This window comes from Bradyrhizobium sp. 33ap4 (assembly GCF_032654765.1).
GTDB lineage: Bacteria > Pseudomonadota > Alphaproteobacteria > Rhizobiales > Xanthobacteraceae > Bradyrhizobium > Bradyrhizobium australafricanum.
The window spans coordinates 57,672-113,863 of the sequence record NZ_JAUMTJ010000002.1 but is presented as its reverse complement, the minus strand read 5'-3'; the positions used below and the strand labels follow the sequence as shown (position 1 = coordinate 113,863).

At 64.3% G+C, this 56,192-nt stretch carries 51 protein-coding genes and 3 pseudogenes (2 of these 54 cut by a window edge); 25 read left to right on the top strand and 29 right to left on the bottom strand.

The genetic code is table 11. The features are described 5' to 3' along the window. Positions 1 to 341 carry the 3' portion of a hypothetical protein gene (locus Q2M23_RS02155; RefSeq protein WP_316393985.1) on the top strand. Its footprint begins 115 nt before the window's first position, so 341 of the gene's 456 nt are visible here — the last part of the coding sequence; its start codon lies off the left edge, out of view; it ends in the stop codon at positions 339 to 341. Positions 342 to 368: 27 nt separating this feature from the next. Here the strand turns inward: Q2M23_RS02155 and Q2M23_RS02150 are convergent, their stop codons facing one another. Then, complete coding sequence (locus Q2M23_RS02150) at positions 369 to 683, bottom strand: monooxygenase (protein WP_316393984.1); 315 nt, start codon at positions 681 to 683, stop codon at positions 369 to 371. A gap of 80 nt (positions 684 to 763) precedes the next feature. Between Q2M23_RS02150 and Q2M23_RS02145 the strand changes: the two genes are divergently transcribed. Next, complete coding sequence (locus Q2M23_RS02145; protein WP_316393983.1) at positions 764 to 1,342, top strand: TetR/AcrR family transcriptional regulator; 579 nt, start codon at positions 764 to 766, stop codon at positions 1,340 to 1,342. Next, positions 1,329 to 1,796, top strand: a complete 468-nt coding sequence (locus Q2M23_RS02140; RefSeq protein ID WP_316393982.1) for a GFA family protein — start codon at positions 1,329 to 1,331, stop codon at positions 1,794 to 1,796. The genes Q2M23_RS02145 and Q2M23_RS02140 overlap by 14 nt, the downstream gene beginning before the upstream one ends. Before the next feature lie 154 nt (positions 1,797 to 1,950). Here Q2M23_RS02140 and Q2M23_RS02135 read toward each other — a convergent pair whose 3' ends face one another. The 4 genes from Q2M23_RS02135 to Q2M23_RS02125 all read right to left on the bottom strand — a co-directional run bounded on the left by Q2M23_RS02135 (position 1,951) and on the right by Q2M23_RS02125 (position 3,929). Then, the gene (locus Q2M23_RS02135) at positions 1,951 to 3,069 is read right to left on the bottom strand and encodes a branched-chain amino acid ABC transporter substrate-binding protein (protein WP_253625510.1); all 1,119 of its coding nucleotides are present in this window, start codon (positions 3,067 to 3,069) and stop codon (positions 1,951 to 1,953) included. Between the two features lie 85 nt (positions 3,070 to 3,154). Continuing rightward, positions 3,155 to 3,568, bottom strand: a complete 414-nt coding sequence (locus Q2M23_RS02130) for a hypothetical protein (RefSeq protein WP_316393979.1) — start codon at positions 3,566 to 3,568, stop codon at positions 3,155 to 3,157. Further along, on the bottom strand, positions 3,475 to 3,744 hold the full coding sequence (locus Q2M23_RS43940) for a hypothetical protein (protein WP_410469684.1): 270 nt from the start codon (positions 3,742 to 3,744) through the stop codon (positions 3,475 to 3,477). The genes Q2M23_RS02130 and Q2M23_RS43940 overlap by 94 nt, the downstream gene beginning before the upstream one ends. After that, positions 3,669 to 3,929, bottom strand: a complete 261-nt coding sequence (locus Q2M23_RS02125) for a hypothetical protein (RefSeq protein ID WP_316393978.1) — start codon at positions 3,927 to 3,929, stop codon at positions 3,669 to 3,671. Before Q2M23_RS02125 ends, Q2M23_RS43940 begins: the two co-directional genes overlap by 76 nt. 236 nt (positions 3,930 to 4,165) lie before the next feature. On the opposite strand from Q2M23_RS02125, the gene Q2M23_RS02120 reads away from it, so the two are divergent. Further along, the gene (locus tag Q2M23_RS02120) at positions 4,166 to 4,357 is read left to right on the top strand and encodes a hypothetical protein (RefSeq protein WP_141340388.1); all 192 of its coding nucleotides are present in this window, start codon (positions 4,166 to 4,168) and stop codon (positions 4,355 to 4,357) included. 116 nt (positions 4,358 to 4,473) lie between these two features. Beyond that, positions 4,474 to 6,501 carry a phenylacetic acid degradation bifunctional protein PaaZ gene (paaZ, locus tag Q2M23_RS02115; RefSeq protein WP_316394124.1) on the top strand — a complete coding sequence of 676 codons (2,028 nt, stop codon included), beginning with the start codon at positions 4,474 to 4,476 and terminating at the stop codon, positions 6,499 to 6,501. 8 nt (positions 6,502 to 6,509) lie between these two features. Here the strand turns inward: paaZ and Q2M23_RS02110 are convergent, their stop codons facing one another. After that, positions 6,510 to 7,169, bottom strand: coding sequence for a TetR/AcrR family transcriptional regulator (locus Q2M23_RS02110; RefSeq protein WP_168855358.1), 660 nt, complete (start codon positions 7,167 to 7,169; stop codon positions 6,510 to 6,512). Between the two features lie 582 nt (positions 7,170 to 7,751). On the opposite strand from Q2M23_RS02110, the gene Q2M23_RS02105 reads away from it, so the two are divergent. Then, the gene (locus Q2M23_RS02105) at positions 7,752 to 9,140 is read left to right on the top strand and encodes an FAD/NAD(P)-binding protein (RefSeq protein WP_316393975.1); all 1,389 of its coding nucleotides are present in this window, start codon (positions 7,752 to 7,754) and stop codon (positions 9,138 to 9,140) included. 94 nt (positions 9,141 to 9,234) lie between these two features. On the opposite strand, the gene Q2M23_RS02100 is transcribed toward Q2M23_RS02105, so the two are convergent. Continuing rightward, complete coding sequence (locus Q2M23_RS02100; RefSeq protein WP_141340385.1) at positions 9,235 to 10,032, bottom strand: MetQ/NlpA family ABC transporter substrate-binding protein; 798 nt, start codon at positions 10,030 to 10,032, stop codon at positions 9,235 to 9,237. A gap of 33 nt (positions 10,033 to 10,065) precedes the next feature. Further along, positions 10,066 to 11,391, bottom strand: coding sequence for an O-acetylhomoserine aminocarboxypropyltransferase/cysteine synthase family protein (locus Q2M23_RS02095; protein ID WP_141340384.1), 1,326 nt, complete (start codon positions 11,389 to 11,391; stop codon positions 10,066 to 10,068). 417 nt (positions 11,392 to 11,808) lie between these two features. Between Q2M23_RS02095 and Q2M23_RS02090 the strand changes: the two genes are divergently transcribed. Further along, positions 11,809 to 13,209 (top strand): LLM class flavin-dependent oxidoreductase, encoded by a 1,401-nt coding sequence (locus tag Q2M23_RS02090; protein WP_316393972.1) that lies wholly within the window; start codon positions 11,809 to 11,811, stop codon positions 13,207 to 13,209. A 41-nt stretch (positions 13,210 to 13,250) separates the two neighbouring features. Here Q2M23_RS02090 and Q2M23_RS02085 read toward each other — a convergent pair whose 3' ends face one another. Beyond that, positions 13,251 to 14,027: a MetQ/NlpA family ABC transporter substrate-binding protein gene (locus Q2M23_RS02085; RefSeq protein WP_253590577.1), complete on the bottom strand. Its 777-nt coding sequence runs from the start codon at positions 14,025 to 14,027 to the stop codon at positions 13,251 to 13,253. 28 nt (positions 14,028 to 14,055) lie between these two features. Beyond that, complete coding sequence (locus Q2M23_RS02080; protein ID WP_057017483.1) at positions 14,056 to 14,850, bottom strand: MetQ/NlpA family ABC transporter substrate-binding protein; 795 nt, start codon at positions 14,848 to 14,850, stop codon at positions 14,056 to 14,058. A 372-nt stretch (positions 14,851 to 15,222) separates the two neighbouring features. On the opposite strand from Q2M23_RS02080, the gene Q2M23_RS02075 reads away from it, so the two are divergent. Continuing rightward, on the top strand, positions 15,223 to 16,173 hold the full coding sequence (locus Q2M23_RS02075; RefSeq protein ID WP_199805249.1) for an aliphatic sulfonate ABC transporter substrate-binding protein: 951 nt from the start codon (positions 15,223 to 15,225) through the stop codon (positions 16,171 to 16,173). Between the two features lie 13 nt (positions 16,174 to 16,186). Here the strand turns inward: Q2M23_RS02075 and Q2M23_RS02070 are convergent, their stop codons facing one another. From Q2M23_RS02070 to Q2M23_RS02055, 4 genes are read right to left on the bottom strand one after another with little or no spacing between them, the layout of a single operon-like run. Further along, on the bottom strand, positions 16,187 to 16,852 hold the full coding sequence (locus Q2M23_RS02070) for a methionine ABC transporter permease (protein WP_316393968.1): 666 nt from the start codon (positions 16,850 to 16,852) through the stop codon (positions 16,187 to 16,189). Beyond that, a complete protein-coding gene (locus tag Q2M23_RS02065) occupies positions 16,842 to 17,966 on the bottom strand; it encodes a methionine ABC transporter ATP-binding protein (RefSeq protein ID WP_316393966.1) in 1,125 nt (374 codons plus the stop codon). The genes Q2M23_RS02070 and Q2M23_RS02065 overlap by 11 nt, the downstream gene beginning before the upstream one ends. A 50-nt stretch (positions 17,967 to 18,016) precedes the next feature. Continuing rightward, a complete protein-coding gene (locus Q2M23_RS02060; RefSeq protein ID WP_016840109.1) occupies positions 18,017 to 18,337 on the bottom strand; it encodes a ferredoxin family protein in 321 nt (106 codons plus the stop codon). Continuing rightward, positions 18,334 to 19,962, bottom strand: coding sequence for an FAD-binding protein (locus tag Q2M23_RS02055; protein ID WP_316393962.1), 1,629 nt, complete (start codon positions 19,960 to 19,962; stop codon positions 18,334 to 18,336). Before Q2M23_RS02055 ends, Q2M23_RS02060 begins: the two co-directional genes overlap by 4 nt. 313 nt (positions 19,963 to 20,275) lie before the next feature. On the opposite strand from Q2M23_RS02055, the gene Q2M23_RS02050 reads away from it, so the two are divergent. Further along, complete coding sequence (locus Q2M23_RS02050) at positions 20,276 to 21,616, top strand: LLM class flavin-dependent oxidoreductase (protein ID WP_316393960.1); 1,341 nt, start codon at positions 20,276 to 20,278, stop codon at positions 21,614 to 21,616. A 5-nt stretch (positions 21,617 to 21,621) separates the two neighbouring features. On the opposite strand, the gene Q2M23_RS02045 is transcribed toward Q2M23_RS02050, so the two are convergent. Beyond that, complete coding sequence (locus Q2M23_RS02045; protein WP_076826953.1) at positions 21,622 to 22,713, bottom strand: LLM class flavin-dependent oxidoreductase; 1,092 nt, start codon at positions 22,711 to 22,713, stop codon at positions 21,622 to 21,624. Positions 22,714 to 23,132: 419 nt separating this feature from the next. Between Q2M23_RS02045 and Q2M23_RS02040 the strand changes: the two genes are divergently transcribed. From Q2M23_RS02040 to epsC, 6 genes are all read left to right on the top strand, one after another. Next, complete coding sequence (locus tag Q2M23_RS02040) at positions 23,133 to 23,888, top strand: ABC transporter permease subunit (RefSeq protein WP_316394121.1); 756 nt, start codon at positions 23,133 to 23,135, stop codon at positions 23,886 to 23,888. Next, positions 23,885 to 24,610, top strand: coding sequence for an ABC transporter ATP-binding protein (locus tag Q2M23_RS02035; RefSeq protein ID WP_316393958.1), 726 nt, complete (start codon positions 23,885 to 23,887; stop codon positions 24,608 to 24,610). The genes Q2M23_RS02040 and Q2M23_RS02035 overlap by 4 nt, the downstream gene beginning before the upstream one ends. A 10-nt stretch (positions 24,611 to 24,620) precedes the next feature. Next, complete coding sequence (locus tag Q2M23_RS02030; protein WP_316393956.1) at positions 24,621 to 25,625, top strand: NrtA/SsuA/CpmA family ABC transporter substrate-binding protein; 1,005 nt, start codon at positions 24,621 to 24,623, stop codon at positions 25,623 to 25,625. A 42-nt stretch (positions 25,626 to 25,667) separates the two neighbouring features. Next, on the top strand, positions 25,668 to 26,897 hold the full coding sequence (locus Q2M23_RS02025) for an acyl-CoA dehydrogenase family protein (protein ID WP_316393955.1): 1,230 nt from the start codon (positions 25,668 to 25,670) through the stop codon (positions 26,895 to 26,897). 138 nt (positions 26,898 to 27,035) lie between these two features. Next, positions 27,036 to 27,608: a flavin reductase family protein gene (locus tag Q2M23_RS02020; protein WP_316393953.1), complete on the top strand. Its 573-nt coding sequence runs from the start codon at positions 27,036 to 27,038 to the stop codon at positions 27,606 to 27,608. A gap of 19 nt (positions 27,609 to 27,627) precedes the next feature. Then, positions 27,628 to 28,581, top strand: coding sequence for a serine O-acetyltransferase EpsC (gene epsC, locus Q2M23_RS02015; RefSeq protein ID WP_057017436.1), 954 nt, complete (start codon positions 27,628 to 27,630; stop codon positions 28,579 to 28,581). Positions 28,582 to 28,593: 12 nt separating this feature from the next. Here the strand turns inward: epsC and Q2M23_RS02010 are convergent, their stop codons facing one another. The 5 genes from Q2M23_RS02010 to Q2M23_RS01990 form a co-directional block, all read right to left on the bottom strand. Continuing rightward, complete coding sequence (locus tag Q2M23_RS02010; RefSeq protein WP_316393951.1) at positions 28,594 to 29,463, bottom strand: ABC transporter permease; 870 nt, start codon at positions 29,461 to 29,463, stop codon at positions 28,594 to 28,596. Continuing rightward, positions 29,456 to 30,322: an ABC transporter ATP-binding protein gene (locus tag Q2M23_RS02005; RefSeq protein ID WP_316393949.1), complete on the bottom strand. Its 867-nt coding sequence runs from the start codon at positions 30,320 to 30,322 to the stop codon at positions 29,456 to 29,458. Before Q2M23_RS02005 ends, Q2M23_RS02010 begins: the two co-directional genes overlap by 8 nt. Further along, positions 30,319 to 31,374 (bottom strand): ABC transporter substrate-binding protein, encoded by a 1,056-nt coding sequence (locus Q2M23_RS02000; protein WP_316393947.1) that lies wholly within the window; start codon positions 31,372 to 31,374, stop codon positions 30,319 to 30,321. Before Q2M23_RS02000 ends, Q2M23_RS02005 begins: the two co-directional genes overlap by 4 nt. Positions 31,375 to 31,399: 25 nt before the next feature. Beyond that, entirely contained in the window at positions 31,400 to 32,329 is a 930-nt protein-coding gene (locus Q2M23_RS01995) for a TauD/TfdA family dioxygenase (protein ID WP_316393945.1), read from the bottom strand. A 97-nt stretch (positions 32,330 to 32,426) separates the two neighbouring features. Beyond that, positions 32,427 to 33,863 (bottom strand): FAD-dependent oxidoreductase, encoded by a 1,437-nt coding sequence (locus tag Q2M23_RS01990; protein WP_316393943.1) that lies wholly within the window; start codon positions 33,861 to 33,863, stop codon positions 32,427 to 32,429. A 388-nt stretch (positions 33,864 to 34,251) separates the two neighbouring features. Between Q2M23_RS01990 and Q2M23_RS01985 the strand changes: the two genes are divergently transcribed. The 3 genes from Q2M23_RS01985 (at position 34,252) to Q2M23_RS01975 (ending at position 37,337) form a co-directional block, all read left to right on the top strand. Next, complete coding sequence (locus tag Q2M23_RS01985; RefSeq protein WP_057017431.1) at positions 34,252 to 35,076, top strand: class I SAM-dependent methyltransferase; 825 nt, start codon at positions 34,252 to 34,254, stop codon at positions 35,074 to 35,076. Positions 35,077 to 35,103: 27 nt separating this feature from the next. Continuing rightward, a complete protein-coding gene (locus tag Q2M23_RS01980) occupies positions 35,104 to 36,444 on the top strand; it encodes an LLM class flavin-dependent oxidoreductase (protein WP_253638781.1) in 1,341 nt (446 codons plus the stop codon). Between the two features lie 71 nt (positions 36,445 to 36,515). Then, positions 36,516 to 37,337, top strand: a complete 822-nt coding sequence (locus Q2M23_RS01975) for a MetQ/NlpA family ABC transporter substrate-binding protein (RefSeq protein ID WP_141340368.1) — start codon at positions 36,516 to 36,518, stop codon at positions 37,335 to 37,337. Here Q2M23_RS01975 and Q2M23_RS01970 read toward each other — a convergent pair. Together Q2M23_RS01970 and Q2M23_RS01965 are read right to left on the bottom strand one after the other, a co-directional pair. After that, the gene (locus Q2M23_RS01970) at positions 37,334 to 38,092 is read right to left on the bottom strand and encodes an SDR family NAD(P)-dependent oxidoreductase (protein WP_057017428.1); all 759 of its coding nucleotides are present in this window, start codon (positions 38,090 to 38,092) and stop codon (positions 37,334 to 37,336) included. The genes Q2M23_RS01975 and Q2M23_RS01970 overlap by 4 nt on opposite strands. An 81-nt stretch (positions 38,093 to 38,173) precedes the next feature. After that, positions 38,174 to 39,439, bottom strand: coding sequence for an ROK family protein (locus tag Q2M23_RS01965; RefSeq protein ID WP_168855345.1), 1,266 nt, complete (start codon positions 39,437 to 39,439; stop codon positions 38,174 to 38,176). 242 nt (positions 39,440 to 39,681) lie between these two features. Between Q2M23_RS01965 and Q2M23_RS01960 the strand changes: the two are divergent. The 7 genes and pseudogenes from Q2M23_RS01960 (at position 39,682) to Q2M23_RS01930 (ending at position 47,647) form a co-directional block, all read left to right on the top strand. Next, a pseudogene (locus Q2M23_RS01960) lies at positions 39,682 to 40,646 on the top strand (sugar-binding protein). Between the two features lie 63 nt (positions 40,647 to 40,709). Then, positions 40,710 to 42,236: a sugar ABC transporter ATP-binding protein gene (locus Q2M23_RS01955; RefSeq protein WP_253589199.1), complete on the top strand. Its 1,527-nt coding sequence runs from the start codon at positions 40,710 to 40,712 to the stop codon at positions 42,234 to 42,236. Beyond that, on the top strand, positions 42,233 to 43,294 hold the full coding sequence (locus Q2M23_RS01950; RefSeq protein WP_316393939.1) for an ABC transporter permease: 1,062 nt from the start codon (positions 42,233 to 42,235) through the stop codon (positions 43,292 to 43,294). Before Q2M23_RS01955 ends, Q2M23_RS01950 begins: the two co-directional genes overlap by 4 nt. 307 nt (positions 43,295 to 43,601) lie before the next feature. Then, the gene (locus Q2M23_RS01945; protein WP_316393938.1) at positions 43,602 to 44,960 is read left to right on the top strand and encodes a carbohydrate porin; all 1,359 of its coding nucleotides are present in this window, start codon (positions 43,602 to 43,604) and stop codon (positions 44,958 to 44,960) included. Between the two features lie 35 nt (positions 44,961 to 44,995). Then, positions 44,996 to 45,761: pseudogene (locus tag Q2M23_RS01940) on the top strand (ATP-binding cassette domain-containing protein). Next, positions 45,761 to 46,618: pseudogene (locus Q2M23_RS01935) on the top strand (ABC transporter permease); the annotation flags it as partial. The pseudogenes Q2M23_RS01940 and Q2M23_RS01935, both read left to right, overlap by 1 nt. Before the next feature lie 99 nt (positions 46,619 to 46,717). Then, entirely contained in the window at positions 46,718 to 47,647 is a 930-nt protein-coding gene (locus tag Q2M23_RS01930) for a sugar-binding protein (protein WP_316393936.1), read from the top strand. Between the two features lie 121 nt (positions 47,648 to 47,768). Here Q2M23_RS01930 and Q2M23_RS01925 read toward each other — a convergent pair whose 3' ends face one another. The 7 genes from Q2M23_RS01925 to Q2M23_RS01895 all read right to left on the bottom strand — a co-directional run. Further along, a complete protein-coding gene (locus Q2M23_RS01925) occupies positions 47,769 to 48,728 on the bottom strand; it encodes a carbamate kinase (RefSeq protein WP_316393935.1) in 960 nt (319 codons plus the stop codon). Then, a complete protein-coding gene (fdrA, locus tag Q2M23_RS01920; RefSeq protein WP_316393933.1) occupies positions 48,712 to 50,253 on the bottom strand; it encodes an acyl-CoA synthetase FdrA in 1,542 nt (513 codons plus the stop codon). Before fdrA ends, Q2M23_RS01925 begins: the two co-directional genes overlap by 17 nt. Beyond that, a complete protein-coding gene (locus tag Q2M23_RS01915) occupies positions 50,250 to 51,500 on the bottom strand; it encodes a DUF1116 domain-containing protein (protein ID WP_316393931.1) in 1,251 nt (416 codons plus the stop codon). Before Q2M23_RS01915 ends, fdrA begins: the two co-directional genes overlap by 4 nt. Positions 51,501 to 51,510: 10 nt before the next feature. Then, positions 51,511 to 51,702 carry a hypothetical protein gene (locus Q2M23_RS01910; RefSeq protein WP_168855260.1) on the bottom strand — a complete coding sequence of 64 codons (192 nt, stop codon included), beginning with the start codon at positions 51,700 to 51,702 and terminating at the stop codon, positions 51,511 to 51,513. A gap of 101 nt (positions 51,703 to 51,803) precedes the next feature. Beyond that, a complete protein-coding gene (locus Q2M23_RS01905; protein ID WP_168855337.1) occupies positions 51,804 to 52,805 on the bottom strand; it encodes a DUF2877 domain-containing protein in 1,002 nt (333 codons plus the stop codon). Between the two features lie 31 nt (positions 52,806 to 52,836). Next, the gene (locus Q2M23_RS01900; protein WP_316393928.1) at positions 52,837 to 55,371 is read right to left on the bottom strand and encodes a branched-chain amino acid ABC transporter ATP-binding protein/permease; all 2,535 of its coding nucleotides are present in this window, start codon (positions 55,369 to 55,371) and stop codon (positions 52,837 to 52,839) included. Then, positions 55,368 to 56,192: the 3' portion of a branched-chain amino acid ABC transporter permease gene (locus Q2M23_RS01895; RefSeq protein WP_168855335.1), read on the bottom strand. It continues 51 nt past the right edge of the window; only the last 825 of its 876 coding nucleotides appear in the window; its start codon lies off the right edge, out of view; the stop codon is at positions 55,368 to 55,370. Before Q2M23_RS01895 ends, Q2M23_RS01900 begins: the two co-directional genes overlap by 4 nt.

The window sequence follows — 56,192 nt, the reverse complement described above, 5'->3', positions numbered from 1 at the left end:
GCCTCGCCCACAATCGCTCGCGGCTGTGGAGCGTCAGGCGGAGCGGGCAACGCGTCGCCACCCTGAGAGTTGCGGCGCGTTTTGAGGGTCCGTTGCCAGGTATCGCCGAGCTCACCGGTATCCGGAACGCCGAGATGCCGCGCGAGGTCTGGTGGGCAGCGCGCCAATGGCTGCATAGCCACGGCCTGTTGTGGATGGAGGTCGAGCAACGCAGATGGGGCACCGCGCCTCTCGACCGCCCGACCTGGCGCGCGATCTGGCGTCCGTACTGGCTCGCCAGGCGGCAGATTCCGGAATGGCTGCCGCTCGCTCCGTCGCGCAAGGCGCTCAATGCGCTGTGATGCGCATCCGCCACCGCCGCTTCGTTGCTAATCGTCGGCAACAATCTGCTGGGCAAGGTTGTCGACCACCACAGGACTCTCGAAATAGGTGACGATCGGATCGGCGCCATATTTCTCCCGTGCGCGGGCGCGCCACGCATCGGTGTACAGCGCTTCCGCCTCCACTCTCGAGTTCCAGAAATAGATACCGCCGGCCGTCATCCCGCCCTCGGACAGCAAATAGGTCTTTCGGAACAGCCCCTGAATGCCGCGATAGATCGGCGCGGTACTCAGGAAGATGCTGCGGGCTTCCTCGCGCGTGATCGGCTTCGGCAGCTTGAACGTCGTGATTGCGGTAATCATCCGGATCTCCTCGGCTTCATTCTTGACATCATTGTCAATATTGACGATTGTGTCAACAATGACCCGATGGAGTGGATCGAATGGTGGGCGTGCGTCAGTTCGACGAGGACGAGATGATCGCAACCGCGCTAGACGTGTTCTGGCGCAAGGGCCTGCACGATGCGACCATGCAGGATCTCGCGGCCGCGACCGGCGTCCAGCGCGGCAGCCTCTACAACGCCTATGGCGACAAGGAAGCGATCTTCCTGCGCGCCTTCGATCAGTATGCCGCGCAATTCCTGGACGCGGCCGGCAGCGCGCTGGCGCAGGGCGATACCTCGGCGAGACTGAGGGACTTCTTTGACATGATCATCGTCAACATGACGAACGGCACGCCGCAGCGGGGCTGCCTGACGACGCGCACCGCGCTGGACGCTGCCATTTCGAGCGCGGATGTGCGTCAGCGCGTGCTGGACGTGCTCACCCGGCTCGAGCAACTGGTCGGCAAAGCCATCAGCGCGGCGCCGAACAGGCGCAGCACGGCCGATGCAAACCGGCTGGCGCGCGTCATCGTGACGTTCACGCGCGGGCTCGCCGTGATGGAGCGCGCCGGATACAGCCGCAAGCAGTTGAGGGAGTCGGCCACCACATTCATCGAAGCCGTGATTGGCGACGCCTGAGGCGGCGTCCTTGTCGCGGCGACGGCGTCATCGAATGGGAGAAACCAGCACGCAGGAACGGAACGGCGGCTGCCTGTGCGGCGCGGTGCGTTACACGCTCAAGCGCGAACCGCGGAGCATCGCTATATGTCATTGCACACATTGCCAGCGGCAAAGCGGCAGCCTGTTTTCATTCAACCTCGTGATCCGCGAAGCCGACTACCAGCAGTCGGGCGAGACGGTGGTGTTCGTCGACAAGGGCGACAGCGGCCATCCGGTCCATCGTCATTTCTGCGGGCACTGCGGGTCCCCGCTGCTGGCGAAGACCGCATTGATGCCCGGCAAGGTCGTGGTGAAAGCCGGTACGCTCGACAGCATGGAGGGATTGCAGCCGCAAGCCGAGATCTATACCGATCGCGCCGTCGCATGGCTCACGCCGATCCCCGGCGCTGCACGCTTTGCCCGGAACGTGTGACCGGATGCGCCGGTCACGGGCGCAGCGGGAAACGATTCAGCCTAGCCAGGGTTGCCTCCGTTCCGATTGCATCGGAACAGAGGCTCTTGATTTTGCTTTGACGCGTTTTCTTCACGCGAACCGGTATCCGCTTCGCTCGAAAACGCTCTGGCGATCATTGGCCGGCCGGCAGTTCGGCGTAGTTGCCGTCCTTGTCGCGGCGGTACACGACGTAGTCGATCAGGGTGATGTCACCCTTCGGCGTGTAGCTGATCTTGCCGAGCACGGTATCCCAGCTTCCGGCCTTGATGGCCGCAGCGACCTTTTTTGCGTCCGTGGTCTGGGCGCGGGCCGCGGCCTGGCTCCAGATCTGGAACGCGGCATAGCTGTAGAGCGTGTAGCCGTCGGGATCGATGCCCTTGTCCTTGAACTTATTCAAGGTCGCGGCCGCGGTCGCCTTCTTGCGCGGGTCGGGCGAGAAGGTGAACAGCGAGCCTTCGGCAAGCGGACCTGCGATCGCGGCGAACTGCTTGTCGACCAGGGCGTCGCCGCCCATCAGCACAGCATTGACGCCCTGCTCGCGCATCTGGCGCAGGATCAACGCAGCCTCGGCATAATAGCCGCCGACATAGACGAAATCGATCGACTCCTTCTTGAAGCGGGATACCAGAGCGGCAAAATCCTTGTCGCCCTTGGTATAGGCCTCATAGAGCTTTTCCTTCACGCCCGCGGCGTTGATGGCGTTCTTCGTTTCGTCGGCAAGGCCTTTGCCGTAGGTCGTCTTGTCGTGGATGATCGCGACGTTCTTGGTCTTGTAGTTCTTGATAATGTAGGCGGCCGCAACCGTGCCCTGCTGGTCATCCCGGCCGCAGACACGGAACGTGTTCCACAACCCGCGCTCGGTGAATTGCGGATTGGTCGAGCCCGGCGTGATCTGCAGCACATTGCCCTCTGCATAGGCGTCCGACGCAGGGATCGAGGTCGATGAGCAGAAATGCCCAACGACGAACGGAATCCTCGCGCCTGCCATCTTCTCAGCAACCGACACCGCCTGCTTCGGATCGCAGGCATCGTCGCCGACCTCCAGCTTCAGCTTCTTGCCAAGCACGCCACCCGCCGCATTGATATCGGCAATCGCGAGATCAGCACCGTTCTTGAACTGCTGGCCGAAGCTCGCCTCGGAGCCGGTCATCGGCCCGACCACGGCAACACTGATATCCTGTGCCATGGCGGCGCCGGACAAGGCCAGGCTCGCGCCGAGCGCAAGAAAATATCCTCGAAGTGCAAACTTCATCACATTCTCCTCGATGGTCTCAAGTCGCCTCAATGCATCGCAGTCGACGAATCCGCCGATTGCAACGATCACCGGGGGCTGCCTTTTAAGCGCGAGACGATCGGCAGGCTCGGACTGAGGCGACGGGGGATTGGACATATGCGACATCGGGCAACAATGTGAAACACGTTGTCGTGCATTGACGTCTGAAATCGCCCGCAGCGGACGTGATTGGGCGGCGATGTTGTGTGCGCGACAGCACACAGGCTGGCGGAGAGCGCTGTTTGCGACGTCGCCCGAGATCGACCAGATGCCGGACGACGGCGCCGCGCAGCTTGGGCGTCGCGAGCTGGTAGCTGTCGTCAAGCTCCCTGATGTAGAGCGCCAGCAGACGCATCGCCTCGGTGTTCGCGGGCAACGACCGGTTCAGCATGTCCTCGGGATCGCGGACCAGCAGTGCCAGCGCCTTGCGCGGGAGCCTGAGACCGACGAAACGGCTCGGCGAGACCGGGACCACCATGTTGCCCCCTCCGCGCTCGACTCCAGCACGGCCTGCCCCGTGCCCAGCTCGATGTCGCGGCCGCGCTGCGACGCGCGGGCGTTGCCGCTCGTGATGATCGTCAGCACAAGGTCGTCATTGCCGTCGAACAGCTCGCGCGGCCGTGCGATCTTGAGGTTGCTGCACGCCCAGGACACGATCCCGAGCCCAGGCAGCTCGCGCACTTGGCTTCGGCATGGAACGCGCCGACGCTCAGTGGCTCCGGATCGAGCTTCACGATCATCCGCCCGATCTGCTCGCGAAAGATCGGCAAGCGGTCGCGCTCGCCGAAATCCGCGGTCGAGAACCGAAACCCGGCGATATCCGGCGACTGCATCGTCATCGGCCAATCCTCATGGCGGCGGGGGGTCGCCGGTGATATGGGGCCGATTTGTGGCAGCACGACACCGCTCGAGTGCACGGGACCATGCTTACGCGTCGGCACTTTTGCTGCAGACAGGCGATGCTCGCCGGATCATCCTGACGCTATTGCCGGATCTGAAATCGCAACCGAGACCGAAATCGTGCTCGCTCGATATTGCCCGGTGTCGTCATCCCAAGCCGTTACGCGGATTATAATTGACTGACCGGACGGTCAATAGTAATCCAAGCGCACGTCACGCAACCTTCGGCCACCAGAAGCCGCAACGGGAGGTCATCATGGTCAGCGATTTGGTGTTGACCGATATCCGCACCGGATATCGCGTCGTGACGCTCAACGCCTTTCTCGAAAAGCGCGCGACGCGCTTTGTCGGACGAGCCAAAGCTTGAACGTTCGGATTGAACATTCCGCCGTCAAGGCGAGACGCATCATTGATCACAAGTCAGAAGGTCCAATTGCGATGACACAGCCTCAATCCAGTGGTGCACGGACGGCGGGCAACGTCATGAAGCTCGACAGCTTCGTGCGCGGAAAATGGTCCGGCCCGGGCGAACCGGCAGCCGAGATTCACAGTGCCGTCACCGGCGATGTGGTGGCGGTCACCACCAGGAGCGATCTCGACATGCGCGAGATCCTCGCCTATGGCCGCGCGATCGGCGGCAAACATCTCAGAAAGCTGACGTTCCATCAGCGCGCGGGCCTACTGAAGGCGCTGGCCGACTATCTGACCCAGCACAAGGACCGGCTCTACAAACTGTCATTCCACGCAGGCGCAACCCGCACCGACGCAATGATCGACGTCGACGGCGGCATCGGCACGTTGTTCGCCTATGCCGGCAAGGGCCGCCGCGAGCTCCCGAACAGCAAATTCCTGCTCGATGGCAAGGTCGAAGGGCTCTCCAAGGCTGGCGCATTCGCCGGTCAGCATATCGTGACGCCGCTGCACGGCGTCGCAGTGCACATCAACGCATTCAACTTCCCGTGCTGGGGCATGCTGGAGAAGCTGGCGCCGGCGCTGCTGGCCGGCGTGCCCGTCGTGACCAAGCCCGCGACGGTCACCTCCTATGTCGCCCACGAGCTGGTTCGGATCATCACCGAATCCGGCGCGCTGCCCGAAGGCGTGCTGCAATTCATCGTCGGATCGACCGGCGACTTGTTCGACCATCTGACCTGCCAGGACGTCGTGTCCTTCACAGGCTCGGCCGACACGTCGCAAAAACTGCAGCGGCATCCGGTCATCGCGCGCGAAGCGGTCAGGTTCATCGCCGAACGGGATTCGCTGAACGCCGCAATCCTCGCTCCGGACGCCGTGCCGGGAAGTCCGGAGTTCGACCTCTTCGTCAAGGAAGTGGCGAAGGAGATGACGGTCAAGGCCGGCCAGAAATGCACCGCGATCCGTCGCGCGCTGGTGCCGTCGGCACAGCTCGATGCCGTGATCACGGCGCTGCGCGACCGTCTGGCCAAGGTCACGATCGGCAATCCCGAAAACGACAAGGTCAGGATGGGGCCGCTTGTCGGGCTCGGCCAGCGCAGCGATGTGCTTGCCCATGTCGCGAAGCTTCGCGCCGAAGCCGAACTGGTGGCCGGCGATCCCGGCAACTTCGCGCTGCTCGATGCCGATGCGAAGCGCGGCGCCTTCGTTCCGCCGCTGCTGCTGCATTGCGCCAAGCCGCTCGCCGCATCCGCAGTCCACGCGATCGAGGCGTTCGGCCCTGTCAGCACCGTTATGGGTTACGACGGTCTGGAGCAAGCGATCGCGCTGACCAATCGCGGCGGCGGGAGCCTCGTCGCATCCATCTACACGCACGACATCCCGGCTGCGACCGAACTGACATTTGGCATCGGCAGTTTTCACGGCCGCGTCGCGATCATCGACCGCGACTGCGCGAGCGAGCACACCGGACACGGTTCGCCGATGCCGCAGATGGTTCACGGCGGCCCCGGCCGGGCCGGCGGCGGCGAGGAACTGGGCGGCGTCCGCAGCCTCCAGCACTACATGCAGCGCACCGCATTGCAGGGATCGCCGGCGATGCTGAGCGGCGTCACCGGCCGCTGGTTCAAGGGCAGCCCGATGCTCGAAGGCGACCTGCATCCGTTCCGCTATCACTATGACGATCTCGAGATCGGCCGCACGCTGGTCTCGAAGTCGCGGCAGGTCACGCTCGACGACATCGAGCACTTCGCGCATTTCACGGGCGACACCTTCTACGCCCATATGGACGAGGAAGCGACCAAGGGGCATCCCTTCTTCCCGGGCCGCGTCGCGCATGGCTATCTGCTGCTGTCGTTTGCGGCCGGCCTGTTCGTCGATCCCGACTACGGGCCGGTGCTGGCGAATTACGGCCTCGACTCGCTGCGCTTCGTCAAACCCGTCCAGCCCGGCGAACAGATCCAGGTGCGGCTGACGGCGAAGGAGAAGATGCCGCGCAACAAGCAATATGGCGAGGTACGCTGGGACGTCGAGATCACGACCGGCACCGGCGAAACCGCGGCGACCTACGAGCTGCTGACCATGAACGCGATGCGGGGTTAAGAGGCGCGTCAGAGCAACTCGGCCTGTCGGCCGCGGCCGGCCGATTTCGCCCTGCCGCGCGGCCGGGTGGCGCCGGCCGCGGCATCGTCGGCGCCGGCCAGCACGAGCTGCGCGACGAAACCGGCATATTCGGCGCGGGTCATCGGCCCGCCCTCGCGAAACCACATGTAATGCCAGTTCAGCATGCCGAAGACGCTCATCGTCAGCGGCTTGAGCAGGCGCTTGTGCTTCGCCGCCGGCACGGCGGCGGCGAGTGCGTCCGACATGATCCCGACCAGGATCCGCTCGCTTGCGAGCAGCGGCTGCTGCTTGTCCTTCGGCAACAGCTTGAGACTTGAGATCTGGACCTGATGTTCGGCGTCGGCATGCCGGTAGAGCTCGAGCAGGGTCGCAACGATCGTCCTGAAGCGCGCGACCGGATCGCCGGCCTGTGCGCTCGCCTTGCGGACCGCCGCCACCAGCTTCGCGAGGTGCGACGACAGGATATCGAACAGGATCGCTTCCTTGTCGGGATAATAGTGATAGAGCAGCGCCTTCGAAACCCCGCAGGCATCGGCGATGGTGTTCATCGACGTGCCGACATATCCCGATGCGGCAAACAGCTCGGCCGAGCGATGCAGCATCGAGAGGCGCTTGTCGTCATAGTCCTTGGCGCGCGATCGGGCCATGTCTTGTCCGTTTCACCAGGCGGCCGTTCGGCCATCGTCCAGAGATGTCAGTCAATAGTCGCAAGGTTCCGGGACCACAGCCCCGCCTCCGAACCGCTATTTATTGACCATCCGGTCGGACAATTCCATAAGCCCGGCGATCGGGCAACATTGCCCGGAATGAATTTTCCTGGCGCCGCGTCGCGAGAGCATCTCTCTGCTGCAAATCGCCTCGCCATGCGCGTCTGATTGCAAAGTTCGCGGCGCCGCCGAGTTTCGCGCGCGTCCCGAACAGGAGCGTGTTATCGTTCATCGAACGGCTCGGAATGCGAAGGAGGCTCTGGGTGCGGACATCCTCTTGGCTCCACGTCCTTCGTCGCGCGGCCCGCCGGCTGAAGAGATGGCAGCGGCGGCTGGCCCGCGCCGCCAACCCCGACGGCAAGGACATGCACGAACTCTTTCTGTTTGGTCCTCACGGCTGACCGCTCGTTGGCGCGACGCATGCCCAGTCGAGACCGCAGCAGATGTGATCCATCGCCACGCCGACGTCAGTCTGCCCACGCCGCACATGTCGTGCGGCAGGATCACGCACAGAGCGATAGCATGACAGCTCCTCGAGCGCGTCACGTCATCATCGTCGGCGGCGGCGCAAGCGGCGTCCTGCTGGCGCACCAGCTACTGCGTCAACCGACGGACGATGTCCGTGTCAGCCTGATCGAGCAGCGTCCCGACATCGGGCGCGGCATCGCCTATCATACCGGCAATCCGGATCATCTGCTCAATGTACGGGTCGCGAATATGAGTGCGCTGCCCGACCAGCCGGACCATTTCTGGCACTGGCTGATCTCGCGCGGGGCGGACGCGCCGCTCTGCCCTGATCCCTATTGCTTCGTGCCGCGGCGCATCTTTGGTGACTACATTGCCAGTCTGCTCGAGCAACAGGCGTCCGATCAGGCCAACATCCAACGCCTGTCGATCGTGCACGGCAGATGCATCGCGATCCGCGAACGGCGAGGCGACGTCACCGCCAGCCTCGACGACGGCCGGCAGCTGATCGGCGACATCGTCGTTCTCGCAACCGGACACGATCCACGCGCGAACAGTCCGGGACATGCCGATCCCTGGGCAGCACCGTCTGCCGCTGCGATCGCCGACGACGCGACCGTCCTGATCCTCGGCACGGGCCTGACGATGGTCGATTACGTGCTGTCGTTGCTGCGCGACGGACATCGCGGGCCGATCGTTGCGATGTCGCGCCGAGGCCTTCTCGCGAAACCGCACCGCCGGGTCGACGCCGTGCACATCGAGGAGGCGGACGTCCCCTTCGGCTCCGGAATCGGCAGCCTGCTTCGCTGGCTTCGCGGCCGCATCGACCGGCACATCGCAGCGGGCGGCGATTGGCGCAGCGTGATCGATGGGCTTCGCCCCCATACCCAGCGACTGTGGCGAGAGCTCCCGCTTTCGTCCAAGCGCCGGTTCCTCGAGCACGCACGCGCCTGGTGGGACGTGCATCGGCATCGGATGGCGCCGCAAGTGGAGGTCCGGATCACTGAAGCGATCTATGGAGGCCGGCTCACCCCGATGGCCGCAAAGCTGATCTCGGCCGAGCCTGACCGGACAGGCGCGATCGTCAGTTACCGGCGGCGCGGCGAGAGCAGGCTCCGTCGCATGCATGTCGGCGCCATCGTCGACTGCACCGGCATTGTCAAGGATCCGCGCGCAACCGCCAATCCCGCGGTGCGCAGCCTGCTCGAGCTTGGCCTGGCGCGCGTCGATCCGCTCCGCATCGGCATCGAAACCGATCGCAATTGCGCGATCATCGGTCACGACGGCGTCCCATCGCGCCGCCTGTATGCCGTCGGCCCGCTCACGCGCGCCGCGTTCTGGGAAATCAGCGCAGTTCCCGACATCCGCAACCAATGCGCCGAGCTTGCCGCTCTGCTGGTTCACTCCGACGAGAGGCGGCGACTCGCATCCCTCGCGCGCGTCTAGAACCCCGTTCCGATGGAATCGGAACGGAGCTCCAGATTCCAGTTTTGACGCGCTTTCCTGCCGCGAACCGGCGTCCACTTCGCTCGGGAAAGCTCTAGCTGCCGAAGCCGGCCGGAATGAACGCCGGCAGCTTCTCCTCGATGAAGTGCTTGACCTCGGGTGAATTGAAGACCTGGATGAAGGCCTTCAGGCGCGGATCGTCCTTCTTGTCCGGCCGCGCGGTAAAGCGCAGCACGAGACCGTCATCGACCGTGCGGTCGATCACCAGCGCCGATTTTGGATCACCGCCGGCCGGTATCAGATAGGTGATGTTGACGAGCGCAAGCGTGACGTCATCGAGCGACCGGTAGGTCTGCGCCGGATCGAGCTCGACGATCTTCAGGTTCTTGGGATTTTCGATGATATCAAACCGATTGACCGAAAAACCCTTGCCCGGCGCCAGCTTGATCAGTCCGGCGCGTTCGAGCAGGATCAAGCCACGCGCGCCGTTGAGCGGCTCGTTCGGGATCGCAACGCTGTCGCCGGACTTGATCTCCTCGAGCGACTTGATCTTCTTCGAGAACAGCCCGACGGGCGCGATCACGCCGACCTTGTCGACCTGGACCAGGTCGAAGCCGCGCTGCTTGTTCTGGATCGCGAGATAGGTGGCGTGCTGGAACAGGTTGGCGTCGACGTCGCCGCTGTTCACCGCCTCGTTCAACGCGACCCAGTCCGACAGCTCGACGATCTTGACGTCCTGCCCCTTATCCCTGGCGAGCTTGGCGGCAAAGCCAGCCAGCTGACCGACCGGGCCGGCGCTGGTCGCGATCTTGAGAGGTTCGTCCGCAACGGCGGCCGCAGTCATGGCAAGCAGCACGCCAGCCGCCTGCGCCAGGCGCAACAATGTCTTCATGGTCTCGGTTTCAACTCCGTCTTCAGGAATCGATCAGGCCGCCTTGCGGCCGCTGCTTCCCGCCTCAGCCTCGGCCAATGCCTGGGTGAGGTCGGCGAGGATGTCGTCGGGATGTTCGATGCCGACCGAAAGCCTGATGTAGCCGGGCGTCACGCCTGCCGCGAGCTGTTCCGCGGCGCTCAGCTGCTGATGGGTGGTCGACGCCGGGTGGATCGCCAGCGAGCGCGCATCGCCGATATTGGCGACGTGATAGAACAGTTTCAGCGCATCGATGAAACGACGGCCGGTCTCGACGCCCCCCTTCAGCTCGAAGCCGACCAGCCCGCCATAGCCGCCCTTCAGATAGAGATCGGCGCGGCGCCGGTCCTCCCCGCTCTGCAGTCCGGGGAAGATCACGTGCGAAACGGCGGGATGTCGTGCCAGGAAATTCGCGACCTTGATCGCGTTCTCGTTGTGCTGACGCAGCCGCAGGGGCAAGGTCTCAAGTCCCTGGATGAACTGAAATGCGTTCTGGGGAGCGACCGCGGCACCGAGATCGCGCAGCAGCTTCACGCGCGCGCGCAGGATGTAGGCAATCGGACCCAGCGGCTTGGCTGCCTCGGTCCAGATCGCGCCGTGATAGGCATCGTCCGGCTGCGTCAGCAGCGGGAAGCGCTCGGCGTGCGCCGCCCAGTCGAAATTGCCGCCGTCGATGATCGCTCCGCCAATCGACGTGCCGTGGCCGCCGATATACTTTGTCGCGGAATAGACGACGATCGCTGCGCCGTGCTCGAACGGGCGCGCAATGAGCGGGACGGCGGTGTTGTCGAGAATCAGCGGCACGCCGAGCGAACGGCCGATATCCGCGACTTCCCTGATCGGGAAGACGTTGAGCTTGGGGTTCGGCAGCGTCTCGGCGAAATAGGCCCGGGTCTTCGCATCGGTCGCCCGGCGGAAGTTTTCCGGATCGGCCGGATCGACGAAGCGAACCTCGATGCCGAACTGCTTCAGCGTCTGCGACAGCAGCGTCCAGGTGCCGCCGTACAGATCGGTCGATGAGACGATATTGTCGCCGGCTTGCGCGATGTTGAAGATCGCGTAGGCCGTCGCCGACTGGCCCGACGCCACGGCCAGCGCGCCAACGCCGCCTTCCAGCGCGGCCAGGCGCTCCTCGAACGCGTCAGCCGTCGGATTCTTGATCCTGGTGTAGATCTGTCCGATCGCCTCCAGGGCGAACAGCCGCGATGCGTGATCGGTATTCTCGAATTGAAAGGACGTCGTTTGGTAGATCGGAACGGCGACGGCGCCGGTCGCCGGGTCAGACCGGTACGATCCGCCATGCAAGGCGAGCGTCTCGACATTCTTGGTTTCGATCGGCATCTCGAAATTCTCCTGAAATCCGTGGACCCAGCATCAAAAGGCAAAGAATGATGCGCAGCAGCGTCCGCGACTGTCGAGACATCGGAGAAAATAGCGATGAGCGTGCTGGCGGCGCGTCTGATGGCGTCGCTAATTTTTCAGCCGCGGCGCCTGTCGCGTAACATTTGTTTCACTGCTCCGCCGGTTTGAACGGCTCAGTGGAGCTGATGAGTCATCTGCCGATCGCGCCTGCAAATCAGTACGCAATGTCGTGCATACCGTCATTTCGAACAGCACGACGACGTCGAACAAACGAATCTCTGCTGCGCCGGATCGAAGACAAAGCACGATTTTGATCCTGCCTTTCCATATAGAAAATAAAACCGCGCAGCTGACGTGATAAATCACCTCTCAGTCCTCAATTAGCGAAATTGCGCAATGACCAGACCAAAGGAACTTCGCTTCAACGCGTTCAACATGATGGCGCCGAGCCACAACTGGGCCGGTCTCTGGTCGCATCCGCGCGACACTTCACTCAACTACAACTCGCTCGACCATTGGGTCGACTACGCCAGAACCGCCGAACGCGGCCTGCTCGACGGCATCTTCCTCGCCGACGTCTTTGGTATCTATGACGTCTACGGCAGCAGTCCTGACACTGCGCTGCGTCACGCCGTTCAATTGCCGAACGCCGAGCCGACCCTGCTCGTCTCCGCCATGGCTTACGCAACGAAGCATCTCGGCTTCGGCATCACATCCAACCTCACCTACGAGCATCCCTACCAGTTCGCCCGCCGCTTCTCGACGCTCGATCATCTCACTCGCGGGCGGATCGGCTGGAACATCGTCACCGGCTATCTCGACAGCGGCGCCCGCGGAATGGGCCTTGAGGCCAACCGCGCGCATGATGAACGCTACGAGGCGGCCGAGGAGTTTCTCATTGCGAGCTATAAGCTATGGGAAGGCAGCTGGGAGGACGGCGCCGTTCGCCGTGACCGGACAGCGCGCGTGTTCACGGATCCGGCAAGGATCCACAATGTGCGGCACCAGGGACTTCATTACCAGGTCGACGGCATCCACCTCGCCGAACCCTCGCCACAACGCACACCGTTGCTGTATCAGGCGGGAACCTCGAAGCGCGGCCGCGCCTTCGCGGCGAGGCACGCGGAGGCGATCTTCCTCAACGGCCAGACCAGGCCCATTCTGGCCCGTGCCGTACGCGAGATCAGGGAAGCGGCCAAGGCGTTCGGACGAGATCTCTATGATATCCGCCTGTTCGCCGGCGCGACCGTGATCGTTGCCCCGACGCGCGCGGAGGCCAACGATCTGCTCGAGGAGTACGCAGGGTATGTCGATCAAGCCGGCCAGCTGGCTCTGCTCTCGGGCTGGACCGGCATCGACTTCTCGAACTATCGTCCCGATCAGGCGGTACAATATGTCGAGAGCAACGCGATCCAGTCGATGGTCGAGAATTTCACGTTGCGGAGCGAGCGGCCGGTCAAGGTCGGTGATCTCGCGACGCTGAGCCGGATCGGCGCACGCTCGCCATTCGTGGTCGGCTCACCCCAGGACGTGGCCGATGAGCTGATCGCCTGGGCCGACGAAACCGACGTCGACGGCTTCAACCTGTTCCGCCTCGTCGCGCCGGAATCACTGACGTCATTCGTCGACCTCGTCGTGCCGGAATTGCAGTCACGCGGAGTCTACAAGACAGCCTATCGCGAAGGCACGCTCCGCGAGAAGCTGTTCCCCGGACGCGGACCCTATCTTGACGCCACGCATCCCGGCGTCGGCTTCCGCCGCGCCTCGACGGCAGCGCGCACCGAAGCCGCCGAATAGATCGGCCTGGAAACCTCCTGGCGATGGGCGATCAACTCCCGTCACCAGGTTGCGATGTAGGTGCCCTTGAAGCGTTTCTCGAGGAATGCCTTGACCTCCTCGGAATGGTAGGCATCGATCAGCTGCTTGACCCAGGGCTTGTCCTTGTCCGCCTCGCGCACGGCAACGATGTTGACCCACGGGCCATCGGCCGCCTCGCGGGCAATTGCATCGGCGGCGGGATTGAGCCCGGCCTGAACCGCATAATTGTTGTTGATCGAGACCAGATCGACATCTTGCAGGGAACGCGGCAACTGCGCGGCATCAAGCTCGACGAAGCGCAGATGCTTCGGATTGTCAGTGATGTCGGCAATGGTCGACGCGACGTTGTTGGGGTCCCTGAGCTTGATCACGCCGTGCAGCGCAAGGATCATCAGGCCGCGCGCGCCATTGGAAGGATCGTTGGCGATCGCCACCCGCCCGCCATCCGGAAGATCGGCCAGCTTCTTGTATTTCAACGAGTAGACACCCTGCGGCGACGCAATCGTGTTGGCGACCTTGACGATCTTCCAGCCGGTCTTCGATATCTGGTTCTTCAAATAAGGCTCGTGCTGGAACGAATTGGCCGCGAGATCCCCGAGCGCGAGCGCCTGGTTCGGGATCACGTAGTCCGTGAATTCGACCACCCTGATGTCGAACCCATGGCCCGCAGCCACCTTCTTGACGACTTCGAGGATCTCGGCGTGTGGTCCGGCCGTGACGCCAACGCGGACCGTCTCGGCCCTCGCGGTGCCGACCAGGAGCGTTACCGCGGCAACCGCCGTCATCAGAATACGCATCATCATCCCTCAGCAATTGGAGCGGCAACTACCAGCCGGGCAGCACCGCGCCCTTGAACTTGGTCTGGACGAATTCCTTGATCTCGGGCGTGTGGTAGCTGTCGACCAGGATCTTGACCCACGGCTTGTCCTTGTCGGCGGAGCGAACCGCAATCAGATTGACGTATGGCCCTTTCGGATCCTCGCGCAGGATCGGATCCTTGACCGGATCGAGACCGGCCTGTGTCGCATAGTTGGTGTTGATGACCGCCGCATCGACATCGTCGAGCGCCCGGGGCGCCTGGGCTGCGTCGACCTCGACGAATTTCAGGTTTTTGGGATTGTCGGCGATGTCGATAACGGTCGGCTTGAAGCCGACGTCGCTCTTCAGCTTGATTGCGCCCTTGTCGCGCAGCAGAAGCAGCGCCCGGCCGCCATTGGTCGGATCATTGGGAATTGAGACCTTGGCTCCGTCAGGAACGTCGGCCCAGTTCTTGTGCTTGCGCGAATAGACGCCGATCGGAAAATTGACCGTCAGCCCCACCTGCTCGATCTTGTAGCCGCGATCGGCTTTCTGGTTGTCCAGATAAGGCTGGTTCTGAAACGAGTTGGCCTGGATGTCGCCGGCGTCGAGCGCCGCGTTCGGAACGACATAGTCGGAGAACTCGATAAGCTGAAGCTCGAGCCCGCTCTTCGCCGCGATCGGTTTCACGGCCTCAAGGATTTGTGCATGCGGCCCGGGCGTCACGCCGATCTTGATCGTTTCTGCCGCGGCGGCGGTCGACCAGATCGCAACAGCGCCTGCAAGAGCGAAAATGGATCGAAGCAACATCTTGGTCTCCATGGAACTGAACTCGCTATCAAGCTCATCGCTCGCGCCGGGGACGAAATCAATGAAATGAGAATCCAAATTTTTCCCGATGACGAGTCGCCGCTGCTGTGGCCGCGATGAAAAGAGAATGGAGCCGGCCGGGCATCTTGGCGCAGCGAGCGACTTATCTGCCGATGCCGGCGGCAACGCGTAGGCCAAAAATACTTTTCTCGCTGACTTCGCTTGCAGAGAAAATTGCACTCGTTCGGACGGCTTCTCCGCGATTGCCTCCGGCGCACCGATTGCACACAAATGGCAACAGATCGAACCGGCTAAGGACAACTTGCCATGCCCATCTTTGCCCGCCCCATCCCGCAAGCGCAGGCCGCATCATCGGCGGCTGCGATGTCGCGCCGTCTTGCTGTCGCCGCCATCGGGCTGCTTGCGATGACCTCGCTCGTTCGGCCTGCGGCCGCCGAGGAAATCCGGATCGGCTACCAGAAATCGTCGACGCTGACCGCTATCCTGAAGACCAACGGCGCGCTGGAGAAGGCGTTGGCGCCGCTCGGCATCACCGTGTCGTGGCACGAGTTCACCAGCGGCCTGCCGCTGCTCGAGGCCATCAATGTCGGCAGCATCGATTTCGGAGCCGACGTCGCCGACACCGTGCCGATCTTCGCCCAGGCCGCCGGCGCCAAGCTCGCTTACGTCGCCGAGGAAGCCGCTTCTCCATCGGCGCAGGCGATCCTGGTGCCCAAGGATTCCGCAATCAAAGCGCCGGCCGATCTCAAGGGCAAGAAGGTCGCGGTCACCAAGGGCGCGGGCAGCCACTTCCTGCTGCTAGCGGTACTTGCCAAGGCCGGACTGTCCTTCAAGGACATCACGCCGGCCTATCTGACGCCGGCCGATGGCCGCGCGGCATTCGTCAGCGGCAATGTCGACGCCTGGGTCGCCTGGGATCCGTTCCTCAGCAGCGCGCAACGCCAGTCCAGCGCGCGCATCCTGACCGACGGCAGCGGCGGGCTCGCCAACTACAAGCGTTACTATCTTGCCTCTGCCGCGATCGCCGAAAAGCGGGCCGATGCACTGAATGTCATCTTTGCCAGGTTGGTGGAAACCGGCACCTGGATCAAAGCCAATCCGAACGAGGCCGCGGCGCTGCTCGCCGGCCTGTGGGGCATCGACGCCGCCACGGTGGAGGAGGCCAACAGCCATCGCTCCTACAAGGTCGGCGTGGTCACCGCGGCCGGCCTTTCCGAGCAGCAGAAGATCGCCGATACCTTCACGGCGGAAGGTCTGCTGCCACGCAAGGTCGATACCGGCGACGTCAAGATCTGGGCACCGAAGGGATCGTGACGCCACCGCGCCTTTAGCGATGACGTAGGCGGCGGTTGACGCGGCGCGCCAGATAGTCGCCGGCGGTCTGCACGGTCTGAACCAGCGCGATCAAAACGACGACGACCGCCAGCATCATTTCGGGCATGAAGCGCTGATAGCCATAGCGAATGCCGAGGTCGCCGAGGCCGCCGCCTCCGACGGCCCCGACCATTGCGGAGTAGCCGAGCAGGCTGACCACCGCGAGTGTCAAGGCCAGCACCAGGCCCGGCAACGCCTCCGGGATCAAGACCTTGAACACGATCTGCAACGGGCTTGCACCGAACGAGGACGCCGTCTCGATCAGACCGGCATCGACCTCGCGGATCGCCGCCTCGACCAGACGGGCAATGAACGGCGTTGCCGCGATGGTGAGCGGCACGATTGCCGCGCCCGATCCGATCGAGGTGCCGGCAATCAGCCGCGTGAAAGGAATGATCGCAACCACCAGGATGATGAACGGCGTCGAGCGGGCCGCATTGACGATGACGCCGAGCACGCCATTGGCTGGCGGCGCGGCGAACAGCTCCCCTTTCCGGCTGGTCGCCAGGAAGACGCCGAGCGGAAGGCCCAGCGCGGTCGCAAGCAGCGCAGCCACCGAGACCATGAAAAGGCTCTCGCCCGTGGCCTGAACGATCAGGTTGATGAGTTCACGCGACATAGCCGAGACGCTCCACCAGAATGTCATGCTGAGAAAGATAAGCCAGGGCCTGCCTGGCCGTGGCTTCACCGCCGGGAATGCCAAGGATTAGCGAGCCCACGTGCTGGCCGCCGATCTCATCGATGCGGGCCGATAGCAGCGCCACGTCATGGGACAGTTCGCGCGAAAGCCGCGCCACGACGGTGTCGCCGGCTTCAGTACCGCGCACCTGCACGCGAAGGACCGTCTGCCCGCCGGCAACCGGCTGTGGCGAAAGGCGGCTCGCCAGCGAGACCGGAACACTGTCCCCGATCACCTCGGAAAGGAACGCCTGCGTGACCGGATGCTGGGGATGCGTGAAGATTTCCGCGACATGGCCGCGTTCGACGACCTGGCCGCCGTCGATCACCGCGACTTCCTTGGCGAGTTGGCGGACCACCGACATCTCGTGGGTGATCAACACGATCGTCACCCCGAGTTCACGATTGATGTTGGCCAGCAGCTCCAGAATCGCGCGCGTGGTCTGCGGATCGAGCGCCGACGTCGCCTCGTCGGACAGCAGCACATTCGGCCGAGTCGCCAGCGCGCGGGCGATGCCGATGCGCTGCTTCTGGCCGCCGGACAATTCCGAGGGATAACGATCGTATTTGTCGGCAATGCCGACGAGCTCGAGCAGCTCGGCTACACGGACGGCGATGTCGGCCGTGGACCAGCCGGCGATCTCGAGCGGCAAGGCGATATTGTCCGCCGCCGTCCGCGACGACAGCAAGTTGAAATGCTGGAAGATCATGCCGATCGAGCGCTGCGCCAGGCGCAGCTCGCGACCGGCAAGCGCCGAGATCTCGCTGTTATCGACGACGACGCGGCCGCTCGACGGCTTCTCAAGCCCGTTGATGAGGCGGACGAGGCTCGATTTGCCGGCGCCGGAGCGGCCGATCACGCCGGTGATCGAGCCGCGCGGGATCGCGAAGTCGATCGCCTGCAAGGCATGGACGCTCGGCTTGTCGCGATAGGCCGGATAGACCTTCGAGACGGCCTCGAAGCGGATCATGGCATCGCTCGCGCCTGATGCGAGCGGAATGGGCGGCAGCGGTGCAACAGGCTGCGCCGTCGTCAGGGATTGATGTACATTCATTCAGTCGGTCCAATTGGGAAATGGCTTCGGTCGCCGGGCGCAGCCCGGGCTCAATGACCAAAGAGCAGATAGCTGCGGTCGATGCCGCGGAGATCGCGCGTCTCGTCGGTCCAGCCGACCGCGCGGCGGTAGCTGCCCAACGCGGCAGTCTGCCGCAACGCGACCACGTCGGTCGGGCGAGGCTCCTCCGCATAAGGCGACACGTAAAGCGCGTCCTCGGGACAATACAGTTCGCAGAGGAAACAGGTCTGGCAATCGCCCTGACGGGCGATCACCGGAATCCCCTCCGTCTTGTCGAAGACATTGGTGGGGCAGACATTCACGCAGATGTCGCAGGACGTGCAGCGCTCGGCGTCGATCACCTCGATCATTCCGCGGCCTCTGCATAGCTGGCCTCGGCATGCGGCCGCACCGTGGTCCAGACCTCGTCCAAACCGCCGCTCGTCACGTAATGGCGTTGGCGGTCGTCTTGATCGGGATAGTCGTCGCGGCGATGCATGCCGCGGCTTTCGTTCCGCGCCAGCGCGCTGCGGTACATCCAGCGCGACGTCGCCAGCATGGCCGCGCTCTCGCGGGCGCGCAGCAGATCGTCCTTGCTCGCCGCATCGGCCGATGATGCATTGACCCACGCCGCATCCAGCCGCTCGAGGGCGCCTTCGAGACGCGAGGCATGCCGGAAGTAGTTCAGCTCAAACGGATAGACCTCGTCTTGGACCGCCTTTGTCAGCGTGGCGGGCTCAAACGCGCGACCCGCCTTGCTTCGGAACGCGACGGTACCGGCGGACGCCAGTCGTCGTTGACGTGCCGGGCCCAGCTGCCTTGCATAGCCGGCAGCGCCCCATCCGGCCCAGGTCCCCGATGACATCGCCCAGGCGGCATTGTGGCTGCCGCCGCCGGTGAAGCCGCCGCAGATCAATTCGCGCGTCGCTGCATCACCGGCGGCATAGAGTCCCGGCACGCTGGTGGCGCAGCTACCGTCGACAATGCGAAGGCCGCCGGTGCCGCGCACGGTGCCTTCGAGCCGCAAGGTGACGGGGAAACGCTCCCTGAAGGGATCGATGCCGGTGCGATCGAACGGCAGGAAGAAATTCGGCTGCGATGCGCGCATGTGACGCTGCACGTCGTCGTCGGCCTTGTCGAGGCGGGCATAGACCGGTCCCTGAAGCAGCGCGCGCGCAATCGCCGATCGCCCGCCCTTGGATGCCGCACCGGGAACGACGCTGCCGTCCTCGTAGCTGAAGGTCGCCCAGCCATAAAACAGCGTCTTGGTCACGGAGCCGAACGCCGGCGAGATCGCATAGGGATTCGAGAATTCCATGCTGCTGAATTCGGCCCCGACCTCCGCGGCCATCAGATAGCCGTCTCCGGTCAGCACATTCGATCCCAGCGTCTTGCTCAGGAACGCGCAGCCGCCGGTCGCCATGACGACAGCCTTGGCGCGCACGATCCAGCGATCGTGCTTCTGGCGGCGCACGCCGCTGGCTCCCGCAACCGAGCCGTCGTCATCCACCAGCAGTTCGAGCGCCGGACTGTGATCGAGAATGGTGACGCCGGCCTGCTTGGTGCGCTTGCGCATCAGGCGCATGTATTCCGGCCCCTGCAGCGAGTTGCGCTGCGATGTGCCGCTGTCGTCGACCGGGTAAGGGTAACCCCAGGCGGCCAGACGATTGCTGTCCTCGTAGGTCTGGTCGAGCACGCGCGCCATCCAGCGGCGATCCTGCAGGTGCCCGCCCATCTTTTCGCGATTGGCCATTGCGGCCTTGCGCAGCGCCGGATTGGGATCGACATACCAGACGCCGGTGCCGGCAGCCGCGGTGGCACCCGACGTGCCGCAAAATCCCTTGTCGGCGAGCACGACGCGTGCGCCGCACTCGGCTGCGCTCACCGCAGCCCACGTGCCTGCCGGTCCGCCGCCGATCACCAGCACGTCGGCGTCGAATTCGACCGAACCGCCTGGCGCGGTTCGCTGTTCGGCGCGTCGCTCGTGGACTGTCATGGTTCAGTTCTCCGGGAGGCACCGATTGCTTGCAACGCGCCGCAACAGCATCGTTACGCGCGCAGGCTGCCCTGGCAATTTCAGATATTTGCGCAGACTTGGACGAAGCTTCCCCTGCCGCGGCACGTGGCAGAATATTCATGCGGCGGCGGAGGGGATGTTCCGCTCATCGCAGAAGATCGACACCGGATTTGTTCGCAGATCGCGCAGCGGAGACGGAAATTTCTTTTTGCATGCACGCGCCGGCCGTTCGTTTTCATGTGGCCTGACAGGCGATACCTCGTGAGTCGTCTCACCTCAATGCGGGGCAGCCATGTCCGATCGTCAGCTTCATCTCAATGTCAATCTGCTGCACTCCGGCGTCTATGCGTCGGCGTGGCGGCTGCCCGAAAGCGATCCTCGCGCCTGCTTCGACGTCGGCCATTATGTGCGCGTGGCTGAGATCGCCGAGCGCGGCAAGCTCGATGCGATCTTCCTTGCCGACACACCGGCGATCACCGACCGCATCGACTACCGCTCCTTCATGTCGATGGAACCGACGATCGTGCTGGCATCGGTGGCCGCGGCGACCAGCCATATCGGGCTGATCGCGACCGCCTCGACCACCTACAACGAGCCGTACAACATCGCGCGCCGCTTCGCGACCCTGGATCTCGCGAGCGGCGGCCGCGCCGGCTGGAATGCGGTGACCACTGCCGACGCGTCGGCCAGCCGCAATTTTGGCCTCAGCAACGTGCTGGAGCACAAGGCCCGCTACGAGCGCGCCAAGGAGTTCGCCGAGGTCGTCCATGCGCTGTGGGACAGTTGGGAGGACGACGCCTTTGTCGGCGACAAGTCCTCGGCGCGATTTGTCGATACGTCGAAGGTTCATCCGATCGCGCATCGCGGCGCCCATTACGCCGTGGCCGGTCCGCTTAACGTGCCGCGTTCGCCGCAGGGCCGCCCGGTCACCGTGCAGGCCGGTGGCTCGCACGACGGCCGTGATCTCGCTGCCGCGCAGGCCGAAGCTGTGTTCACGCTGGCGCAGACGATCGAGGAAGGCGTCGCCTATGCGCGCGATCTGCGCGCCCGCGCCGCGACCTACGGCCGCGCCGGCGACTCCATCGTCATCCTGCCGGGCCTTGCCACAGTGATCGGCAGCACCGAAACCGAGGCGAGACGGCGGCAGGATGAGCTGTGGGAGCTGGTTCCGATCGAGTACAGCCTGGCGCGTCTCGCGGGCACATTGCAGGTCGATCCTGCGATCCTTGAGCTCGACAAGCCACTACCCGATCCGCTGCCGCTGCCGGCCAACGCCAACCACACCATGTTCCAGGGCACGGTGAACCTTGCGCGCCGCGGTGACCTCACCGTCCGGCAGTTGTTGCGCGCGCTCGGCGGCGGGGTCGGACACCGCATCATCGTCGGCACGCCCGAGCAGATCGCCAACGACATCGAGGCCTGGTTCAAGGCCGGCGCGGCCGACGGATTCAATCTGATGCCGGACGTGCTGCCGACCGGGCTCGAGGTCTTCGTCGACAACGTGGTGCCGATCCTGCAGCGCCGCGGTCTGTTCCGAACCGATTACGCCGGCACCACCTTGCGTGAGCATTTTGGCCTGCCTCGGTCGATCAGCCGCTTTGCGCGTCAGACGGAAGCCGCCGCAACCGCGTGACGCAGTTACCGCGAGCTCGCCAGCAGTGGTGGGGTGTCATTCGCAGCAGATGACGCTGCGCGGACGCGCGGGATGATCTCCTTCGCAAAGCGCTCCATCTCGGCCTCGAAAGGCTGGAACTGCAGCATGAACAACTCGATGCCTGCGGCATGGAACGCCCCGACTCGGGCGGCCACGTCATCATAGCTGCCGACCAGCCCGGCAGCGGTGCCGCCGTTGCTGCCGATCCGCTCCGACTTCTGCATGGTCTGCATCATCACGACCTTCGGGTCGGTGTTCTGTCGCTGGATCACCTTTATCGAGGCGTCCTTCCGCGACAGCTCAAGCAGCCGCTCATAGGCGGCCTGGGCCTCGGCCTGCGTCTGGCGCGCGATGACGAAGGCGGACAGCCCGAAGCGAAGCGGCACCGACGTCCGCGGCCGCGCCGCCACGTCGGCAATGAGGCCCGCGACATCCTCTAGCGGCTGACCATTGATGAACCAGACGTCGCCGTGGTCGGCGACCAAAGCGCGCGCCGGCTCGGATTCGCCGCCGACATAGATCAATGGTCGCGGTCGGTAGAGGCTCGTCGGCCGCAACAGATAATCGCGGACGTCGAAATGCTCGCCCTTGTAGGTCAACCGCTCGCCCTGCATCAGGCGCGAGACAATCGTGATCCACTCGCGGCCATAGGCGTAACGGGCATCGTGCTCGGCAAAGCCGATGCCGGCCTTGTCGAGTTCGGGCCGGTTCCAGGCATTGACCAGGTTGATCGCGAAGCGTCCGCGGCTGATGTTCTCGATCCCGAGCGCGAGCTTGGCGAGAACCACCGGATGATAGAGATAGGGCTTGATGGCCGCGATGATCTCGATCCGGCTGGTCAATGCCGCAACGGCCGCCGCCGCGCTCCAGGCCTCGAGCTGATCGAAATCCTCCCGATGCGGATTGATGGTGTGCTGCGCGATCAGCGTGGAATCGTAGCCCAGTGTCTCGGCGGCAAGCACGAGGTCGCGATTGCGCTCCCACGATGCGTCATACGGCTCCTCCGGATCTTGATAGGCCGCGCGCGAACCATGGACCAGCGCCCAGATGCCAAAGCGAAGCGGTCGTGTCGACATGCCGTCTCTCCGATTTCCCTGACGTTACGTCGGCGTGTTTTCAAAGAAGCACGGCGACAGATCAAGCAGCTGCGCATCAAAAGATTTTCCTTGCCGCGCCGCGCGCGCCGATAAACCAGAAAACTCCGGACGCAGCGACAATTGGAATACGGCTCTATTTCTGTTCGAGAAAATTCGTGGGACAGTTTGCGCGACATGAACAACGCCTTCTTTCGTGCGGCGACGCGCCGTTCATCGAGAGAACGGCGAACCATGCCGCGCGCGATCAATGATGCTCGCGCGCAAGGTTAGACGAGGACAGAACAGACTTGAGCAACCTCGAACAGGCTGCGTCATCGATCGCGTTTGATTCAACGCCGCGCAGCGTTCAAACGGCATCGCCGTCCCGGAAGCCACGAGTAGAGATCGGCCGGCGCGGCATGCTGCTGCTGTCGTGGCTCGCCCCGGTCATGCTTCTGATCGTCTGGGAATTGCTGGCGCAGGCCGGCTGGCTCTCGCCGCAGGTGCTGCCGGCACCGAGCAAGGTCGTCCGGACGGCATTCAAGCTGGCGACGTCCGGAAGCCTGCTGAACGATCTCGGCGTCAGCCTGCTGCGCGCAACGGCCGGTTTTGCGATCGGCGGCAGCGTCGGATTCGCGCTCGGCATCCTCGTGGGCTTCTCGCGGATCGCGGAGGCTGCCATCGACCGCAGCATCCAGATGATCCGCGCGATCCCGTTTCTCGCCGCGCTACCGCTGGTGATCGTCTGGCTCGGCGTCGGCGAAGCCCAGAAGATCTTCCTGGTCGCGCTCGGCGTCGCCTTCCCGATCTACATCAACACCACGCTGGGCATCCGGCAGGTCGACCCGAAGTTGCTCGAGCTCGGCCGCGTCCAGGGCCTCGGGACACTCGAGCTGATCCGGCGCGTCATCCTGCCCGGCGCCCTGCCATCGATCCTGACCGGTGTGCGCTATGCGCTGGCGACCGCGTGGCTGGCGCTGGTGGTCGCGGAGACCATCGGCGCCCAGTCCGGCATCGGCTTTCTCGCCATGGATGCGCGCGAGTTCCTGCGCACCGACGTGATCGTGCTGACGATCGTGATCTATGCGCTGATCGGCGTCGCCGCCGACGGCATCGCGCGCGCCCTGGAGCGGCGGCTATTGGCCTGGCATCCGAACTATGGAAGCGCGCGATGACGCTGCACGCCGTGCCCTCACCGGCCGCGATTGCGCCGGCCGTCGTGGTGACCGGACTGCATCGCGCCTATGGCAGCCGCGTGGTGATCGAGAACCTCAACCTGCGCATCGAGCGCGGCGAGTTCGTCGTCCTGCTCGGCGAAAGCGGCTGCGGCAAGACCACGCTGCTGCGGGCGCTGGCCGGCCTCGATGCGATCGACGGCGGGCGCATCACGGCACCGCGGCGGCCGGCCGTCGTTTTCCAGGAGCACCGACTGCTGCCGTGGGACAGTCTGTGGCGCAACGTCTCGCTCGGCCTCAATGCGAGCGACGCCCGTCAGCGCGCCGCCACCGCGCTCACCGAGGTCGGACTCGGCGGCCGTCTCGATGACTGGCCGCGCAACCTCTCGGGCGGACAGGCGCAGCGCGTGGCGCTGGCGCGCGCGCTGGTGCAGGAACCCGAGTTGCTCTTGCTCGACGAGCCGTTCGCAGCGCTCGATGCGCTGACTCGCATTCGCATGCACGATCTGGTGCGCGAGCTGGTCGCCGTCCATCGCCCCGGCGTGCTCCTGGTCACCCACGACGTCGACGAGGCGATCGCGCTCGCCGACCGCATCCTGGTGATGCGCGAGGGCCGGATCGCGTTCGAGCATCCCATGAAACGTAACGGCGCAGCGCCGATCGCCCGCACCGACCTGCTGGCGGAGCTCGGCGTCGACACCTCTCACTCCATTCCTGCCTGAGGACCACTCAATGTCTATCCCCCGGTTCACCAACCCCACCCGTCGCAGCTTCCTTGGCGGCGCCGCCTTCGGCATCGGCGCGCTTGCCGGCTTTGACCTGTCCGAGCCGGCGCATGCGGCGACCGGCCGCGTCACCGACACGGTGCGTCTGACCTGGGGTTTGAGCGGCCTCAATCTGATCGCCAAGGAGCGCGGCGAGTTCGAGAAGCTGCTGGCCAGGGACGGCATCAAGGTCGAGTGGCTCGGGCCGTTCCCCAATCATGCGCCGACGCTGCAGGCTGTGACCGGCGGTAGCGCCGATTTCAGCTTCGGCGGCAGCACGACGCCGGCACTCGCCGCGATCATCGCCGGCTCGCCGCTGGTATTCACCCAATTCGTGGTCTACGAGCCGCGCACCACGGCGATCATCGCGCGGGATGACTCTGGCATAAACAAGGTCGAGGATCTCGTCGGCAAGTCGGTGGCGGTGAACCGTTCGGGTCTCGGCGAATTCCTGCTGGTTGCCGCGCTCGAGAAGCACAAGGTCGACCGCTCCAAGGTGACGTTCGTCTATCTCAACCCGCCGGACGCAGCGCCGGCGCTGGCCTCCGGGAAGGTCGACGCCTGGTCGATGTGGAGCCCGGGCGTCGATATCGCGCGGCTCGAATACAAGGCGCACGACATCTTCCTGGAAGGTCGCGATCTCGAGTTCCAGATCGACTACACGTCCTACCTGACCACCCGAAAATTTGCGACCGACAATCCTGCGCTGGTCCGGGCCGTCAACGACGCCTTCCGCGCCGAAGGCAAGTGGATCTCCGCGAACAGCAAGGATGCCGAATACATCGCGCAGAAGGCCGGCAAGTACAGCGTCCAGGTCCGCGACCAGTTCATCGCGCTGAACCGGCAGTATCGCTACTTCGCCGCCAACGACGAAAACTTCCTCGCCGAGCTGCAAAGGGCCGCCGACTGGCTGGTCGCGCGCAAGGTGCTCCCGGAGCCGATCAAAGTCACCGACCACCTGGCCCAGCTCTGATCAGTAGCAGTCATATCAATCAACGCCATTTGGGTGATACCAATGAACAAGCCTCTGTCCGCCACCTCGCTGGAGCCTTCCGACCGCCTTCACAGCCGCGCACCCGATATCGACGCGCTGCTCGGCCGCATCGCGGAAGGCGCCGCCGAGCGCGAACGCGAGCGCGTCCTGCCGTTCGCGCAAGTCGATCTCATTCGCAAGGCCCGCCTCGGCGCGTTGCGGCTTCCGATCGAAGCCGGCGGCGCCGGCCTGTCGATTCGCGCATTGTTCGAGATCGTCATCGGTCTCGGTGAGGCCGACGCCAATGTCGCGCATATCCTGCGCAACCATTTCAGCGTCGTCGAACGCCTGGTGCGCCGGCCGAAGGACGATCAGCACAGGCAGTGGCAGAAGGCAGTTGCCGACGGCGCGATCATCGGGCTCGCGGCGACCGAGCTCGACACGCCGAAGGTCGGCAATGTCACGCCGAACACGACACTCACTGCCGACGGCGACGACTACCTGCTCAACGGCACGAAATACTATAGCACCGGCACACTGTATTCGGACTACGTCCTCGTTCGCACCGCCGACACATCCGCCACCAATGCTGCCGTGCTGATTCCGGTGAACCGCGAGGGCATTGAGCTGATCGACGACTGGGACGGTCTCGGGCAGCGGCTGACGGCGACCGGCACCACCCACTTCCGCAACGTGCGCGTCAAGCGCCAGGAGGTCGTGTTCGATGCACCGGATACCGGCTACGGCATTCCCTACTCCAACACATTTGCCCAGCTGTTCCTGACTGCGATCAATGCCGGCATCGCGCGCGCCGTGCTGCGCGACGCCAGCGCCCTGGTGCGGACCCGCAAGCGGACGTTCTATTACGCGCCGAGTGAGGTGCCAGTGGACGACCCGCTGCTGCAACAGACCGTCGGCCAGATCGCCAGCGGCGCATTCGCCGCCGAGACCGTGGTGCTTGCGGCCGCGGAGGCGCTCCATGCCGCCACCGACGCTTTCGATGCAGGCGACGAAAACGCCGTCGAGGCCGCGCACAAGGCCGCGCTGCTGTCGGCCAAGGCCAAGATCGTTGCGGACGAATTCGCGATCCGGAGCGGTAGCCTGCTGTTCGACGTCGGCGGTGCATCGGCCACCAAGAAGGCGACCAATTTCGACCGCCACTGGCGCAACGCGCGCACGCTGGCGTCGCACAATCCAAACACCTTCAAGGCGCGCTCGATCGGACAATACGAGATCAGCGGCACGCCGCTACCCGCCAAGGGCTTCTTCTAGAGCCCCACTCCGATCGAATCGGAACGGAGCTCTGGATTGTTGTTTTGATGCGTTTTCTTCACGCGAACCGGTATCCACTTCGCTCGAAAACGCTCTGGCGAGGTCCAATCCGGCGAGGCAATGCAAGGGAGAATCCCGATGAGCAAGCCGGATATTCATCTTGTTCATGCCGACCACGAGATCGAGCGTCAATTTCGCCTTGTCATGCGCCGCCTCCCGGGCGGCGTTTGCATCATCACCGCAGGACAGGGTGAGGACATCACCGGCATGACGGTGACCTCGCTGACGTCGCTCAGCGCCAGCCCACCCCGGCTGCTGGTCAGCATCAACCGGCAGGCATCGTCCTTCGCACCGATCGCCCGCCATCGGCTGTTCGGCGTCAACATCCTCGGCTCCGACCAGCAGGCCCTGGCCGAGCGCTTCAGCAATGGCCGGCTGAAAGGCAGGGAACGCTTCGAGGGCACCGATTGGACCCATGGAGCCTCGGGCGTGCCGTTGCTGCAGCGGTCGCTTGCGATGATCGAATGCCAGGTCGAGGAGATCATCGAGCGGCATTCCCATGGCATCATCGTGGGCCGCCTCGCCAGCATGGAATTGTCGCATCGGCTGTCCGGCCTCACTTACTGGAATGGACAGTATGTCCAGATCGATCACGAGGCCGATCTCGACCTATTGGCCGAAGTCAGCATTCCTCTGGCGCATGTCCGTTAGAACAGAGAAAGGGTGCAGCATGAAACGCGAATTGCCGCCAGCATCGCCTCCGTCAACGGCCGGCGCGGTCAGCAGACCACCGGGCCGCTGGCAGCTCGACCGGATCGTGGCCGAGCTGCGCACCTCCCGCGAGGAGACCCATAGCATCCGGCGCGACGGCGAGGCACGCCGCGCGCCCTCGCGGGACGCGCTGGAGGCGATCCTCGACGGCCTCACCGAGGCGCTGTTTCCGCGCCACTACGGCCAATCGGACCTCGACGGCGAGAACATCGACTATTTCGTCGGCAATACGCTGAGCACAGCATTGGATTCGCTCAGCGCGCAGATCCATCGCAGCGCGCTGTTCGTTGGCGACGAGCTGGAGCCGGGCTTTGGGCACGAAGAGGCGATCGAGCTGACACGCGCATTCGCGACCCAACTGCCGTCGGTCCGCGGACTTCTGATCAACGATCTGCGGGCGGCATTCGTTGGAGATCCGGCGGCGCAGAATTTTCCCGAGATCCTGATCGGCTATCCGGGGATGACCGCCATCATCCACCATCGCCTTGCGCATCTGCTCTACCAGATCGGCGCGCGGCTGGTGGCTCGCCTGATGTCGGAGATCGCCCACACAAGGACCGGCATCGATATCCATCCCGGCGCCCGGATCGGCTCCGGATTCTTCATCGATCACGGAACCGGCGTCGTGATCGGCGAAACCGCCATCATCGGCAACAACGTCCGGATCTATCAGGCGGTCACGCTCGGCGCGCGGCATTTCCCGACCGACGACGAGGGCCATGTGATCAAGGGCGACGCCCGCCATCCGATCGTCGAGGATGACGTCGTGATCTACGCCGGCGCAACCATACTCGGCCGGATCACGATCGGCCGCGGGTCGACCATCGGCGGCAACGTCTGGCTGACCAAGGACGTGCCGCCGAACAGCATTGTGACGCAGGCCACCGCACGAAACAGCCCGAGCGGCGCCTGAACCACGATCTCATCACGCCGCAACCTGTGCCTTCCATCGCATCAAGCGCCGTTCCAACGCCTCCAGGACCGCATTGAATGCCAACCCGATCACGGTGATCCCGATTATGCCGAAATACATCTGCGGGATCAGGAAGCTGTACTGGCTGTTGATGATGAGATAGCCGAGACCGGCCTTGGCGCCGACCATCTCGGATGCGACCAGCACCAGCATGGCTGACGCACTGGCGAGGCGAATGCCGACAAAGATCGTCGGAAGCGCCGCCGGAAGGATCACCTTGCGGAACAGTTGCTGCGGGGTCGCGCCCATGGTCCGCGCCGACTTGATCAAGAGCGGATCGACCTGCTTCACTGCGGCGATGGTGTTGAGCAGGAGCGGCCAAGCGCAGCTATAGACTACCATCGTGACCTTCGAGAGCTCGCCGATGCCAAGCAGCAGGATGAACACCGGCAGGAGCGCGAGCGGCGCGGTATTGCGGCAAATCTCGATGAACTGGTTGAGCAGATCGCCGAGCCTTGTGTACCAGCCGACGGCCAGCCCGAGCGGGACGAACAACACGACCGACACCAGAAACCCGCTCAGGGCGCGGAGCAGGCTCGCGGAGGCGTCGTCATAGAGCTCGCCGGTTTGTGCGAGCTGCCAGCCTGCGGCGATGACATCTGAGAAGGGCGGCAGAAACACCGCGTCGATAAAGCCGAGCCTGGGCACGGCCTCCCAGATCGCCAGAAGGGCGATCAGCAGCAGGGAGCGGCGCCCGAAAGCTGCCAGACCGCAGGTCGCGGCGCGGGCCGCGCTCACCAGCGGTGACCGCGCGGCCACCGGGTGCTCGTCTCGCCGCCCATGCGCGAGCTCCAGCAATGTCAGCATCTCCAGGCTAGACATGAGCGACTTCCTTTACTTCACGCTCGACACGGCCTGCGCTGACCCTGCCCGCTGATTGCCCCAGCTGCGCTTTCTGCACTTCCTCGCGGAGCAGGCTCCAGATCTCATGGCGCACGCGGCCGAATTCCGGCAGCGAGCGCACATCCTCGGCTTCGCTGCGCAAGGCCGCGGGGATGTCGACAATCTCCTTGATCCGCCCCGGACGGGACGTCATGACCGCCACGCGCTGACCGAGCACGACCGCCTCGTCGATGCCGTGGGTGATGAAGATGATGGTCTTGCCGGTGGCCCGCCAGATCCGCAGCAGCTCGCCCTGCAACGTTTCGCGCGTCTGGGCATCGAGCGCAGCGAACGGCTCGTCCATCAGCAGCACCTCCGGATCATAGGCAAGGCTGCGCGCGATCGCGACGCGCTGCTTCATGCCGCCGGAGAGTTCATGCGGATAACGGTCAGCAAAACCCGATAACCCGACCAAGTCGAGGAAGTGCCGCGCGATCTCACCGCGTTGTTTCGGCTTGAGGCCGGCGATATCGAGCCCGAACTCCACATTCTGCGCGGCCGTGCGCCACGGAAACAGCGCGTACTGCTGGAACACGACGCCGCGGTCGCGTCCGGGTCCGACGATCGGCCGGCCGTCGAGCAGAATGCGGCCGTTGGTCGGCGTCGCGAGCCCGCCGAGCAGATCGAGCAATGTCGACTTGCCGCAACCGCTTGGACCGACCAGGGCGAGGAATTCGCCGGCGCGGACGTCGAACGTGATGTCCTCGAGCGCGGTGAAATAGCCCGCCGGCCGGCCCCCTTCGCCTCGCGTGACGAACTCCTTGCGGACCTTGTCAAAGCTGATCTTGACCGACGTCATCGCGCCTCCGCCGTCTTTCCGGGACGGAAATAGTTGAACTCGTTGGTGTAGGTGTCCGAGGCCTTGATCTGGCCCGGTTTGAGCAGGCCATCCTTGACCAGCCAGTCGACCCAGACCTGCAGCTCGGCATCCGAGATCACGCCGCCCTTGGACGCGACGCCGGTGCTCTTCCAGTACTTGATCGAGGAGGCATCCTCGTTGCGCTTGCGCTCCGCAATGATCCGGTCGAAGCGGGCCCGCACTTCATCGGGCGGCGTCGTCTGCGCCCACTGGATGGCGCGCGAGATCCCCTCAACCAGCTTGCGGGCGGTGTTCGGATTGTCCTTGATGAACTTCTCCCGCAGCACATAGGCACCGCCGGTGAACTGTCCGAACAGATCGGTATCGTTGAAGAGCGAGCGGATCCCGCCACGCTCCAGCGCCTTGTCGCGCAACACGCCGCTGAGCGCGCTCACCTCGACCTGCCCTTGCCGCAGCGCCTGCTCGCCGGTGACGGGTGGGACCGCCACCAATGTCACCTGCTTGGCCTCGCCGGCGCTAAGGCCGTTGCGCGCCAGATACTCACGCAGCACGAACTCCAGATGAGCGCCAAGCGTATTGACCGCGACCTTCTTGCCGATCAGGTCGCGGGCCGTCTTGATCGGACTGTCGTCCTTCACAAAGTAGCCGTAGTAGGTATTGGAGTCGGAACCGTAGTAGCCGACCACCGCCTTGATCGGCGCCTTGGCCGCGATCAGCTTGATGATCGCACCATAGAAAGCGCCGCCGACGTCGATGTCGCCGGTGACGACGGTCTGAATGTCCTGCGGCCCGCTGATGGTGTTGCCGACCCATTTGAGCTTGAGCGGCGCGAGGTAGCCGAGGTCCTCGGCGAGCTCGGTGAACGTCACCTGCCCGGCCCAGCCTTGATAACGGATCTCGGTCTTATCGAGCGGTGGCTCGGCGAAGGCCGAAGCGATCAGGCCCAACGCAAAGACGCCGGCCAGCAGCAATCGCGCCGCCCGGCGCGCAGCGGCTCGCCGCGCGCACAGAATTCGAATGATGGCATTCATTGTGTTGCTCCAATAGGCGACATGCTCAGGCTGCCTTCGCCGCTTGCGGCTTCGGCGATTTGATCCGCGTCACGCTGTGGCGGCCGTCGACGCTGACCGGAACCTCGCCGTCGATGGTGGCGCGGCGCACCACACGATGCTGATCGCCGTAGTCATTGACGGCGTAGTGCTGGGTCGCGCGATTGTCCCAGATCGCGACGTCTCCGGCCCGCCAGCTCCAGCGCACGGTATTCTCCGGAGCCGTGATGTGGGACTGGAACAGATCGAACAGCTTCTGGCCGTCATATTTCGGCAGGCCGACAAAGCGCTGGACGAAATTGCCGAGCACCAGCGTGTGCTCGCCCGTTTCGGGATGGACGCGCACGACCGGATGCTCGGTCTCATAGATCGTCCCGGTGAATACCTCGTCAAAATGCTTTCTGTCGGCGTCGGTGGCGCGAGACTTCACCGCGTAATCATAGGCATTGCTATGAACCGTCCAGAGCTCGTCGGCGAGCTTGCGCAACGGTGCCGGCAGATCGAGATAGGCGGCCGCCGTGTTCGACCAGACGGTGTCACCGCCATAGGGCGGGATTACCACGCCGCGCAGCACCGAGATCTTCGGATAGGAATCGACGAACGTGACGTCGGTATGCCATTGGTCCGCGCGGCCGCCACCACGCCCCGAATCCAGCTCGAGGATCGACGACGTACCCTTGCTCGGGCCGATGGTCGGATGCGGCACCAGTTTGCCGAGCTTAACCGCGAAGCGCTCCTGCTCGGCGTCGTCGAGGTGCTCCTGGTCGCGGAAGAAGATCACCTTGTGCTCGAGCAGCACCTGGTTGACAGCACGGATGACCGCGTCGGGAAGGTCACCCGACAGCTTCACATTCTTGATCTCGGCACCAAGCCGGGCGGCACGCTTGACGATGTCGGCGCGCGGAATGACGTTGTCGATGGTGGTCGTCTTGCTCATGATGTTGGTCTCGTCGCCGCGATCCCCTGGACAAGGCTCCGCCATGCGCCGGTCGCGGAAACGACGGCGGAGATCAATGATGTGGTCGTGATCCTCGCTATTCCGCCGCGACGGGCTGCGGCGGTCGCCAGACAGCCGGTGCATAGAGCTCGGCGGTGAAATCCTCCGCGATCTCTCCGTTGATGCGCGCCTCGTGAGATGCAAGGTCGGCCAGGAACAGATCGCGGCTGACCCTGGCCGTGATCCCCGGAATGTCGCGCTTGAAGCTTGGAACGTCGCCGATCGGCAGGCCGAAGCTGACAAATGCTGCCGGGTTGAAGACGTGAATGTCCTTCAGATACGGCGCGCGGCCCGGAACTTTCTCCAGATACTCGTGCCCGGACCCGAGATAAGGATAGGCCGCCAGGCGATCGTCCTTTTCGTCGTCAGGCGGCACGAAGCGATCTCGCCACAGCAGGATTTCGTCGGCGAAATCGCCGAGCTCTGACTGCGCGCCCAGATCGACGGAATAGCCAGTTCCCGCAATCGCGAAATCGAACGCGAACTCGCCCTGCGGAGTGATGGCGACCGGCCGCACCCCCTTCAATTGCGCCGAGGTCCAGGGTGCGCCCAGGTGCAGATGAAAATTGGGGAAGGCTACCGCGCGCGAGATCGCATCCGGCGGCGGGGTCGACCCAGCCTGCCTGAACCGAATCGCTTGATGCCAGCGCACCGCGTCGGGCAAGCTGCCATAGTTGTCATAGGCTCCCGGGTAGCCGCGGATCCGAATGACCGGCAACGCGGCCAAGGTTTCCCGGCGTGCAAACAGATGAACATCACGCGCTCCGGCCTCAAGGGCTGCGGCCGCCGCATCGAAGGCCGACGCAGCACTCCCGATCACCGCAACGGAAAGACCTCGCAGCGTCCTGAAATCGATCTTCTCCGATGTATGCGCACGGAATCGTTTCGGCAGGACACGCAGCGCGTCGGGGACATAAGCGCCCCCGCTACCCGCAAAGCCGGTTGCGAGCACCAGCTTGCGCGTGGTCTCGATGGTCGTGACCCCGCTCCGCTCCAGATGTAACCGCAAATGATCGGCTGCGGGCTCGATGCGGAGCAGCCGCGTACCGTAACGAATGCCGGCGCCTGTCACGCGGCGATACCAGTCGAGATAGGCCGCCCAGTCGAGCCGCGGAATCCGATCGAGCGCGTCGAAGGCCGCCGCGCCATGGCGCGTTTCATACCATGCTTGGAAACCGAGACCGGGCAGACCGAGCTCCGGACCTGGAAGCGTCTTCGGAGTGCGAAGCTTGTGCATTCGCGCGCTCGTCAGCCACACGCCGGCCTTGCTGGCGTCGGCGGCGGCGTCGATCACCGAGACCTTGCCGATCCCGGCGCGCCGAAACGCAAACGCGAAGGCCGCGCCGGACTGGCCACCGCCGACCACGACGACGTTGTGATCGATTCCGTCGCGATCAGGCACCCAGTTCTGTGGGTCGACCCCGATCAGCCGGAGGGCCTCGCGGGCGACGCTGTCGGGATCGGATTGCGGCATGAATGACCACCTCGCTTTGACGTTACAAATCGTAAAAGCGATCGACATTCAGTCAATGAAACGAAACCAGCTTTGTTTTTGATAGCAGGCAATGTTCGCGTCGTGGACAACGCGGGCATTGAAATATTTGCGATGATCGCCGCCTGACCGATCGTCTCATGTGCATTGCGACGTGCGGGATCGGCGCGATCGATCGGGAGAACTTCCCAAATCATACGTCGCCGGGATCGGCGCGATCGCAGTCATCTCCGGTGAACGACGAACTCGTCACGTTCATGCTCGCTTGCCGTGCAACAACGCAAATTCATTTCACCGCCGCCGACATAGAGTCTGACGCAGCGCACGCACCTGACGTCGACGCGCGGCGAGCAACGATGGATCTCTCGAAATGCCGCGAACTGCCGGCAACATCAGCCTTGAACACGATACCCCGGAGCTCGCCCGCTCCTATGATGAAGCGGGACTCGTTCAATTTCGCCACGGCAAGTTCCTGATCGGGCCGCTCGCCATCAAGACCGGCGAGCACGTGCTCGACATCGGGACGGGAACCGGCCGGCTTGCGGAATTCGTCGCCGGACTGGTCGGTCCGGACGGCCGCGTGATCGGTATCGATCCACTTGCCGGCCGCATCGAAATTGCGCGCCTTCGGCAGGGGGATAACCTCCAGTTCGCCACCGGGCGCGCCGAAGAACTGTCGCGCTTCGACGACGCGCAGTTCGACGCGGTCTATCTCAATAGCGTCTTCCATTGGATCTCCGACAAGGATCGCGCGCTGCGGGAGGTCCGGCGCGTGCTCAAGCCCGGCGGCCGCCTCGGATTGAATGTGCAGGATCCGTCCAGGCCGCACCAGTCGCGCCTGCTGCTTCGTCGCGCCATCATCGAGGCGGGTCTTGCCGGCGATCGCCAGGACTCGAACCCGGTGCTCGGATCGACCGACGAGGAGCTCAAATCGCTGTTCGCGGCACACGGCTTCGCCGGCTACCGCAGCGAGCTGCGCGCGCTGATCGATATCCACGACGATGCGGCATCGCTGCTGCAGTGGTCGGAAGCGAGCGCATTCGGAAATTTCCTCGAAGCGTTCACCCCTCACGAGCGCGAACTGGTGCGCCGCACCTTCGCGCGCCTTGTCGAAGAACAGCGCACGCCCGAAGGTTTGAAGCTGGAGCGCTACCTGCGCTTCGCGTTTGCGCACAAGGCGCCGTCCCACCAATAATAATCAGCAAAACTCACGAGATCCGAGATGAGCAAACGACAGCTTTCCCTTAACCTCTTTATTTATCCCGGCGGCCATCACGAGGCGGCGTGGCGCTACCAGGGGTCTGCGGCGGATCGCATCCTTGACGTCAGCTATTACCAGGAGCTGGCGCAGCGTGCCGAGGCGCAGAAATTCGACGCGATCTTCTTCGCCGACGGCCCCGCGCTCGCCGACAATGTTCGCTACGCACAACGCTTCCGGTTCGAGCCGATCACCTGGCTGGCCGCGATCGCCGTCGCCACGAAACGGATCGGCCTGATCGCGACCGCGTCGACGACCTATACCGAGCCTTATAATCTGGCCCGCCTGTTCGCGTCACTCGATCACCTCAGCGGCGGCCGGGCCGGCTGGAACATCGTCACGACCAGCACGGCACAGGCGGCGCAGAACTTTGGCTTGCCCGAGCATCCACCTCACCACGAACGCTACGAGCGGGCGCGGGAATATATCGATGTCATCACGCGGCTGTGGGACAGCTGGGAAGACGACGCCGTGGTGAACGACCCCGCATCCGGCATTTTCGCCGATACGGGAAAGATCCATCCGATCGATCACGTCGGAAAGCACTTCCGGGTACGCGGCCCGCTCAACATCTCGCGGACGCCGCAGGGACGGCCGGTCTATGTCCAGGCGGGTTCGTCTGATGACGGACGCGCCTTTGCCGCGCGCTATGCCGAAGCGATCTTCACCGCGCATCAGACGCTGGCGAGCGCCCAGGAGTTTTATGCGGACATCAAGCGGCAGGCACGCGCGTTCGACCGCAGCCCCGATCAGGTCAGGATCCTGCCGGGCATCAGTCCGTTCATCGCTAGCACGCAGGCCGAAGCCGACCTGTTGCAGGACGAGTTTAACGAGCTGATCCAGCCGGAATACTCGTTGACCCAACTTCGCCAGATGATCGGGCTCGACCTCTCCGGCTTCGACCTCGACGGTCCCTTTCCGCGCCACCTGATCGACACCGGCAGCGCCCGCGGGGTCGCCAGCCGTTTCAAGCTCGTGGTCGACATCGTCGATCGCGAGCAGCCGACCATCCGCCAGCTCGTGCAGCGTCTCGCCGGGGCGCGCGGCCACTGGGTGATCGCGGGCCCGCCGGAGAAGATCGCCGACAACATCCAGACTTGGTTCGACAATGGCGCGGCCGACGGCTTCAACGTGATGCCGCCCTGGCTACCCGGCGGGTTCGATATCTTCGCCGAGCAGGTCGTGCCGATCCTGCGCAAGCGCGGCCTGTTCCGCGACGAGTACAGCGGCACGACGCTGCGTGACCATTACGGACTGAGCCGGCCGCAAAGCGTGTTTTCCGGATCGATCAAGGCGATCGCCTGACGTGATCGAAACCGCCGACCCCGCGTCGGCCGGATCGCTATTTGCCCACAGCCTGAGGATTTGAGAGTTCAATGACCACTGCGCGCGTCCTGCTCGTTTCGACCCTGCTCATTCTCGGTGCTCTGACCGGCGCCGCCCTGCACGCGGAGACATCAGCCAAATCCGATCTGAAAGTCGGCTTCGTGCCGGGCCCCTACATCGACGAATTCAAGGTTGGCGTCGCGCCGGAACTCGAGAAGAAGGGCTACCGTATCCGCTATGTCGAGTTTTCGACCGGGCTGGAAGCCAATAATGCAGTGTTCAAGGGCGAGATCGACGCCAACGTCATGCAGCACACGATCTTCCTGAACTCGTACAACGAGCGGCAGCAAACCGACCTCGTCGGCATCGTCCACGTCCCGACGCCCCCGATGGGGCTTTACTCGAAGAAGCACCCGGTCGGCTCGCCGATCAAGCCCGGTTCGACCGTGGCCGTGCCCAACGATCCCGTCAATCTGCAGCGTGCGCTCTGGATCCTGCGCGATCTCGGCCTCGTCGAGATTCGCGACTCCAAGCCGGTCGATGTCAGCGAACTCGACGTGATCAAGAACCCCGGCGGCATCAAGATCGTGCCGCTGGAAGCGGCACAGGCGCCGCGCGCGCTCGATGACGTTGATTTCGCCGCCATCCAGGGCAACTTCGCGATCTACAGCGGCTTGAAGCTGACCAATGCATTCGCCCTGGAGAAGATGACAACGCCCTATATCAATGTGGTCGCGGTGAAGCAGGCCAATGCGGGCTCGCCGTGGGCGCAGGACATCGTCGCCGGCTACAAATCACAGACGTTCAAGACCACGATCCTGTCCGACCGCTTCTATGACGGGTTTACCTTGCCGGATTACCTGAAGCGCTAGACCCAGCCACCATCAACGATGTGGCTCTGGTTGGTGCAGGCACCGCTGTCATCGGCGGCGAAGAACAGCACGACGCGGGCGATATCATCAGGCACGAGCTTGCGCTTGAGGCATTGGCGCTGCATCAGTTCGGCCACGCCTTCAGACGTCAACCACAGATCCTGCTGCCGCTGGGTCATGATCCATCCGGGCAGGATGGAATTGACCCGTATGTTGTGCGGCCCGAGATCGCGGGCTAGCGCCCGGGTGAGGCCCTGAACGGCTGATTTGGCCGTTGTGTAGCAGGGCATGTTGCCCTGGCCGATCACCCAGCTCACCGAGCCGATGTTGACGATCGAACCGCCCCCTGCCTGCTTCATGTCCGGCGCGACCGCCTGAGCGCTGAAGAACTGGTGCTTCAGGTTGACGGCGATCCGCTCGTCCCAGAATTCCGGTGTGACGTCCTCGATCGCGTGACGATCATCGCGGGCCGCATTGTTGACCAGGATGGTGACCGGCCCGAGCGCCTCGCGGATGCCGGCGACCGCGCGCCGCAGCGCGCCGATGTCGCGCAGATCGGCATGTTCGAAGTGCACGCGGGCTTGTGCCCCGAGATCGGACAGTAGCTGCTCCGACGACGTCAGATCGATATCGATGAATCCGACCCGCGCGCCCTGGCCGATGAACCGGCGGACGATCGCCTCGCCGATGCCGGAACCGCCGCCGGTGACCAGTACGGTCCGGTCCTTGAGACTTGGATAGATGGCGCCCTGCATTGGCATCCTCTCGATATTGGCGCCTGAAGGGCGTCGGTTGCGTTGCTGCGGCTCAGGCAAAAGGGCCACAGATTCCGAGGTTCACTCGGTTGTCTCCATGAGGCTGCGGTCCACGACCCGCAGCGTCCGCCGCACCATGCCGTCGACGATGGTCGCCGACTCGCTTGGACGCACATATATTGCCGTGGACTTGAGCAGCCACGGCAGCACCGCCTGGTCGAGCCTCTCCTCATAGGCACTGCGCATCATGTCGAATGCCTGCAGGCCGGGACCTGCGAGGATGACATGATGCGGGCGCAGCACCGATATCGTCGTGGCGACCGCTTCGGCAAGCGCGTGACCCGCCTGCTGGAACAAGTGCTCGAGACGGGAATCGCCGCTCCGCGCCCGATCGCGCAACAGAGCCATCTGCGCCTCGGACGGTTGCTGCGACGCCGCCGGCGGCAGGTCGAGAAAGGTGCGGGCATCGCGGTAAAGCGCATAGTCGGCAAGATGGGCCTCGATGCAGCCGCGCTGACCGCAGCGGCATTGCGGGCCGTTCAGCGCCAATTTGACATGACCGATCTCACTGCCCGCGCCGGCACCCCAGCGCGCTTCACCGTCGACAATGATGCCCATGCCGACGCCGTGGCCCACCATGATCGTGGCCGTGAGGCCCTGCGCCAGTGCCGGTTCGGCGGCAGCGAGGGACAGCGCGACCGCGACCGCGTCGTTCGCCATCACGACTTCGACAGCGAACGCCTGGTGGATCGGCTTGGCAAGATCGACGTCGGTGATCGACAGCGCCGGGCTCCACAGATGCCGGCCGGTATCGCCGTCGACGATGCCCTGCAGCGCTATTCCGATTCCGAGCAAGCGATGTCGCGGCGTGGCGGTCGCCTCAAGCATGGCGTCGATCTGTGCGATCACGAGCTCGCATAGTGCGCTTGCATCGAGCGCGCGCGTCGCGAGTTCAAGTCGCGATTGCGCCAGGGCGGAGCCGCTGAAATCGGCGATCAGTGTCTCGACCAGATTCATGCGCAGCGAGACCGCGATGATGCGGCCAAATTCGGGATTCAGGGTCAGCAGGACTGCCGGCCGGCCGCGGCGACGGCCACCATCCGCGTCCTCTTCGTCGGCGTCGTCGGGCCACAGCGTCGCCGCATCTGTCTCGGCTTCGCACAGCAGGTCCTCCGCCATCAGCTTCGACGTGATGGCCGAAATGGCGGGGAAGCTCAGGCCCGTGCTGCGTGCGAGCTCGACCCGCGGCAACGGCCCCTGGCGTCGCAGGACCTCGACGAGACGGCCGGGGTTCGATCCGCGGGCCAGGCTCGAAGCACGTCTCAACGGCTCGGGCTGTTCGTTCATATTGCGCTTTTTAATTCTCTTGATGAAATTATTCAACGCAGGCTACTCGTTTTGCGGGTCAAAAAACGCGGATAGCGACTGGAAAACATCACCCCTATACTATTATTGGGTGAAGGCGTGATCATGAACATCCTTGACTGGACATTTTGTCGCGCTAATTTATTAGTTGCGTGAATAAAATAAGGCGTGAAAAGCGCCGGGCGTGAAATCCCCTCACCGGGGTTGTCGACAGGGAGGTGCATATGAATGTCTCAACCAGAAAATTGATCGTGCCGCTCATGGCGGGCGCTGCCGCGCGCGCCATGGCGACGGGGGTAGCACAGGCACAGCAGAAAAAGACCATCGCGCTGGTGACCAATGTCGCGGCCGACTTCTGGACCATCGCGGGCCGTGGGCTTGAGAAGGCGCAGAAGGAGCACCCGGACTACAATATCGAATTGATCGTCACCAATGAAGGGACGGCGGCCGGCCAGCGGCGCGAACTGGACGATCTGCTGGTGCGCGGCGTCGCCGGTATCTCGATCTCGGTCGACGATGCACCGCATGCAACCGAAGAACTCAACAAGGTTGCGGCCAAGACGGTGCTGATCACCACGGACAGCGACGCGCCGCAGAGCAATCGCCTCGCCTATATCGGCACCGACAACGTCGCGGCAGGGCGGCAGGCCGGCGAGGAGATCAAGAAGGCGCTGCCGAACGGCGGCAAGATCGCGCTGTTCGTCGGAACGATGGACGCCGACAAGCCCGCGAGCGGGTGCAGGGCATCAAGGAAGCGATCGCCGGCACCAAGGTCGAACTGGTCGACGTGTTCACCGACCAGGTGGACTTCGCCAAGGCCAAGGCGAACATGGAGAACGTGCTCGTCAAATATCCCGACATCGCGCTGCTGTCCGGCCTATGGAGCTACGAGACGCCGCTGATCTATGACGCGGTGAAGGCCGCAGGCAAGGCCGGCAAGGTCAAGATCGTCGGCTTCGACGAGGACCAGCGGACGCTGCGCGGCATTTCCGACGGCACGATCGAATCCACGGTCGTGCAGCAGCCCTACGAGTTCGGCTATCTCTCCGCCACCAACATCATCAAGACGCTGAACGGCGACAAGTCCTGGATTCCGAAGGACAGCAAGCTGATCGTGCCGACCAAGGTGATCAGCAAGACCAACGTCGCGGAGTTCGCCGCACATCTGAAGGAACTGCTCAAGAAGTAACTTCAGTCGGCTTCAACGCCCGGCCGCCACAGGCCGCCGGGCGTTGTGCAGGAGGACATGCGAATGGCGGAAACGCTGCTGGAACTCAGCGGAATCAGCAAGACCTATCCCGGCGTCAGGGCGCTCGACGACGTCAATTTGCGCGTCAATCGCGGCGAGGTGCTGGGCCTGATCGGCGAGAACGGCGCCGGCAAATCGACGCTGATGCGCGTGCTGGCCGGCGTGATCGCGCCGAGCACCGGCGTGATCCGCATCGGCGGCACCGAGCACGCCCGGATGACGGTGACCGAGGCGACGCGATGTGGCATCGCCTTCGTGCACCAGGAACTGAACCTGTTCGAGAATCTCGACGTCGCGGCCAATGTCTTCATCGGACGCGAGAAGCTGGCCGGCGGCCCGCTGAAGCTGGTGGACAATGTGCAGATGCACGCCCGCGTGATGCCGCTGCTGGAACGGCTGGGCGCCGATTTCACGCCGGGCACGCTGGTCGAGAATTTGTCGATCGCGGAGCGCCAGATGGTGGAGATCGCCAAGGCGCTCTCGATCGACGCCCGCGTCATCATCATGGACGAACCGACCTCCAGCCTGACGATTTCGGAGACGGAGCGGCTGCTTGAGGTAATTGCCGACCTGAAGACGCACGGCATCTCGGTGATCTACATCTCTCACCGGCTCGGCGAGATCATGAGCTGCGCCGATCGCGTCGTGGTGCTGCGCGACGGGCGCACGGTGGGGGAATTGGCGCGCGACGAACTCAGCCACGCCGCCATGATTAGGCTGATGATCGGCCGCGACCTGAAGGCGCTATATACACCGCCGTCCTGCACGCCGCAGCCGGGCGGCTGCGATATCGCCGGCGTCGTGACCACTGCCTTTCCCGACCGACAGATCAATCTGTCGGTGCGGCGCGGCGAGATCCTCGGCCTCGCCGGGCTCGTCGGCGCCGGCCGCACCTCGCTTGCCCGCGCGGTGTTCGGCGTCGATCCGCTGCTGGGCGGCGAGATCCGGATCGACAACGCCCCGGTCGGCGTCGCCTCGCCGCGTGACGCGATCAGGCAAGGGATCTACCTGGTGCCGGAGGATCGCAAGAAATCCGGCCTGGTGCTGGAACTGCCGATCCGGGAGAACGTGACGCTCGCGAGCCTGCTGGATCATGCGCGGATGTGGCTGGTCAACGGCGCGGCCGAGTGCAGAATCGCCAAAGACCAGGCCAGGCGGCTGTCCATCAAGGCGCCGAGCATCGACATCGAAGCCGTGACGCTCTCCGGCGGCAACCAGCAGAAGGTGGTGCTGGGCAAGTGGCTCTCCATGCAGCCGCGCGTGATGTTCTTCGACGAGCCGACCCGCGGCATCGATGTCGGCGCCAAGAGCGAGATCTACGCGCTGATGCGCAGCCTCGCCGACCAGGGCGTCGCGATCGTGATGATCTCCTCGGACATGGAGGAAGTGATCGGCGTCTCCGACCGGGTGGCGGTGATGCATGAAGGCAGTGTCAGCGGCGTGATCGAGCGCGACCAGTTCAGCGAATACAACGTGTTGAGGCTGGCGGTCGGCCAACCGCTCGAAACCATGGAGGCCGCTGCGCCATGATGAAGAAGGAACTCGGCCTGTTCTTGCTGCTGGCGGTGATCTCCGCCATCACCGGCGCGATCAATCCGGCCTTCCTGTCGTTCGTGAATCTGCTGAACATGGCCAATCTGATCGGCCTGTTCGGCGTGTTCGCGCTCGGTGAAGGCCTCGTCATCATCACCGGCGGAATCGATCTTTCGCTCGGCTCGATGTTCGCGCTGCTCGGCGTCATCTTCATCGACCTGCTGACGACCTATCAGGTGCCCTGGCCGTTTGCGCTGCTGCTGGTCCTGATGGGCGGGCTTGCGCTGGGCGGCATCCAGGGCTTCCTGATCACGCGGCTGAAAATGCAGCCCTTCATCGTAACGCTGTGCGGCCTGCTGATCTATCGCGGCGCCGCGCGCTATTACACCAGCGATTCGACACGCGGCTTCGGCTACGGTGACGAGGCGAGCACGCTGAGCAACATCGCCTCCGGTAATATTGCGGGCATCCCGAACACCTTCATCTTCCTGATCATCCTTGCGCTGATCCTCGGCGTGCTGCTGCACCGCTCGGTCTACGGGCGCCTGCTTTATGCCGTGGGCAAGAACGAGGAAGCGGCGCGCTTCTCCGGCATCAACACCAATCTCGTGATCGCCACCGCCTATGTCATCAGCGGCGGGCTCGCCGGCGTCTCGACCGTGATGTTTGTGTTCTACACCAACTCGGTTTCTCCGAGTTCCTTCGGCAACTTCTACGAACTCTATGCGATCGCGGCGGCCGTCCTCGGCGGCTGCAGCCTGCGCGGCGGCGAGGGCTCCATTCTGGGCATCGTGCTCGGGACGGCGTTGCTGCAGGTGCTGCAGAACCTCGTGAACATCCTCGGCATTCCCAATTCGCTGAACTTCGCGGTGATGGGGACCGTGATCCTGATCGGTGTGCTGGCGGATCAGCAATTGCAGGCCCGTCGACGGCGCAAGGCCGCGCTCGCAGGCCTCGCCCGCACTGCACCAAGATCGAAGGAAAGCACAATTCTGCAAGGCGCAGCTTCGCATAGCGCGGCTGCGTTGCCGACGACGACGGGCGATCAGGCATGACAACTCGAAAAGGAAGAACCCGGACCGGGAATATGGTCGCGGCGGCTTGAGTAGAGGAACGAGGGGAAGGAGTTCGAGGCGCAAGATCGATCAAGCTCGCGGCGCTCGTATCCAATTTGGCGCAGCAAGCCTGGCCCAGTGAGCCGCAGGCAGACCCTCGCGACCGTCTCGGAGGGCTTTGCGTGCGCATATTCTATCTCTGATTGATAGAGCGATGAATTGAAACTATCGCGTTCCCCGCTGAAGGGCTTTGGGCGGGAACGTGGCACAAAAATAGACAAAGCCGGGGACGCTGGGAGTGCAGAAAATGTCACTTAGGTCTGTAAACACCGCGCGGGCGTGCGGCGTGGGGATGGCGTTGGCGTTGTTATCTCTGTTCAGCGGCGGCGGCGCGCATGCGGCCGATCTCATGTCGAAGGCTCCGCCGGTGCCTTACACCGAGACCGATGACTTCTGGACAAGACCATATCTGTTCGGCGATCTCGGCAGGACGCAACTAAAGGAGCGAGGGATCTCGCTGGCCCTGACACTGGGCGACGAAGCCGTCGGCAATTTGTCGGGCGGCAACAGGAACACCGCGACCCAAGCCGGACAGCTTTTCTTTCAGGCCAAGTTCGACATGGCAAAACTTGCCGGCATCCATGGCGGCACGGTTGGCCTCACGCTGGTCGACCGCTTCGGCCGCAACCTGAATGACGAGGCGGGAATTCCGGCGCTGCAGCTGACCAACGAAGTGTTCGGCCGCGGCAGCATTCTTCGCCTGACCGAACTCTACTACTCGCAGAAGCTGTTCGATGATCGCCTTGAGCTCAAGGGCGGCCGTCTTCCGGTCGGCTCCGACTTCTTCTTTGGTCTCTGCGAGTTCATCAACCTGACCTTCTGCGGCGGCCAGCCCGGCAACATCCAGGGTGGCTACATCTACAATTGGCCGGTGAGCCAATGGGCCGGTGTGGTGCACTACAACTTCGCCAAGGAATGGCAGCTCTCGGTCGGCGTCTACGACGCCAACCCGAACTACCTGACGACGTCGGACTCCGTGACTTACTTCCTGCCGGGTGTCCCCGGCTCTAGCCCCGCCTCGGGCGTTCTGGTGCCGGTCGAGGTGGTCTGGGCGCCGAGCGGTCCGTTGAACGGGACCTGGAGATTTGGCGGCTGGTATGACAGCGCATCGACAATTGATGGCGGCCTGCCGGGGATCATTGCGATCTCTCCGGGCACCGGCGGCGTCTCGGACCAGAATCTCGGAGATTCGCGCGGTCGTTATGGCGTCTATGAATCGATCCTGCAGCGGCTGACGGTTGAAGGTCCCAAGGCACAGGGCTGGTACACCTTCCTCAATACGACCGTCGCCGACCACCGCACGTCGTACCAGGATTACCAGATTGCATTCGGCTTCAGGCACACCGGAACGTTCGCCTCGCGCTCGGAGGACGAAGTCGGCTTTGCGGTCGGTACGACCCATGTGAATACCGCTGCGCTCACGCCCAACGCCGGAGGAAACGAAGTTCCGATCGAAGCCTGGTACGGGTGGCAGGCGACGGGCTGGATGAACCTGAAGTTCGACGCCCAGTATGTGATGCATCCTGGCGGGCGCGGGTACAATGCCGCCGGCGTGAAGACCGACAACGCCTGGATTCTCGGTCTGCGCACGCTGGTGCACTTCTGAGCGGAGGTGGCCAGCATGCTTGAGCAAAGCCAGCCATGGTAACCCCTCACGACGCCGGGCTAGCGGTCCTGGAGTTGAAGGGCATCGGCAAGGAGTTCGGCGCCATTCGCGCGTTGCATGGCGTCGACCTCCGCGTGTCGCCCGGCGAGGTGGTCGGCCTGATGGGCGACAACGGCGCCGGCAAGTCGACGCTCGTCAAGATCATTGCCGGCAACTTTCCGCCAAGTCACGGCGAGATCCGCTTTGACGGCAAGGCGGTTCATTTCGCCCGTCCGATCGATGCCCGTGCGGTCGGCATAGAAGTGGTCTACCAGGACCTCGCACTCGCCGACAATCTCACTGCGGCGGCCAATGTCTTCCTCGGCCGCGAGCTCAAGCGCAAGCTTGGTCCCATTCGCCTTGCTCGACCACAAGACGATGGCAGCGCGCGCGCTGGAGCTGTTCGGCGAGCTGCGCTCGGAGACCCGCCCGCACGATCTCGTCAAGCAGATGTCCGGCGGCCAGCGCCAGGCGGTCGCGATCGCGCGGACGCGGCTCTCCAACGCCAGGCTGGTGATGATGGACGAGCCGACTGCCGCGATTTCGGTTCGCCAGGTCGAGCAGGTGCTCGGCCTGATCCATCGCCTGAAGGAACAGGGCGTCGCGGTCATGCTGATCTCGCACCGCATGCCCGATGTGTTCGCTGTCTGCGACCGCGTCGTCGTCATACGGCGCGGCGAGAAGCGCGCCGACAAGGCGATCGGCGACACCAGCCCCGAGGAAGTCACCTCCCTCATCACGGGAGCGAAAGAGGCTGCGTGATGGCCACGCCCCTGGAATCTCCCCTCACCTTCACCAATGTCGGCAAGGCCAGATGGTGGCGCAGCGGCCTGTTTGGCTCGCAGACCGGCAACGTCCTGCTGGCGCTGGCGGCGCTGTTCGTGCTGATGAACTTCGCCAGCCCCTATTTCCTGACCGCAGGCAACATACAGAATGTGGCGAAGAACTTTTCCTTCATCGCCATCGCCACGCTCGGCATGACCTTCGTCATCATCACGGGCGGCATCGATCTCTCGGTCGGCTCCGTGATGTGCTTTTCAGCGATGACCACCTCAATGGTGATGACGCACGTCTCGACACCGGGCATGCCCGGCGCGGAGTGGTTCGTGCATTTAGCCCCTGACGGCAAGACCGTGATTGCCAATATGCCCGGCTTGATTCTGCTCGTCTCGGTTCTGGCGGGGCTCGGCGTCGCGCTGATTGTCGGCCTCGTCAATGGCTTCTGCATCGCGGTGCTTGGACTGTCGCCGTTCGTCACGACGCTCGGCATGCTCTCGATCGTGCGCGGCCTCGGCTACGTCGTCTCCAACGGCCGCGGCAGTTTTCCCGGCGGCCCCGACGCCGAATATTTCTACACGCTGACATCCGGCGTTGTGTTCGGCATGCCGGCGCCGTTCATCTATCTTGTGGTTCTCGCGCTGGCGATGGCGGTCGTGCTGCATCACACTGGTTTCGGCCGCCACGTCTTTGCCGTCGGCGGCAACGAGAAGGCGGCCGCGCTGACCGGCATCTCGGTCGTCCGGGTGAAGATCGAGATCTACGTGATCTGTGCGCTCGCGGCGGGTCTGCAGGGCATCATCGTCTCGGGCTGGCTGGGATCGGCGCCGGCAAACATGGCCTGAAGAGTTCGTCCTGGAGGATCATGGATGTCCGCCTATCCGCCTCCCGGAGCCGCAGATTTGAACGGATAGGCACGATAAGAAATGTGGAAGGAAACAATGAGAAAGGCACTTCTTGCCGCTGCGGTCCTCGCCATGATGGCAACGTCTGGCCTGGCCCAGAGCTACAGATTCGTGATCGTGCCCAAGGCCATGAACAACCCGTTCTTCGATTTCGCGCGCGACGGCTGCCAGAAACGCGCCAAGGAGCTCGGCAACATCGAATGCATCTACAAGGGTCCTGTCGAGCACGAGCCGGCGACGCAAGCGCAGATCATCCAGGATTTCGTCACTCAAAAGGTGGATGGCCTGGCCATCTCGGTTGCCGACGTTGCCGCGATGACCAAGTCGATCGAGGCGGCAAGTGCAGCCGGCATTCCCGTCATCACCTTCGACTCGGACGCGCCGAGCTCGAAGCGGATTGCCTATATCGGCACCGACAACAAGGAGTTCGGCCTCGCGCTCGGCAAGCAATTGCTGAAGCTGCGGCCTGATGGCGGCAGATACGCGATGATCTCCGGCGGGCCGGGTGCGGAGAACCTGGCCGAGCGGGTCGACGGCGTGCGTGAGGCACTCAAGGGCTCGAAGTGGACCGAGGTCGGGGGCTCGCCGACCTTCTGCAACGACAATCCCGCGCTCAGCGTTCAGCAGATGACCGATCTGCGCACCGCTGTTCCCGACCTTGCAGCCATCATCCCGGTCGGTGGCTGGCCGATGTTCGCGCCCGAAGGCTTCAAGGCGTTCGCCAGCAAGAGCAAGAAGGACATGGACGCCGGCAAGTTCACGCTCGTCGTGGCCGACACCCTCAAGATGCAGCTTGAGCTTTTGAAAGAGGGTTACGCCAATGCGCTGATCGGCCAGCGCCCGTTCGAAATGGGCGAGAAAGCGATGGACACGCTGCTTGCCATCAAGAAGGGCCAGAAGGTGCCGCCGATCCACACCGGTCTCCACGTTGTGACGAAGGACAACGTCGCGGCGATGCTGAAATAGGCGCGCAGCAGCCCGAGCGGAGCGGCATAGATCCGGACCTGTGCTCGCGGCCGACCGACATCGCCGCCGGGCAGATCCCGGCGGCCATCATCAATGGCGCCGCCATCGCATCTGACGAGCGCTAGGGAACGATGTGGGTCCCGGTCTCGCCGGTCAGCGCGCCCATTGCGCAATTAAGATGGCTGATGATCGCGCGCTTTCCACCACCTTCGAGAAAGCGGATGGCGGCATCGACCTTGGGCCCCATGCTTCCCGGCGGAAAATGGCCCTCGCGATGATAGGCCTTGATCTGCGCCAGGCTGACCTGATCCAGCTCCCTCTTGTCGGGCTTGCCAAAATTGATCGCGACGCGGGGCACCGCGGTCAGGATCAGCAGTTCCTCGATGCCAAGCACGTTGGCGATATGGGCCGAGGTCAGATCCTTGTCGATCACTGCCGGCACGCCGGTGCGCACGCCCCGTTCGTCGCGGATCACGGGCATACCGCCGCCGCCGCCTGCGATGACGATCGTGCCGCGCTTGACCAGCGCGTCGACCAGCGAAATGTCGCAGACATGTTTGGGTTTCGGAGACGGCACGACATGGCGCCAGCCACGCCCGGAGTCCTCGCGCATTTTCCAGTTCAACTCGGCGCTGATGAGCTGGGCTTCCTGCTCGGTGAAAAACGGTCCGACGAACTTGGTCGGATTGGCGAAGGCGGGATCGTTGGCGTCGACCTCGACCTGGGTCAGCAGGCTGGCGACGTGCCGGCCGTTGCCATGCGCGCGCAAGACGTTCTCAATCGCCTGCATCAGAAGATAGCCGATGCCACCTTGGCTGTGCGCGACGCAGATGTCCATCGACATCGGCGGGATCCGGCTCATCGTCAGCATCTGGCGCATCATGATCTTGCCCACCACCGGCCCGTTGCCGTGGGTGATCACCAGTTCGTTGTCGAGTTCGGCGAGCGGCAGCAGCGCCTCGGCCGTATGCTGGGCGACCGCCTTCTGCTCGTCCGAGGTGCCGCTGATGTCTTCGGGGTGGACGGCATTGCCGCCGATCGCGATCACGAGACGGCGCGGGACCTCATTGAGTGTTCGCATAGCGCGGCATCCTGACGTCGTTGACGGAAAAAGCGAGAGCAAGGTCGCAGGCCTGGGCATTCGACGGCGCCACCACGATGCCGGCGTCCTCGAGCAGCCTGATCTGCGCCGAACGCACTTGGCGATCGAGCTCGGTCCCCGTCACTGACGCAACCAGGACCGGCGCGTCATCCGCGCGGCCCGCCGCGACAGCCGCAAGATGCGCTGCCGGATTGTCATGTGCGCCGTATCCGATCACGAGATCGAGCAGGATGACGGCGACCGCGGGATCGGCCAGCGCCGCCCGCAACGCATCGTCGCGCACCGAGGGATCGATCATCGGATGCGGCCGGCCCTGGGTATATTCGTCGGCCCCGAGGTCGACGATGCGGTCCCTCCCCTGCGCTTCCGGGTCGCTGAAATGCGGGACGCCGGGAATGGCGGCATTCGATGCCACCTTGCGACCGCCCGCGGCAAGGATCACCTGCGCCTCGGCGCAGAGCGTGCCGCCGGCGAACAGCCCTTCGATCCGCTGCGCCGCCTTGCGTCGCGGCGGCAAACGCGCAGCCACGGCGGCAGCGTCGAACTTGCCGCCAATGCTCCGGCCGTTGCCCAGGACTTTTTCGGCCGCTTCCGTCAATGTAGTCGCAAAGCGTGCATTTGGCGGCAGGTCCGCCGCGGCGGCGCCGATGAAGCACACTGTGTAGGGCTTCGAGCTCCGGCCGATCCGGCCAAGCACGGCCCTGGCGACGTCCGGATGGGGCGGCTTGGAGATGAGCACGACGCGATCGGTCTCGGGATCGGCATCGAGGGCGTCGATCGCCATCAATGTCGTGATGCCGCCAATCTCCTTCTTCAAATCCCGTCCGCCGACGCCGATAGCGTGGGAAATGCCTTCGCCCGCCTCGGACAGCAGGCACGACACCTCCTGCGTCCCGGTCCCGGATGCGCCGATGATCCCAATCCTGCCGCGCTTCAGTCGGTTGGCGAAGGCGAGCGGCGCGCCGCCGATGACCGCCGTGCCGCAGTCCGGCCCCATCATCAAGAGGCCCGCTTCGCGTGCCTGCTGTTTCAGCGACAATTCATCCGCAATCGAGACATTGTCGCTGAACATCAGGACATGAAGTCCGCGGTTCAGCGCCTTGCGCGCTTCCGCCGCGGCGAACTCGCCGGGAACGGAGATCAGGGCGAGGTTGGCGGCGGGTGCGGCCTTGACGGCCGCGGCAATGCTGCGCGGCCGCCACGCTGCTTCGCCGGTGCTGCTCGTCTTGGGACGGTCGAGCGCCTTTTGCGCTTCGGCAAGCGCGGCACGTGCCGCCGCTTCGCTTTCGGCTTTGATTGCTAGGATCAGATCATTGCCCTGCGCGATCACCTCGCCGTCGAGCAATCCGGCGTTGCGCAGGATCGCCTGGTTGGACGGCGTGCCCATCATCAGCGCGGCTTCGACGACGCCCGCCGCCGACGCGACCTCCCGCGACAACCGCATCAACGCCACCGAGTCGAGATAGAAGCCCTTGCGAATTTCGTTCAGGACAAACGCGCTCATGACACCCCCAGATCTTCCGCAATGGCGAGGACGGCCTGCCGGAAGCAGGCCATCGGCGCCCGCACCACGCCGGCGCCGACCTGGCCGATGCCGGGCTCGCGATGCGCGATGCCGGTGTTGATGACCGGTGCAAGGCCGGTATCCACCACCAGGCGAACGTCGATGCCGGTCGGCACGCCGGCAAAGTCGAGCGCGGGGATCGTCCATTCCGGATTCTGCCCGACGGTGATTTCACTCATTGCCCGCGTGAAATTGCCCGCCGACGACGGTGCGCCAGCGCCGATGAAGCCGGCAACTGCCGGAGCTGCTGCCATCGCGAAGCCACCAAGCCCGACCGTCTCGACGATCGCAGAGTCGCCCATGTCGGGATTGGCATCCTTGCGCGAATAGCCCGGGAAATAGAGCCCTTCCGGCATTTCCACCGGCGCCGTGAACCAGCGATCGCCCAATCCGCTGACGCGGACCCCGAAGTCGGTTCCGTTGCGGCACATCGCGGTCACCACCGTCGAACCGCGAATCCCGCTGGCGGGATCGGTCAGCGCCTTGCCCATCGCCATCGCGATGTTGAGAAAGAACTGATCGTTCTGCGCGATGAAGCCAATGCAGCTTGCGAGAACCTCGTTGTCGCTCGAAGTGCGCGCCAACGCCGACCCGATCTCGCGCAGGAACACGCTGGAGCAAGCCAGGTTGCGCTGGTGCATTTCGTCGCCCATCGAGAGCCCGCGCGCGATGATCGCCTTCAGGTCGATCCCGCCATGCGCGCGGATCGCCCTGGCCAGCACCGGGCCGAATACATCACGCAGCCAGCCGAGGCGGGCCAGCACGCTATCGTCATTGCCGCCGAAGCGCATGACCTTGCCAAGGCCCTCGTTGATGGCGCAGTAGGCGCGGTTGCCGTATTTGACGTTCTCGACGACGAACACCGGCATGGAGACCGTGGTCATGCCGGTCATCGGACCAACCGCGCCGAAATGATGATTGGGGTGGAAGGCGACGCCGCCGCCGGCCGCGAGTTCGAAGGCGGCTTCAAGATCCGGAGCCCAGCCTTCGAACACGATGGCGCCTGCCACCGCGCCACGCATCGGACCGCACATTCGGTCCCAGGTGATCGGCGGCCCGGCATGAAGGATCATGCGTTCCTTCAACCCTTCCAGCACGTCGCGTGCCGGAACGATATCGATCAGCCTGGGCTCACCCTCGAGGATGCGGGCCAGCGCCTGCTTGTTGGCGTCTTCGATCAGCTTCATGGCCGCGCTCTCACGTACCGAGCTTGGCGAGCAGTGCCGCCATTTTGGGATCGCCGTCGGCAGGAGGCGTCCAGTCGACCTGTACGACCTCGACATCGCAGTCCCGCAAGTCCTTCACAAAGCCTGCCAGCCCGACGTTCACCACGCTCGGCTTGCTCATCAACAAACGCCCGCTCGGCGTCCCTTCCTGCTTGGTCACCACTTGCGGCCTCCCGAGATCCGATCATCGATCTTAGTAAGAAGGTTTTTACTTTGTCAAACATGCAACCTGTCGTCCGAATTCCCGTTGTGTCGCATGATCGTTTAGGCCCGTGCGATTGATCGCGTCGGCGGGCCGTTGCCGGTGAGGCCGGCATGATGCAGCGCGCTGTCGTTGAGCAGCCGGCACTCGATCGCGCGCAACACCATCAGCGCACCTGCAAACGCATCCAGTCCAGAGCTTTGCCCGATCCGCGACAGCGCCGCGACCGCGGACTTGATACGATCGACCCGTCCGCCAATCGTCGCGTCGATGGCTTCATGGAGCGCCGCCGCCGCGAAGCCAAGCACGGCACTGTGCAGGTGGGCGGCACTGATCTGATTGGTCCGGCCGAGATGCGCGCGACAGGTCTTCCACAGCGCGTCGCGCGTCGCGAGACGGCCGAGGCTGGCGAGCGCGACCAGCGCGCCGCCGATCAAGTCGTCGCCGGATGGCGTGAGCCCGGGACCAAGTCCGATCAATTCGACGATCTCCGGGTAGTCACGCGGTACGCATCGCTCTCCGCGAAGCCCGGCCTCGATCAATTGCTTGAGCGCGGCGAGCGCCGGCGCCGCGGCAGCGAGCACCCGCGACGGCCTTGTGGGCGGCTCCGCGCCACCCGAGGCGGCCAGCCCCTGCTCGACCGGCAAGCGACGCCAGACCTGATCGACCATCGCAAGCCCTACCCGCAAACTGTCGAGCGTCCATTCCGGCGACGGCGGCGGCGCCCATACGGAGGCCGTCTCGAAACCGGCAAACCGCATACCGTCGACGAGCAGCATCGTGTCGACGATCGCAACCTCTTGTCCTGGAACGAGCAGCCGCGGCTCGATCCCGGTGCACCGAAGATGCAGCGGGCCGGAGCCGAGGTCTTTGACACCGATGCAGATCCAGCAATCGTCGAGCACCGCATAAAGGCTGCGCTCGAACACCGCCGCAATACGGCCGCGCCGTCCGCTGCGCAGCGCGCGGCGCGCAAGCACGCCGACCTCGATTACGGCACCGCCGTCGAATCGTTCAGACACGGGCGCGCCGGGCAGGTCGCGAAACGTATTGCCTAGCCGCATCACACCGATCTCCCGCTGCGCAACCATGGCGTCAGGACGTGAGCACGGCGGTTCGCGGCACGCTACTCCCGTGGGCCTCTCCGCCGAGATAGGCGGCTTCAAGCGAGGGATCCTCCGCGATGATTTCGGCCGCACCGCTCTTCAGGATGGTGCCGGTCTCAAGCAGATAGGCCCTGTCGGCAAGCGCAAGGGCTTGCCCGGCCATCTGGTCGACCACGATCAGGGTCATCCCCTCGACGCGAAGCTGCTCGAACGAGGCGAACAACTCGTCGACGACAAGCGGCGCCAGTCCAAGCGACGGCTCGTCAAGCATGAAGACCTTGGGCGCGGTCAGGAGCCCACGCGCGACTGCGAGCATCTGCTGCTCGCCGCCCGACAAAAGGCCCGCGCGATGGTTGATACGCTCCTTCAGGCGCGGAAAGCGGGCAAACATCGCGTCGATCTCCGCGTCGAGTTCGAGACCCTTGCGTGCGAAAGCGCCGAGCTGCAAGTTCTGCCGCACCGTCAGCTCGGGAAACACCTGCCGTCCTTCGGGTACCAGCACGATGCCGGCCCTGGCGCGGATATGCGCCGGCATCTTGTCGACGCGGGCGCCGGACAGCCGGATCTCGCCGACCGACCGCGGTGGTTCGAGACCGGCAATCGAGCGCATCAGGGTGGTTTTGCCCGCTCCATTGGCGCCGAGTACGGCGATGGCCTCGCCGGGCGCGACGGCAAGGTCGATCCCACCGAGCGCCCGCGACAGGCCATAGAAGGCATCGAGCGTGCGGACTTCGAGCGCCGTGCCTTGTTTTGCCGGGCGCGTCGCGCGGCGCCGCTCACCCGACGGCGCATCGCCGAGATAGGCCTTGCGGACCAGCGGATCGTTGCGGATCGCCGCCGCATCGCCGATCGCGATGCGCTTGCCGCCATCGAGAACGACGATGAGGTCGCTTAGCGACATGATCATCGGCATGTCGTGCTCGACGATGATGACCGCGATCCCGGTCTCCGCGATGCGACGGAGCAGAACCGTCAGCCGCTGCTTGTCGCCCTTCGAAAGACCCGCGGCCGGCTCGTCGAGCAACAGGACCTTCGGACGCAAGGCGAGCGCCCTCGCGATCTCGACCAGTCGCTTCTCACCATGGGGCAGCGCGTCCGCGCGTCTGCTCAAATCGCCGTCGACACCCGCAAAGCGCAACAGCGACCGTGCAAGGCGCTCCTGCGCGTCATTGTGCAGCGCCGACACGATGTTACCGAGCTTGCCGGCCGTCGCCGCCAGCAGGACATTCTCGATGATCGAGAGCGAGCCGAAGAGCTGCGTCGTCTGGAACGTTCGCGCCACTCCGACACGCGCAAGCTGGTGCGACGGCAAGCCGGTGACGTCGCGGTCGCCAAGCTTCACAGTGCCGGATTTCGGGCGGTAGAAGCCGCAAAGCAGATTCAGCGCGCTGGTTTTCCCCGCACCATTTGGGCCGATGACGCTGATTACCGTGCCGGGTTCGGCGGTAAACGAGACGTCCTGCACGGCGCGGACACCGCCGAACGAGATCGAGAGGTTTGCGACGTCAAGACGCGACGCGCTGCTGGTTCCGATGCTGAGGTCGGCGACCGGCTCGACGGCCCCCGCGCCCGTATCGGCCTTCGATCCCGCCGGCAGGAACCTTGCAGCGAATTGCTCGATCAGCCCCATGATGCCCGAGGGCACGACCCGCAGCACGGCGAAGAGCAACACGCCAAAGGCAAGCAGACGATACTCCGCGAGATCGGACAGCATTTCCGGCAGCAGCACGACGAGCGCCGCCCCGATCACCGGCCCCAGCGCCGAGCCGGCGCCGCCGACCATGACGCCGAACAGCAGCAGGATCGATTGCAGAAAGGGGAACGAACTTGGACTGATATAGCCCTGGAGGGGCGCAAATAGCGCCCCCGCCAACGCCATCGCTGCCGCCGAGATGATGAACGCCACGGTGCGGACCCGCACGAGATCAATGCCGATCGAGCGCGTCGCAACCTCGGTGTCGCGGGCGGCACGCATGGCGTAGCCCCAGCCGCTCCGCTTCAGGCGCTCGAACAGGATGAGGCCGGCGAACACCAGCACGACGCCCACGATCGCCAAATGCCGCTCCGACAGCGGAAAGCCGAACACCTCCGGCGGCGCGGTCAGGATCAGGCCGTTGCCGCCGCCCGTGAGGTCGCGCCACTCGATCGTGCCGTGCTCGACGATGAAGCCGAAGGCGATTGTCACCATCGCGAGATATGGACCTCGCACACGCAAGGCCGGCATCGCGAGCAGACCACCGACGACGCTGACAAGAGCAATCGCTGCAGCCGTCGCCGCAAGATAGGGCCACCCTGCCTTCTCCATCAGGAGCACGGTCGTATAGGCCCCGATCGCCATGAAGCCGATGTGGCCGAGCGAGATCTGCCCGGCGAGACCGAGCAGCACGTTGAGGCCGATACAAGCGATCGCCGTCAGCGCGATGGTCGCGACCAGGAATACGCCGTAGCTGTCGGCAACGGCGGCATAGAGGATGGCGGCCGCGAGTGCCGCGACGGCGGCGAGAACGGAGACGCGAGAGGTCATACCTTTTTCACTCCGGCTCGGCCGAGCAGCCCGTGGGGGAGGACGACAAGAATCGCGATCACCGAGGCGAATGTGATGATCTGGGTGTAGACCGACCCCAGATAGTTGGTCGCGAACACCTCGATCAGGCCGAGGCAGAGCCCGGCCAGCATCACGCCCCAGGCGCTGCCGAGACCGCCGATGATCGCCGCCGCGAAGGCCTTGATGCCGAACAGCGTGCCCATTTCCGAGGACACGTTGAACAGGGGCGCGATCAGCAGCGCCGCAACCCCGGCCAGCATCGCCGAGACCGCGTAGCTTGCCGCGATGGCGCCGCTGACGTTGATGCCCATCAGCCGCGCGGCGTTCGGGTTCTGGACCACCGCGAGCATGGCGACGCCGTGACGCGTCCTGCGACTGAGCAGATGAAGTGCCAGCGCCAGCAGCAATCCGACCACGGGAATCAGGAGTTGCAACGGATAGACCCCCGCGCCCTCGACGATCTGGATCGGCTTGGCCGCCAGGACGGACGGAAAGCTGCGCGGCTCCTTGCCGAAGACGAACATCATCACATTGTCGACGATGATGCCGACCGCAACAGTCGCCATCAGCCAGTTGTCGGAGCCGCGCTGCACGAATGGCCGAACCGCAAAGCGCTCAATCAGCAGGCCATAGACCGCGCAGACGAGCAGAACGGAGGGAATGCCGGCCGCCGCCGGCCAGCCCCACAGCACGAGGAAGAAGTAGCCGGCAACGGCTCCCAGGGTCATCGAGCTGCCCTGGGAGAAATTGACCGTGCCGGAGACGGCGTAGGTAACGTGGAAGCCAAGCGCAAGCAGCCC

What these genes read in the sequence shown, in the direction of transcription:
- Q2M23_RS02150 (WP_316393984.1), bottom strand. Translation starts at nt 683, where the DNA reads ATGATTACCGCAATCACGACGTTCAAGCTGCCGAAGCCGATCACGCGC.
- Q2M23_RS02145 (WP_316393983.1), top strand. Translation starts at nt 764, where the DNA reads ATGGTGGGCGTGCGTCAGTTCGACGAGGACGAGATGATCGCAACCGCG.
- Q2M23_RS02135 (WP_253625510.1), bottom strand. Translation starts at nt 3,069, where the DNA reads ATGAAGTTTGCACTTCGAGGATATTTTCTTGCGCTCGGCGCGAGCCTG.
- Q2M23_RS02130 (WP_316393979.1), bottom strand. Translation starts at nt 3,568, where the DNA reads ATGGTGGTCCCGGTCTCGCCGAGCCGTTTCGTCGGTCTCAGGCTCCCG.
- Q2M23_RS02125 (WP_316393978.1), bottom strand. Translation starts at nt 3,929, where the DNA reads ATGACGATGCAGTCGCCGGATATCGCCGGGTTTCGGTTCTCGACCGCG.
- paaZ (WP_316394124.1), top strand. Translation starts at nt 4,474, where the DNA reads ATGAAGCTCGACAGCTTCGTGCGCGGAAAATGGTCCGGCCCGGGCGAA.
- Q2M23_RS02110 (WP_168855358.1), bottom strand. Translation starts at nt 7,169, where the DNA reads ATGGCCCGATCGCGCGCCAAGGACTATGACGACAAGCGCCTCTCGATG.
- Q2M23_RS02105 (WP_316393975.1), top strand. Translation starts at nt 7,752, where the DNA reads ATGACAGCTCCTCGAGCGCGTCACGTCATCATCGTCGGCGGCGGCGCA.
- Q2M23_RS02100 (WP_141340385.1), bottom strand. Translation starts at nt 10,032, where the DNA reads ATGAAGACATTGTTGCGCCTGGCGCAGGCGGCTGGCGTGCTGCTTGCC.
- Q2M23_RS02095 (WP_141340384.1), bottom strand. Translation starts at nt 11,391, where the DNA reads ATGCCGATCGAAACCAAGAATGTCGAGACGCTCGCCTTGCATGGCGGA.
- Q2M23_RS02090 (WP_316393972.1), top strand. Translation starts at nt 11,809, where the DNA reads ATGACCAGACCAAAGGAACTTCGCTTCAACGCGTTCAACATGATGGCG.
- Q2M23_RS02085 (WP_253590577.1), bottom strand. Translation starts at nt 14,027, where the DNA reads ATGCGTATTCTGATGACGGCGGTTGCCGCGGTAACGCTCCTGGTCGGC.
- Q2M23_RS02080 (WP_057017483.1), bottom strand. Translation starts at nt 14,850, where the DNA reads ATGGAGACCAAGATGTTGCTTCGATCCATTTTCGCTCTTGCAGGCGCT.
- Q2M23_RS02075 (WP_199805249.1), top strand. Translation starts at nt 15,223, where the DNA reads ATGTCGCGCCGTCTTGCTGTCGCCGCCATCGGGCTGCTTGCGATGACC.
- Q2M23_RS02070 (WP_316393968.1), bottom strand. Translation starts at nt 16,852, where the DNA reads ATGTCGCGTGAACTCATCAACCTGATCGTTCAGGCCACGGGCGAGAGC.
- Q2M23_RS02065 (WP_316393966.1), bottom strand. Translation starts at nt 17,966, where the DNA reads ATGAATGTACATCAATCCCTGACGACGGCGCAGCCTGTTGCACCGCTG.
- Q2M23_RS02060 (WP_016840109.1), bottom strand. Translation starts at nt 18,337, where the DNA reads ATGATCGAGGTGATCGACGCCGAGCGCTGCACGTCCTGCGACATCTGC.
- Q2M23_RS02055 (WP_316393962.1), bottom strand. Translation starts at nt 19,962, where the DNA reads ATGACAGTCCACGAGCGACGCGCCGAACAGCGAACCGCGCCAGGCGGT.
- Q2M23_RS02050 (WP_316393960.1), top strand. Translation starts at nt 20,276, where the DNA reads ATGTCCGATCGTCAGCTTCATCTCAATGTCAATCTGCTGCACTCCGGC.
- Q2M23_RS02045 (WP_076826953.1), bottom strand. Translation starts at nt 22,713, where the DNA reads ATGTCGACACGACCGCTTCGCTTTGGCATCTGGGCGCTGGTCCATGGT.
- Q2M23_RS02040 (WP_316394121.1), top strand. Translation starts at nt 23,133, where the DNA reads ATGCTGCTGCTGTCGTGGCTCGCCCCGGTCATGCTTCTGATCGTCTGG.
- Q2M23_RS02035 (WP_316393958.1), top strand. Translation starts at nt 23,885, where the DNA reads ATGACGCTGCACGCCGTGCCCTCACCGGCCGCGATTGCGCCGGCCGTC.
- Q2M23_RS02030 (WP_316393956.1), top strand. Translation starts at nt 24,621, where the DNA reads ATGTCTATCCCCCGGTTCACCAACCCCACCCGTCGCAGCTTCCTTGGC.
- Q2M23_RS02025 (WP_316393955.1), top strand. Translation starts at nt 25,668, where the DNA reads ATGAACAAGCCTCTGTCCGCCACCTCGCTGGAGCCTTCCGACCGCCTT.
- Q2M23_RS02020 (WP_316393953.1), top strand. Translation starts at nt 27,036, where the DNA reads ATGAGCAAGCCGGATATTCATCTTGTTCATGCCGACCACGAGATCGAG.
- epsC (WP_057017436.1), top strand. Translation starts at nt 27,628, where the DNA reads ATGAAACGCGAATTGCCGCCAGCATCGCCTCCGTCAACGGCCGGCGCG.
- Q2M23_RS02010 (WP_316393951.1), bottom strand. Translation starts at nt 29,463, where the DNA reads ATGTCTAGCCTGGAGATGCTGACATTGCTGGAGCTCGCGCATGGGCGG.
- Q2M23_RS02005 (WP_316393949.1), bottom strand. Translation starts at nt 30,322, where the DNA reads ATGACGTCGGTCAAGATCAGCTTTGACAAGGTCCGCAAGGAGTTCGTC.
- Q2M23_RS02000 (WP_316393947.1), bottom strand. Translation starts at nt 31,374, where the DNA reads ATGAATGCCATCATTCGAATTCTGTGCGCGCGGCGAGCCGCTGCGCGC.
- Q2M23_RS01995 (WP_316393945.1), bottom strand. Translation starts at nt 32,329, where the DNA reads ATGAGCAAGACGACCACCATCGACAACGTCATTCCGCGCGCCGACATC.
- Q2M23_RS01990 (WP_316393943.1), bottom strand. Translation starts at nt 33,863, where the DNA reads ATGCCGCAATCCGATCCCGACAGCGTCGCCCGCGAGGCCCTCCGGCTG.
- Q2M23_RS01985 (WP_057017431.1), top strand. Translation starts at nt 34,252, where the DNA reads ATGCCGCGAACTGCCGGCAACATCAGCCTTGAACACGATACCCCGGAG.
- Q2M23_RS01980 (WP_253638781.1), top strand. Translation starts at nt 35,104, where the DNA reads ATGAGCAAACGACAGCTTTCCCTTAACCTCTTTATTTATCCCGGCGGC.
- Q2M23_RS01975 (WP_141340368.1), top strand. Translation starts at nt 36,516, where the DNA reads ATGACCACTGCGCGCGTCCTGCTCGTTTCGACCCTGCTCATTCTCGGT.
- Q2M23_RS01970 (WP_057017428.1), bottom strand. Translation starts at nt 38,092, where the DNA reads ATGCAGGGCGCCATCTATCCAAGTCTCAAGGACCGGACCGTACTGGTC.
- Q2M23_RS01965 (WP_168855345.1), bottom strand. Translation starts at nt 39,439, where the DNA reads ATGAACGAACAGCCCGAGCCGTTGAGACGTGCTTCGAGCCTGGCCCGC.
- Q2M23_RS01955 (WP_253589199.1), top strand. Translation starts at nt 40,710, where the DNA reads ATGGCGGAAACGCTGCTGGAACTCAGCGGAATCAGCAAGACCTATCCC.
- Q2M23_RS01950 (WP_316393939.1), top strand. Translation starts at nt 42,233, where the DNA reads ATGATGAAGAAGGAACTCGGCCTGTTCTTGCTGCTGGCGGTGATCTCC.
- Q2M23_RS01945 (WP_316393938.1), top strand. Translation starts at nt 43,602, where the DNA reads ATGTCACTTAGGTCTGTAAACACCGCGCGGGCGTGCGGCGTGGGGATG.
- Q2M23_RS01930 (WP_316393936.1), top strand. Translation starts at nt 46,718, where the DNA reads ATGAGAAAGGCACTTCTTGCCGCTGCGGTCCTCGCCATGATGGCAACG.
- Q2M23_RS01925 (WP_316393935.1), bottom strand. Translation starts at nt 48,728, where the DNA reads ATGCGAACACTCAATGAGGTCCCGCGCCGTCTCGTGATCGCGATCGGC.
- fdrA (WP_316393933.1), bottom strand. Translation starts at nt 50,253, where the DNA reads ATGAGCGCGTTTGTCCTGAACGAAATTCGCAAGGGCTTCTATCTCGAC.
- Q2M23_RS01915 (WP_316393931.1), bottom strand. Translation starts at nt 51,500, where the DNA reads ATGAAGCTGATCGAAGACGCCAACAAGCAGGCGCTGGCCCGCATCCTC.
- Q2M23_RS01905 (WP_168855337.1), bottom strand. Translation starts at nt 52,805, where the DNA reads ATGCGGCTAGGCAATACGTTTCGCGACCTGCCCGGCGCGCCCGTGTCT.
- Q2M23_RS01900 (WP_316393928.1), bottom strand. Translation starts at nt 55,371, where the DNA reads ATGACCTCTCGCGTCTCCGTTCTCGCCGCCGTCGCGGCACTCGCGGCC.